General features: G+C 45.7%; 54 protein-coding genes (2 of these 54 running past the window's edge). 24 read left to right on the top strand and 30 right to left on the bottom strand.

Annotated features, from left to right (window positions below; all coding sequences use genetic code 11):
• A protein-coding gene (locus tag LEP1GSC061_RS02160) for an AraC family transcriptional regulator (RefSeq protein ID WP_016543567.1) crosses the window boundary here: on the bottom strand, positions 1-777 show its 5' portion. Its footprint begins 336 nt before the window's first position; only the first 777 of its 1,113 coding nucleotides appear in the window; its start codon is at positions 775-777; its stop codon lies beyond the left edge, outside the window.
• A 38-nt stretch (positions 778-815) separates the two neighbouring features.
• Complete coding sequence (locus LEP1GSC061_RS02155; protein WP_016544023.1) at positions 816-2,450, bottom strand: glycerol-3-phosphate dehydrogenase/oxidase; 1,635 nt, start codon at positions 2,448-2,450, stop codon at positions 816-818.
• Positions 2,451-2,609: 159 nt separating this feature from the next.
• Between LEP1GSC061_RS02155 and LEP1GSC061_RS02150 the strand changes: the two genes are divergently transcribed.
• Both LEP1GSC061_RS02150 and LEP1GSC061_RS02145 read left to right on the top strand, forming a co-directional pair.
• Complete coding sequence (locus LEP1GSC061_RS02150) at positions 2,610-4,628, top strand: PP2C family protein-serine/threonine phosphatase (protein ID WP_016543668.1); 2,019 nt, start codon at positions 2,610-2,612, stop codon at positions 4,626-4,628.
• A gap of 81 nt (positions 4,629-4,709) precedes the next feature.
• Complete coding sequence (locus LEP1GSC061_RS02145; protein ID WP_016543808.1) at positions 4,710-6,404, top strand: FAD-binding oxidoreductase; 1,695 nt, start codon at positions 4,710-4,712, stop codon at positions 6,402-6,404.
• Here LEP1GSC061_RS02145 and LEP1GSC061_RS02140 read toward each other — a convergent pair.
• The 3 genes from LEP1GSC061_RS02140 to LEP1GSC061_RS02130 are packed head-to-tail and all read right to left on the bottom strand — an operon-like array spanning position 6,401 to position 10,024.
• On the bottom strand, positions 6,401-7,165 hold the full coding sequence (locus LEP1GSC061_RS02140; protein ID WP_016543568.1) for an enoyl-CoA hydratase/isomerase family protein: 765 nt from the start codon (positions 7,163-7,165) through the stop codon (positions 6,401-6,403). The genes LEP1GSC061_RS02145 and LEP1GSC061_RS02140 overlap by 4 nt on opposite strands.
• Positions 7,166-7,177: 12 nt before the next feature.
• Positions 7,178-7,987, bottom strand: coding sequence for a hypothetical protein (locus LEP1GSC061_RS02135; protein WP_016544154.1), 810 nt, complete (start codon positions 7,985-7,987; stop codon positions 7,178-7,180).
• 21 nt (positions 7,988-8,008) lie between these two features.
• Entirely contained in the window at positions 8,009-10,024 is a 2,016-nt protein-coding gene (locus LEP1GSC061_RS02130) for a tetratricopeptide repeat protein (protein WP_016544144.1), read from the bottom strand.
• A gap of 116 nt (positions 10,025-10,140) precedes the next feature.
• On the opposite strand from LEP1GSC061_RS02130, the gene LEP1GSC061_RS02125 reads away from it, so the two are divergent.
• Both LEP1GSC061_RS02125 and LEP1GSC061_RS02120 read left to right on the top strand, forming a co-directional pair.
• Complete coding sequence (locus LEP1GSC061_RS02125) at positions 10,141-11,583, top strand: hypothetical protein (RefSeq protein ID WP_016544009.1); 1,443 nt, start codon at positions 10,141-10,143, stop codon at positions 11,581-11,583.
• Complete coding sequence (locus tag LEP1GSC061_RS02120; protein ID WP_016543490.1) at positions 11,570-12,682, top strand: cysteine desulfurase family protein; 1,113 nt, start codon at positions 11,570-11,572, stop codon at positions 12,680-12,682. The genes LEP1GSC061_RS02125 and LEP1GSC061_RS02120 overlap by 14 nt, the downstream gene beginning before the upstream one ends.
• A gap of 5 nt (positions 12,683-12,687) precedes the next feature.
• Here LEP1GSC061_RS02120 and LEP1GSC061_RS02115 read toward each other — a convergent pair whose 3' ends face one another.
• On the bottom strand, positions 12,688-13,830 hold the full coding sequence (locus LEP1GSC061_RS02115) for a deoxyguanosinetriphosphate triphosphohydrolase (protein ID WP_040507956.1): 1,143 nt from the start codon (positions 13,828-13,830) through the stop codon (positions 12,688-12,690).
• A 206-nt stretch (positions 13,831-14,036) separates the two neighbouring features.
• Between LEP1GSC061_RS02115 and LEP1GSC061_RS02110 the strand changes: the two genes are divergently transcribed.
• Genes LEP1GSC061_RS02110 through LEP1GSC061_RS02100 form a run of 3 tightly spaced genes read left to right on the top strand, consistent with a single transcriptional unit; the run spans position 14,037 to position 15,790 of the window.
• Positions 14,037-14,669, top strand: coding sequence for a DedA family protein (locus LEP1GSC061_RS02110; RefSeq protein ID WP_016543576.1), 633 nt, complete (start codon positions 14,037-14,039; stop codon positions 14,667-14,669).
• A 44-nt stretch (positions 14,670-14,713) separates the two neighbouring features.
• On the top strand, positions 14,714-15,265 hold the full coding sequence (locus LEP1GSC061_RS02105; RefSeq protein WP_016543562.1) for an HNH endonuclease: 552 nt from the start codon (positions 14,714-14,716) through the stop codon (positions 15,263-15,265).
• Between the two features lie 3 nt (positions 15,266-15,268).
• Positions 15,269-15,790, top strand: coding sequence for an LIC11661 family lipoprotein (locus tag LEP1GSC061_RS02100; RefSeq protein WP_016544122.1), 522 nt, complete (start codon positions 15,269-15,271; stop codon positions 15,788-15,790).
• Here the strand turns inward: LEP1GSC061_RS02100 and LEP1GSC061_RS02095 are convergent.
• Genes LEP1GSC061_RS02095 through fliS form a run of 3 tightly spaced genes read right to left on the bottom strand, consistent with a single transcriptional unit; the run spans position 15,787 to position 17,157 of the window.
• Complete coding sequence (locus LEP1GSC061_RS02095; RefSeq protein ID WP_016543454.1) at positions 15,787-16,272, bottom strand: molecular chaperone DnaJ; 486 nt, start codon at positions 16,270-16,272, stop codon at positions 15,787-15,789. The two genes, LEP1GSC061_RS02100 and LEP1GSC061_RS02095, sit on opposite strands and share 4 nt — an antisense overlap.
• On the bottom strand, positions 16,251-16,685 hold the full coding sequence (locus tag LEP1GSC061_RS02090; RefSeq protein WP_016544051.1) for a hypothetical protein: 435 nt from the start codon (positions 16,683-16,685) through the stop codon (positions 16,251-16,253). The genes LEP1GSC061_RS02095 and LEP1GSC061_RS02090 overlap by 22 nt, the downstream gene beginning before the upstream one ends.
• Before the next feature lie 19 nt (positions 16,686-16,704).
• Complete coding sequence (fliS, locus tag LEP1GSC061_RS02085; protein WP_040507608.1) at positions 16,705-17,157, bottom strand: flagellar export chaperone FliS; 453 nt, start codon at positions 17,155-17,157, stop codon at positions 16,705-16,707.
• An 86-nt stretch (positions 17,158-17,243) separates the two neighbouring features.
• Between fliS and purN the strand changes: the two genes are divergently transcribed.
• The 6 genes from purN (at position 17,244) to LEP1GSC061_RS02055 (ending at position 22,535) form a co-directional block, all read left to right on the top strand.
• Positions 17,244-17,870 (top strand): phosphoribosylglycinamide formyltransferase, encoded by a 627-nt coding sequence (gene purN / locus LEP1GSC061_RS02080; protein WP_040507950.1) that lies wholly within the window; start codon positions 17,244-17,246, stop codon positions 17,868-17,870.
• 1 nt (position 17,871) lies between these two features.
• Positions 17,872-19,413, top strand: coding sequence for a bifunctional phosphoribosylaminoimidazolecarboxamide formyltransferase/IMP cyclohydrolase (gene purH, locus LEP1GSC061_RS02075; RefSeq protein WP_016543848.1), 1,542 nt, complete (start codon positions 17,872-17,874; stop codon positions 19,411-19,413).
• A gap of 1 nt (position 19,414) precedes the next feature.
• On the top strand, positions 19,415-20,050 hold the full coding sequence (locus LEP1GSC061_RS02070) for a hypothetical protein (RefSeq protein ID WP_016543522.1): 636 nt from the start codon (positions 19,415-19,417) through the stop codon (positions 20,048-20,050).
• 33 nt (positions 20,051-20,083) lie between these two features.
• Positions 20,084-20,797 carry a hypothetical protein gene (locus tag LEP1GSC061_RS02065; RefSeq protein WP_016543867.1) on the top strand — a complete coding sequence of 238 codons (714 nt, stop codon included), beginning with the start codon at positions 20,084-20,086 and terminating at the stop codon, positions 20,795-20,797.
• 232 nt (positions 20,798-21,029) lie between these two features.
• Positions 21,030-21,674 carry a fructose-6-phosphate aldolase gene (gene fsa, locus LEP1GSC061_RS02060; protein ID WP_040507606.1) on the top strand — a complete coding sequence of 215 codons (645 nt, stop codon included), beginning with the start codon at positions 21,030-21,032 and terminating at the stop codon, positions 21,672-21,674.
• A 267-nt stretch (positions 21,675-21,941) separates the two neighbouring features.
• Positions 21,942-22,535 (top strand): TetR/AcrR family transcriptional regulator, encoded by a 594-nt coding sequence (locus LEP1GSC061_RS02055; protein ID WP_016543949.1) that lies wholly within the window; start codon positions 21,942-21,944, stop codon positions 22,533-22,535.
• Positions 22,536-22,539: 4 nt separating this feature from the next.
• Here LEP1GSC061_RS02055 and LEP1GSC061_RS02050 read toward each other — a convergent pair whose 3' ends face one another.
• The 3 genes from LEP1GSC061_RS02050 to LEP1GSC061_RS02040 are packed head-to-tail and all read right to left on the bottom strand — an operon-like array spanning position 22,540 to position 25,742.
• The gene (locus LEP1GSC061_RS02050; RefSeq protein WP_016543950.1) at positions 22,540-23,574 is read right to left on the bottom strand and encodes a DUF1574 domain-containing protein; all 1,035 of its coding nucleotides are present in this window, start codon (positions 23,572-23,574) and stop codon (positions 22,540-22,542) included.
• 6 nt (positions 23,575-23,580) lie between these two features.
• The gene (locus LEP1GSC061_RS02045) at positions 23,581-24,990 is read right to left on the bottom strand and encodes an MBOAT family O-acyltransferase (RefSeq protein ID WP_016543774.1); all 1,410 of its coding nucleotides are present in this window, start codon (positions 24,988-24,990) and stop codon (positions 23,581-23,583) included.
• Positions 24,987-25,742, bottom strand: coding sequence for a pseudouridine synthase (locus tag LEP1GSC061_RS02040; protein WP_016543665.1), 756 nt, complete (start codon positions 25,740-25,742; stop codon positions 24,987-24,989). Before LEP1GSC061_RS02040 ends, LEP1GSC061_RS02045 begins: the two co-directional genes overlap by 4 nt.
• Before the next feature lie 113 nt (positions 25,743-25,855).
• On the opposite strand from LEP1GSC061_RS02040, the gene lipA reads away from it, so the two are divergent.
• Positions 25,856-26,761 carry a lipoyl synthase gene (lipA, locus tag LEP1GSC061_RS02035; RefSeq protein ID WP_016543680.1) on the top strand — a complete coding sequence of 302 codons (906 nt, stop codon included), beginning with the start codon at positions 25,856-25,858 and terminating at the stop codon, positions 26,759-26,761.
• Positions 26,746-27,078, top strand: a complete 333-nt coding sequence (locus LEP1GSC061_RS02030) for a hypothetical protein (protein WP_016543574.1) — start codon at positions 26,746-26,748, stop codon at positions 27,076-27,078. The genes lipA and LEP1GSC061_RS02030 overlap by 16 nt, the downstream gene beginning before the upstream one ends.
• A gap of 65 nt (positions 27,079-27,143) precedes the next feature.
• Here the strand turns inward: LEP1GSC061_RS02030 and LEP1GSC061_RS02025 are convergent, their stop codons facing one another.
• Entirely contained in the window at positions 27,144-28,322 is a 1,179-nt protein-coding gene (locus LEP1GSC061_RS02025) for a lipoprotein LipL45 (RefSeq protein ID WP_016543519.1), read from the bottom strand.
• Between the two features lie 87 nt (positions 28,323-28,409).
• Positions 28,410-29,621, bottom strand: a complete 1,212-nt coding sequence (locus tag LEP1GSC061_RS02020; RefSeq protein WP_016543401.1) for a PQQ-dependent sugar dehydrogenase — start codon at positions 29,619-29,621, stop codon at positions 28,410-28,412.
• Positions 29,622-29,718: 97 nt separating this feature from the next.
• On the opposite strand from LEP1GSC061_RS02020, the gene LEP1GSC061_RS02015 reads away from it, so the two are divergent.
• Positions 29,719-31,050: a radical SAM protein gene (locus LEP1GSC061_RS02015; RefSeq protein ID WP_016543831.1), complete on the top strand. Its 1,332-nt coding sequence runs from the start codon at positions 29,719-29,721 to the stop codon at positions 31,048-31,050.
• Between the two features lie 279 nt (positions 31,051-31,329).
• Complete coding sequence (locus LEP1GSC061_RS02010) at positions 31,330-31,902, top strand: hypothetical protein (RefSeq protein WP_016543480.1); 573 nt, start codon at positions 31,330-31,332, stop codon at positions 31,900-31,902.
• A gap of 74 nt (positions 31,903-31,976) precedes the next feature.
• Here LEP1GSC061_RS02010 and LEP1GSC061_RS02005 read toward each other — a convergent pair whose 3' ends face one another.
• From LEP1GSC061_RS02005 to LEP1GSC061_RS01995, 3 genes are read right to left on the bottom strand one after another with little or no spacing between them, the layout of a single operon-like run.
• Positions 31,977-32,663, bottom strand: a complete 687-nt coding sequence (locus LEP1GSC061_RS02005) for a TIGR00266 family protein (RefSeq protein ID WP_016543885.1) — start codon at positions 32,661-32,663, stop codon at positions 31,977-31,979.
• Between the two features lie 17 nt (positions 32,664-32,680).
• On the bottom strand, positions 32,681-33,352 hold the full coding sequence (locus tag LEP1GSC061_RS02000) for a TIGR00266 family protein (protein WP_016543980.1): 672 nt from the start codon (positions 33,350-33,352) through the stop codon (positions 32,681-32,683).
• Between the two features lie 28 nt (positions 33,353-33,380).
• Entirely contained in the window at positions 33,381-34,046 is a 666-nt protein-coding gene (locus LEP1GSC061_RS01995) for a TIGR00266 family protein (RefSeq protein ID WP_016543733.1), read from the bottom strand.
• A 95-nt stretch (positions 34,047-34,141) separates the two neighbouring features.
• On the opposite strand from LEP1GSC061_RS01995, the gene LEP1GSC061_RS01990 reads away from it, so the two are divergent.
• The 3 genes from LEP1GSC061_RS01990 to ptsP all read left to right on the top strand — a co-directional run bounded on the left by LEP1GSC061_RS01990 (position 34,142) and on the right by ptsP (position 37,848).
• Positions 34,142-34,801: an SDR family oxidoreductase gene (locus LEP1GSC061_RS01990; RefSeq protein ID WP_016544079.1), complete on the top strand. Its 660-nt coding sequence runs from the start codon at positions 34,142-34,144 to the stop codon at positions 34,799-34,801.
• Between the two features lie 268 nt (positions 34,802-35,069).
• Positions 35,070-35,975, top strand: coding sequence for a UDP-3-O-acyl-N-acetylglucosamine deacetylase (gene lpxC, locus LEP1GSC061_RS01985; protein WP_040507943.1), 906 nt, complete (start codon positions 35,070-35,072; stop codon positions 35,973-35,975).
• A 130-nt stretch (positions 35,976-36,105) separates the two neighbouring features.
• Positions 36,106-37,848 carry a phosphoenolpyruvate--protein phosphotransferase gene (ptsP, locus tag LEP1GSC061_RS01980; RefSeq protein WP_016543417.1) on the top strand — a complete coding sequence of 581 codons (1,743 nt, stop codon included), beginning with the start codon at positions 36,106-36,108 and terminating at the stop codon, positions 37,846-37,848.
• 4 nt (positions 37,849-37,852) lie between these two features.
• Here ptsP and LEP1GSC061_RS01975 read toward each other — a convergent pair whose 3' ends face one another.
• The 3 genes from LEP1GSC061_RS01975 to LEP1GSC061_RS01965 form a co-directional block, all read right to left on the bottom strand.
• Positions 37,853-38,536: an LIC11631 family protein gene (locus tag LEP1GSC061_RS01975; protein ID WP_016543365.1), complete on the bottom strand. Its 684-nt coding sequence runs from the start codon at positions 38,534-38,536 to the stop codon at positions 37,853-37,855.
• 99 nt (positions 38,537-38,635) lie between these two features.
• Positions 38,636-40,678 (bottom strand): AMP-dependent synthetase/ligase, encoded by a 2,043-nt coding sequence (locus LEP1GSC061_RS01970; RefSeq protein WP_016543310.1) that lies wholly within the window; start codon positions 40,676-40,678, stop codon positions 38,636-38,638.
• Positions 40,679-40,842: 164 nt separating this feature from the next.
• Complete coding sequence (locus tag LEP1GSC061_RS01965) at positions 40,843-41,343, bottom strand: TlpA family protein disulfide reductase (protein WP_016543317.1); 501 nt, start codon at positions 41,341-41,343, stop codon at positions 40,843-40,845.
• A 116-nt stretch (positions 41,344-41,459) separates the two neighbouring features.
• Here LEP1GSC061_RS01965 and LEP1GSC061_RS01960 point away from each other — a divergent pair, with 116 nt between their 5' ends.
• Positions 41,460-41,891, top strand: coding sequence for a hypothetical protein (locus LEP1GSC061_RS01960; RefSeq protein ID WP_040507600.1), 432 nt, complete (start codon positions 41,460-41,462; stop codon positions 41,889-41,891).
• Here the strand turns inward: LEP1GSC061_RS01960 and LEP1GSC061_RS01955 are convergent.
• From LEP1GSC061_RS01955 to recN, 8 genes are all read right to left on the bottom strand, one after another.
• Positions 41,874-43,055, bottom strand: coding sequence for a glycosyltransferase family 4 protein (locus tag LEP1GSC061_RS01955; protein ID WP_016543443.1), 1,182 nt, complete (start codon positions 43,053-43,055; stop codon positions 41,874-41,876). The two genes, LEP1GSC061_RS01960 and LEP1GSC061_RS01955, sit on opposite strands and share 18 nt — an antisense overlap.
• A complete protein-coding gene (locus tag LEP1GSC061_RS01950; protein WP_016544087.1) occupies positions 43,036-43,890 on the bottom strand; it encodes a 3'(2'),5'-bisphosphate nucleotidase CysQ in 855 nt (284 codons plus the stop codon). Before LEP1GSC061_RS01950 ends, LEP1GSC061_RS01955 begins: the two co-directional genes overlap by 20 nt.
• 11 nt (positions 43,891-43,901) lie before the next feature.
• Complete coding sequence (locus LEP1GSC061_RS01945; protein ID WP_016543843.1) at positions 43,902-44,339, bottom strand: LIC11625 family surface-exposed protein; 438 nt, start codon at positions 44,337-44,339, stop codon at positions 43,902-43,904.
• 61 nt (positions 44,340-44,400) lie between these two features.
• A complete protein-coding gene (locus LEP1GSC061_RS01940; protein ID WP_016543633.1) occupies positions 44,401-46,611 on the bottom strand; it encodes an ATP-dependent helicase in 2,211 nt (736 codons plus the stop codon).
• 11 nt (positions 46,612-46,622) lie between these two features.
• The gene (locus tag LEP1GSC061_RS01935; protein WP_016543529.1) at positions 46,623-49,520 is read right to left on the bottom strand and encodes a BamA/OMP85 family outer membrane protein; all 2,898 of its coding nucleotides are present in this window, start codon (positions 49,518-49,520) and stop codon (positions 46,623-46,625) included.
• A 94-nt stretch (positions 49,521-49,614) separates the two neighbouring features.
• The gene (locus LEP1GSC061_RS01930) at positions 49,615-50,076 is read right to left on the bottom strand and encodes an ExbD/TolR family protein (protein WP_016543451.1); all 462 of its coding nucleotides are present in this window, start codon (positions 50,074-50,076) and stop codon (positions 49,615-49,617) included.
• Positions 50,077-50,078: 2 nt separating this feature from the next.
• Positions 50,079-50,684, bottom strand: a complete 606-nt coding sequence (locus LEP1GSC061_RS01925) for a MotA/TolQ/ExbB proton channel family protein (protein ID WP_016543333.1) — start codon at positions 50,682-50,684, stop codon at positions 50,079-50,081.
• 130 nt (positions 50,685-50,814) lie between these two features.
• Positions 50,815-52,521, bottom strand: a complete 1,707-nt coding sequence (gene recN / locus LEP1GSC061_RS01920) for a DNA repair protein RecN (protein ID WP_016543800.1) — start codon at positions 52,519-52,521, stop codon at positions 50,815-50,817.
• A 268-nt stretch (positions 52,522-52,789) separates the two neighbouring features.
• Here recN and LEP1GSC061_RS01915 point away from each other — a divergent pair, with 268 nt between their 5' ends.
• The 3 genes from LEP1GSC061_RS01915 to LEP1GSC061_RS01905 all read left to right on the top strand — a co-directional run bounded on the left by LEP1GSC061_RS01915 (position 52,790) and on the right by LEP1GSC061_RS01905 (position 54,980).
• Entirely contained in the window at positions 52,790-53,494 is a 705-nt protein-coding gene (locus tag LEP1GSC061_RS01915) for a hypothetical protein (protein ID WP_016543520.1), read from the top strand.
• Positions 53,478-54,248 carry an SDR family NAD(P)-dependent oxidoreductase gene (locus LEP1GSC061_RS01910; RefSeq protein WP_016543591.1) on the top strand — a complete coding sequence of 257 codons (771 nt, stop codon included), beginning with the start codon at positions 53,478-53,480 and terminating at the stop codon, positions 54,246-54,248. The genes LEP1GSC061_RS01915 and LEP1GSC061_RS01910 overlap by 17 nt, the downstream gene beginning before the upstream one ends.
• A 429-nt stretch (positions 54,249-54,677) precedes the next feature.
• Positions 54,678-54,980, top strand: coding sequence for an ArsR/SmtB family transcription factor (locus LEP1GSC061_RS01905; RefSeq protein WP_016543651.1), 303 nt, complete (start codon positions 54,678-54,680; stop codon positions 54,978-54,980).
• A 34-nt stretch (positions 54,981-55,014) separates the two neighbouring features.
• On the opposite strand, the gene rfaD is transcribed toward LEP1GSC061_RS01905, so the two are convergent.
• Together rfaD and LEP1GSC061_RS01895 are read right to left on the bottom strand one after the other, a co-directional pair.
• On the bottom strand, positions 55,015-55,983 hold the full coding sequence (rfaD, locus tag LEP1GSC061_RS01900; RefSeq protein WP_040507598.1) for an ADP-glyceromanno-heptose 6-epimerase: 969 nt from the start codon (positions 55,981-55,983) through the stop codon (positions 55,015-55,017).
• A 12-nt stretch (positions 55,984-55,995) separates the two neighbouring features.
• On the bottom strand, positions 55,996-56,783 hold the 3' portion of the coding sequence (locus LEP1GSC061_RS01895; protein ID WP_016543962.1) for a UbiD family decarboxylase. 970 nt of this gene lie beyond the right edge of the window; only the last 788 of its 1,758 coding nucleotides appear in the window; the start codon falls outside the window, past its right edge; its stop codon occupies positions 55,996-55,998.

Raw genomic sequence — 56,783 nt, 5'->3', positions numbered from 1 at the left:
GCGATTCTTGATCTTTGTTTCATCCATTCCGTTGAGTCTGGATTTCTTATACCTTACTTCTCTTAAACTTTTTCCTACGAAACCGAGCCAATTCGGTTCCCTTTGGGAGAGCAGATACCCTAAAACCAATAATGCGGGAAGACTGAAGATACTCTCTTTTACGAATTCTATTCTTCTCATAACGGATCCTAGGAGTCCCCAGAAAATGACGAGACAAACCAAACTGATAAAGAGTAGGAACATTCTTCTAGCTCTTTCTTCGTTTTCGTCCTGTTCGGAGCGGAATAAATAACTTCGGTATATCCAGAGTAAGGGTAGAAAATAGGAAAGAATTGAAATTTTAGGAGTGATTTGCAGAAAAGCCAGTATGCTGGAATACCCCCCGGGCTGCGTAATCTCCTGCAACGTTCTCGCTCTGAACTCTTCTCCTCCCGCCCAAAAAGGTAATAGCAAAATCAGGCAGAATACATTGGGAAGAAAATGTAGGAGGATCTCCTTTTTGGAAATTTCCAGTCCAAGCAAAGTGACCTGAAAATGTATGTATAGAATGGGTGCGATTCCCAATGCGAAAGGAAGATGGAATCCGTACAATATCGGATAAGTGCGAACCATTCCGGAAATGAATGTCGCTCCTCCCATAAGCCAGAGTGAGGAGAATAGCATGATAAGAGCGATTCTTGTCCTTTCTCCTAAGGAAACGGGAGAAAGTAGAATCCCCAAAGACCAGATACAACCGAAAGAGGCGCCGAATAATAGGTATGCGATATTCCAATCCATTCTTCGTTCGCCTCTTTCTTAAACTCCGATCTTCCGAATTAAAAACGATATCTTGCCTGGATTTCTAGTCCTTCCGCTTTTTTCTTAGAGGAATTCCAACCTAAAGTAGACCCTAATTCGTTCAAAATCAAGTTTAGATTTTCCGCATCTGGTAGCCCCGGCACACCTACACCCGACCTACGGAAGAAAAAGTCGGTGGCTTTTTCTATTTTTTCGTTTTTAGCTATATAACGAATTTCGGATGCATGTATTTTTTCCCCGTTGGCTAAGAGAGCAGCATTCTCTCCCGGTTTTGCCAAGTTCAGTATATTGTAGGCAAGACTTCCGTATCGAACGGCAGCGGTTTCCAAATATTCCCCCGAAAGCTTCGGAAACTTCTTAACAAGACCTTGTACCAGGGAAGATAGATCGGAAAATTCTCCGCTGAGTAAAGGAACTTGCGTCGTTTCGCAGGGCAGAAAGTTTCCGGGTAAATAATCGCAAAGTTTATCCGCGATCTTTTCCGCCAGATGACGGCTCGTGGTATATTTTCCTCCCAATGCGGTAAAGAATCCGGGGAGGCCTTTGTCCTTATGGTCCAAGATTTCCGTTTTGCGAGAAGCATTATAAGTATCCGATTTTTCGCCCGGATCCTCTACCAAAGGTCTCATTCCACCGTAATAGAAATCTACGTCGCGTTCCGTTAGATCGGAATATCCGAACGCATAATTAATTTCCTCTAATAGTCCCTGGATGTCCTGCTTCGTGACCTTGAATTTGTCGGGGGAATCGGAGAATACGGTATCCGTGGTTCCTATGATGGTTTTTCCCCTCCAAGGCAGAACGAACATATGAGTCTTGTCCCTTTTTTTCAGGACGATGGCTTTGGAGGTGCCGAGAGACCTAGTGACTATATGGATTCCTTTAGAGCGAACGAGAACCTTATCCATTCCCACTCCGGCTAGAGATTCCACGAAATCCGCCCAAGGCCCGGCGGCGTTCACGACTGTCTTGGCGAAGACAGGATAGGACTTCCCGCTTCTTTTATCTTTTAGGATTGCCTGGTACACTTCTCCTTGTCTGGAGATTGCCACGAGTTCCGTATAATTGAATGCGAGCCCCCCCTTTCTCTCCGCGGAAAAAATAAACTCGCAGGTCTGCCTTTCCGGATTCAAGTTTTGGTAATCGTAATATAAAAATCCACCTTTCAAACCCTCTCTAGGTAAGGAAGGAGCTTCCAGAATGATTTCTTCTTTGGAAAAGAATCTATATTTGGGAATCCAGGAATCGGAGCTGATCTCCCTATTTCGATCGTAAGAAAAAGCGTCGTACATTGCGAGACCCACATGAGTGATCCACTTCTCCGCACCGGAATAGATGGGGATGAGAAAAGGCAATGTTTTCAAAGAATGAGGAGCGATCTTCGCGAGGATCCTTCTCTCTCTTAAGGACTCCCTCACTAGACCGAATTCTGCATTCTTTAAGTATCGAAGTCCACCGTGGATCAATTTGGAAGTGGCTTGAGTGGTTCCCGACGCGAAGTCGTTTTTTTCCACCAAAATCGCCTTTAAACCTCTTAGGCTAGCATCCCATAGCAAGGTAGCTCCTGTGATCCCGCCTCCTATAACTAGTGTATCGAAAACTTGAGAGGATATTTCGGCCGAGAGGTGCTGCTTGGATAATGCTTTTGACATAGATACACAGAGTCTCTTCCGAAGGATAGTCGGTCAAGAATTAAGAAATCACACAAATTCTTTACGGCAGAATCGGAGTCTGAGAGTATCGTCCTCGTGTCGAAGCTCGGATCTAACTAAAATCCGTCTTCGGTTAACGAACACGGTTCGATCTAACAAATGTCATCCGATCCCTTCATTACAAAACGGATTCGTAACAGATTCGGATGGATCCTCTCCTTTTTGGAAGAGGACCCTGAAAGAAAGAGATTCCAAGAGGAATACAAGGAAGACCTAAGAAGGCAAATCCGAGCCTTGCAGTATCCCGGATGTATCTTAGGTATCTTCGTGTGGTTAGGATTCGCTTTTGGAACCGACCAGAAACTGCATCCGGAATTTCCGGAATTATTCTATTTCCGAATCGGATTGACTATTGTCAGTCTTCTATGTCTTGGGGTTCTTTTACTAGACACTCTGTTTCGAATTCCCACACGTCATTATAGTTTGGAATACGCGTACGTCTTCGTCTCCTATCTAGTACTTAGCACTTCCTTCTTTACGGGAAGAATCGCGGATGACCCGAATTACGTATCCGGACTCCAAATCGTTCTTATCACCCTAGTATTTATTCCACTTCTCAGGAAGACGTATTTTATCATTCTAGGATTGTCCCTTCTATTCTTTATAGGGTCGGTATTATTATATTCTCCGAATATAGGAACTTCTCAGGCATCCTATTCCCTGCAGAATTTAGGCATCGCCTATTTGATCGCCCTAGTATTTGCGGTGATCCTGGAAAGATACCGCTTCCTGAATTTCGTGAGTCGTTTCCGCATTTTGGAAAGAAATAAGGAAATCTCGGAGCAAATGCTCCAAATCCAGGCCCTGAAGGAAAAGCAGGACGGGGATTATTTCCTAACCTCCTTATTACTCTCCCCTCTGATCAAGTCCGAGGAGTCCCCCGATTCTTCCGTAAAGTTGGAATTCCTACTAGATCAGTACAAGAAATTCTCCTTCAAAAACAAGGATTACGAATTGGGCGGGGATTTTCTAAGCGCCTACAGGATCCGATTGAGAGAAACGGAATATACTGCCTTTATCAACGGGGACGCGATGGGAAAATCCATCCAGGGAGCCGGCGGAGCCTTGGTTCTAGGATCGGTATTCAATTCCATAGTAAGCAGAACGAGACTCTCTCCGGAAATCCAGTCCAGATCCCCTGAGAGATGGTTAAAGGAAACATTCGTGGATCTACAGAACGTTTTCGAGACGTTCGACGGATTCATGTTGGTCTCCGCAGTACTCGGACTACTCGATCATAAGACCGGAACTTTATATTTTATTAATGCGGAACATCCTTGGCCGGTTCTTTACAGGGACGGCAAGGCGATGTTTTTGGGGGCCGATTCTCATATTCTCAAAATAGGAATCTCGGAACTGTTCGGCTCCAAAATCCAAGTGCAAACTTTTCGTATGCTCCCCGGGGATACGGTATTCTGCGGTTCGGACGGAAGGGACGATCTGATCCTGGAACAGGATTTTTCCGGAAAAAGAGTCATCAACGAAGACGAGACTCAGTTCCTACATTCCGTTGAGGAAAGCCAGGGAGATCTGAAGGCAATCCAGAAATCCTTGGCAAGAAAAGGAAAACTCTCCGACGACCTAAGCCTCCTTTCCATTTCTTATCTTCCCGAAAAGAACCTTTATATGGAAGATCGCAAGAGTATAGTAGAATCAGAAAATCTGGTTCGAAACGGAAAGATGAGCGAAGCGATCCGAATTCTGGAAGCTTCCCTTTCCAGGTCCAAAGGATCCGGGATGTATTCTCCTTTTACGGCGAGATTCCTTTCTAAACTCTACGATAAGGATTCACAATACGAAAAGGCCGCGATCTGGTCGGAAATTTCCTTAGAGTGGGATCCTTCCGATACGGAGGCGCTTTTTCAGGCTTCTATATTTTGGAAGAAATCCTTTGTGCAAAAAAAGACCGACTCGTCCTTGCAAGCGGCAATAGAATGGGGAGAAAGGCTTCGGGTTCGAAATCCCTCACATACCAAGAATCTCGTAAATCTAACGGACCTGTATAGAATTTCCGGCAATAGTATACGCGCTAGAAAACTTTTGGAAGAAGCTTACCAGCTTTCTCCCGAGGATGGGAAGGTCGCCGAACTTAGAAAGAAGTTGGACCTTCTTCCCTAAAATGAATTCTCTAATTTTTCCTTTGCTTACAAACAAGATTCGGATTTATTGGAGTCGACCCCAAAATTTCGGAGAAACCGCATGTTCTATCACGAGCTCAATCCTAATATAGATTATTCCAGATCCAATCTTAGATGGAATGCTTGGGGAGCGAACGACCAGGATTTCGGAAGAAAAGCACAGATGCCCGAAATCCTGAAACTTCTACAAAGAGAATTCAAGCTGGAAAGCATCCGTGAAACTCCCGCTGTTCCCTTGGAGAGTTTCAAACTTCCCAATCCGAAATTGAGTCCCTCCGATCTGAAAGCGCTACACGGTATTCTTGGAAAAGACAGATTGAAAACCGATCGTTATGAGAGGGTTTTCCATTCCGCAGGTAAGAGCTACTACGATGTTCTTCGTTTTCATACGAATACTCTTAAGAACTATGTGGATGCGGTCGCCTATCCCAAGAAAGACTCCGAAGTAAAAGCGATTCTGGAATACTGCTCCAAATCCAAAATCACGGTGATCCCTTTCGGTGGAGGTTCCTCTGTGGTAGGAGGCCTGGAAGTCATTAAGGGTAAGGGACAAAAAGCGGTTCTATCCTTGGACACGACTCTTATGACGGATTTAATCGCATTCGATCCGATCAGCCAAACGGCCACCTTCCAAGCGGGAATCTACGGGCCTAAACTGGAATACGGGCTGAATTTAAAAGGTTACACTTTGGGACATTTTCCCCAATCCTTCGAATACTCCACGTTAGGCGGCTGGGTCGCGGCAAGAAGCGCCGGCCAACAATCCAATCGATACGGAAAGATAGAGGAAATTCTAAGTTCCGTGAAATTAATCTCTCCTTCCGGAACCGTGGAAACTCTCAGGGCTCCCGCAGCCTCCATCGGTCCGGACTGGAACCAAATCGTTGCAGGTAGCGAGGGTCTACTCGGGGTCATCACGGAGGTGACCGTCAGGATTCATAAGATTCCGGAGACCCGAAAGTATTTCGGAATCGTTTTCCCGAATCTTAAGAATTCCATAGACTTCGTTCGGCAAACGAATCATGCCGAAATTAAGACCTCTATGCTTCGACTTTCCGATGCGAACGAAACCAGACTGTACGAATATCTGGGAGAATTAGGAAAGAAGAATACGTTCTCCCGTATCCTAAAGAAATCTCTGCAATCCTTGGTACTCCGTTGGATGGGACTCGGGGAAGGAAAGTGTGTGGTCTTAGTCGGTTTAGACGGCTCCCGATCAGAAGTGAATCATTCTTTCAAATCCATGAAACCTATCTGGAAAAAATTCGGAGGATTGTTTGCCGGAGAACATCTGGGACAGAATTGGATCCACGGCAGATACAATATGCCTTTCCTAAGAAATCATATCATGCAGTACGGATTGGGAGTGGATACGATGGAGACTTCCACCACTTACGACAGACTCGAAGAGTTGCATGCCGCAGGAATCGATGCCTTGCAGAAATCCATCCCGGGGTGCATCGCAATGTGCCATCTTTCCCATAGCTACCACGACGGAGCTTGCTTGTATTATACGATTCTATTCCCTATGGACGAGAAAAAGCCGGAAGAGCAATGGTTTAGAATGAAGAAGAAGGTCTCGGACGCATTCTTTGCGCATAAGGCTCCGATCAGCCACCACCACGGTGTGGGTTTCGATCATAAGACTTGGTACCAAAACGCGTTAGGAAAGCCGGGAATCGAAGCACTCAACGGACTCAAGAAATCCTTGGACCAAAAGGAAATCCTGAATCCGGGAAAAGTATTTCACTCTTAGGTAAATACCGGCCTTCTACGTTCCAGGATGGATCTCATTCCTTCCTGGCCGTTGGGGGTAAATACCGCCTCCGCCAGCAAGTCTATATCACGTTTTCGGAATTGATCCGCTGCTAGTCTTTGAGAATCTCTAAGGGCCAATTTAATTCCTACGACGGATTCGATCGCCATTCCCTCGAATTGCTGGCACCATTTTCTGGCTTTGGCGATCAATTCTTCCGGAGTCGCAGATTCTTCTACTAGGCCTAACTGTACCGCTTCGTCGGCCTTTAAGCCCTTTCCGCTATAAAGCAAATCCCTAGCGGTTTTTATTCCCACTAAATCCTTTAATACGAGTGCGGCAGTCGAAGGAAAATTGATGCCGATCATGGATTCCGGAAAGCCCAACCTTCCTTTCTTTTCCACAAGAATCCTGTAATCAGAAAAGATCGCAAGAACGGCTCCGACTCCCATGGAGTGTCCGTTCATAGCGCAGATTACCGGCTTATTGGAAAATAAAACACGAGCGCAGGCGCCCAAAGCGTCATTCAATACGGATTTGATCTCTTCCAGGGTTTTTCCTACGAATATCTCGGGATTAAAACCGTTGGAAAAGAATTTGTCGTTTCTTCCGGAAAGAAGAATGGCCTTAACCGTCCTGTCCTTCTCCGCTTCCTGCATCGTACTTGCGAGTTTATCGAAGAATTCCTTGCCTAACGAATTGGTTTCGTTGGTTTTAATATAAAGTTCTAATATATGTCCGTTTTTTTCTACGTCGATCATTTCAGGCCGCCTTTAGAATCCGAAACTCACTTGGTTCGGACCTTCGTTCTTATTCACTTTTTTCATCTTGATTTCGATTCTGTTTTGGTCCGTTCCCTGGTCTCTGGAAACGATCCGAGTCACGGTTAGCTTGGGAGGAAATTCCAAGTCCCCCTGCACATTCGTGACCGCCTTCACATTCTTCCCGCTAGAATCCCATTCCACAGAATAAAACCCCTTCTCGGAAGCGTAATAGGTCCATTCTTCTCCCGGTTTTCTTACGAAGATGATCCCTTCTCCCGGATGAACCAAAGTCCATTCGGGGCGGAAGAGCTGGGCATTTCTGTTGGAAAGAAGATGATAGATCACCGGAAATGGAACCACGGTTTTTTTTCCGGTATTCGGATCGGAAAGAACGATATCATCCATCGGTTGCTCGTGGACCTTTTCCACGCTGGCGGCCTTAATTCGAATGATTTCTCCGTCCGTATAGAGTTTGGAGACTACGATCCCGAATAGCTTATCGGTCAATTCGATCTGCATTTTGCCGCTCGGCTTATCGTAATGGATTTTACCGTTTAAGGAAAATACTTCCTTATTAGGAAAGAAATTCTGGATACGGATATCGAATTCTCCAGAGTAAGATGTATTCGATTCTTCTAATTTACGAAGGCTCTCCAAATATTTGGAACCTTCCTTGGATTTTGCCGAGTAGAATTTCAATTTTCCCTTTTGTCTAAAGGGAATTTCCTCAATGTCCGCCGTAACGCAATTCGAAAGTAAAAATGCGGCGAACAGAGTTAGGCGAATGAACCCGCCGACTCGTAATTCGTTTGTTGTCAAAATGGAATCCTCCCGGCCGAATCAGGGTTTGTTCGTAGCCGGATTTGCTTTCAGCCTCCCCAGTTTTTCCCGAATTCTCGCCTTGTCTTCCTTCTTTTGAAATAGGCTTTCGGATTTTTCCCAGAAGGTTCTAGTATCCGCGAATTCCCTTTTTTCGAAATGCACGTCTCCTAAATGCTCGCAGATCGTAGGATCGTTTTCGTTCTTGTCCTGCAAGATCTGGTAGGCCAAATTCAAATGTAATAAGGCCTCCTCTATTCTACCTTTCTTGAAATAGATCCATCCCAAACTATCCTGATAAGCCTCGTTATCCGGAGCGAGTTCCACCGCCTTTCGGATCAACTCCAGAGCCTCGTCTAAGCGTTCTCCTCTTTCGGAGTAATGGTAACCTAGGTAATTATATGCGATCGGATTTTCGGGATCCAGCTCCATGGCTTTCCGCAGATCCTCTTCCATAGCGGGTATCTTGCCCAATTTTTCCAAGGTCGTGGCCCTATAGAAATAATAGGAAGCTCCCTTGGGATCCAAAAGAATCGCCTCGCTGAACGCCGCGCGGCTTTGTTCGTATTTTTCCAATTGGAATAGTACGATTCCGGAAAGATAATGTGCGTAATGATTCTTGGAGTCCTCGGCCAGTATTTTCCCGATGATATCTTCCGACTCTTGGATCCTACCGGGAGGATTCCCGCGCAGTAAATAAGCTAAATGTAAATTATATTTTCTGGAATCTTCGGGAGTTTGGGAATACTCGATCGCCTTTCGGACGGAGAGAATGGAACGATATATGGAACCGTTTCTTTCGTAAACGCTTGCGAGAAAATCGTATTCTTCCGCTATGGAGGTCTTGTCCATATTCTCTCGAACGGAGATTTGGATGGCCTCGATCAATAGAGTCTCCGCCAAATTAGGAAGCTGTGATTGAAGTGCTATCCCTGCGGTTTCCACCAGTTCCTTTACATATTCGATTTTAGGAAAATTCGGGTCCCTTTTCAAAATTTCCATCACTGCCAAGCGAACGGAAAGTCTACGGGGAGATTTTTCCCGCAAAGGGAATAGGATTTTTCCGGCGTCCATATATCTGGAATTCAAGACCGCATTGAGCCCGTATAGAATGCCGTCTTTGGGCAATTTTCCGCTTTTCTTAAGCCCTTCGAAATACCCAGCCGCCATGGAACGGCTTTCGATGAAGTACATCTCTCCGAGCATCAGTTCCACCGAAGAATTTCCTTGGATCTCTTGGAGGATTCTCTGCAATTGCTTCTTTGCCTGAGAGAATTTTCCCAACTGGTCCAGGATTCTTGCGAGTAAGAATCGGACCTCCCAATTCTCCGGTCTCATCTCCAGATACCCGGAGATATAGAATAGAGCCTTATTGTTCTGTCCTTGGGCAAAGTAGGTCTTGCCCAGTGAAAGATAAACGAATTCCGGGTATTTAGGATTGGCATCCTTTTGCTTGATGAGATCCCGTAGAGAGCTTAGGTATAGAATAGCCTTTGCGTCGTTCTTCAGAGCCAGAACCGCGGAACTCAAAAGATAATAGATATCGGGATCGTCCGGGAAGCGACTCAGATTCTTTTCCAAATACTGAGCTGTCTTTTCGTACTCCGCCTGATTTAGAAGGATCGTGGCTTTCAGAATATAGGTTTCTTTGAAATTCGGATCCGCCTTTTCCGCAAGATCCGTTTCCTGGAGGGCTTCTTTCCATTGTCCAATATAATAATGAGCCAATGCTTTGTTCCAGCGGGCGATTGCGGAGACGGGAACTCCCACGGATTCGGAGCAACGTATATATTTATCGTAGTACGATATGGATTCTACGATTTCCTCCGCTCTCTCTCTACCTTCCGACCTTCTCGCCTTGTTCAAACTCTCCAAGCCTAGGGAAAAGAAAAAGGAGGGCCAAACGGATCTAGGCCTTCCTTCCGGATCGGAGTCTCTACAAACCAAAAAATTTCCCTGAGTTTGGGGGCTTGCAAATGCTGGAATCGAAGTTAGGACGGAAAATGCCAGAATCGGAATAATGCTTGCGTGTTTCATAATCCCCGGACTTGTATAGGGTTTGGAATCAAAGAGAGCGATTGTTTCACTCGCTCAACTCTGAAGCGAGGGACCGATTCGTCGAACGAATTTTCCCGACTCCGAGAGGAAAGAAATTGTTCAGTATTCTGAAAGAAAAGAAAAAGCTCTTCTTATCCCTGATACTCATTTGGACGATCGCAGCCTTCTACGTTTATCCGCGCAGGTTCGAATTTTTACGCACCGTGGCTCTTTGGTTGGAGCCTCCCGAACTCAACCCCTCCCTATCCGCAAAATTGCAAGCCAAGGGAGACGAACTTCTTTCCGAAAAGGTCGAGTTCCGACAAGTGGAGCATTACCTTCGTTTGGACAAAATGTCTCAGTCCTGCGTTCGTGCCTCGGAATTAGGCAAGCAAGGGATGGACGATATATTTCGGGTGCCTTCTTGGATGGAGGCGAAAAACGAGGGTTGGACTCTGGAACAACTAGGGAATCCCAGCGGAAACAAATTCGAAACCGGAGGAAAGAGAATCGATCCTTTCGAATATTGGCAGGAATTCTCCTCGTTAACTCTGGAATCCTTGGATTATTATAAGAGGGCACTCAATTACAACCCTTTCGATGGGTACAACGCCCCCGCTTCTAAAGTCGACCTCACTTGGGACAAGCCTCCCATTGTTGGAAAGGGTCTTTTAGAAAAAATTAAACTGACGTCGTTTGCGAGTTGCCGTCCCGAAGAGGCGATACTCGCGCATTTCCAGTCTATTTTACGGATAGAAGAATTCGTATTCGAAAAAATCCGCACCGCCGCCAAGCCCGTACTCCCTTGGTGGAAAAGAATTCTGAACTTCTTCAGCTTTTCCTGTAAAAAGGAAGAGGAGGAACTAGGAGAAGAGGATCTCCCCAAGGAAATACGAATCTGGAATTCCATAGCGGGATCCGAATCCAATCCCATGATTTTCTCGGAAGATTATCCGGAAACGACTAGACTTACCGCCAATAAATACAAACGAATCCTTCTAAATACCTTGGAACTTTTGAGAATGAAGGGAGGAGCGTCCTCCCTTTCTCCGGAGGAATCCGTCTCCCTCTATACTCGGGTTTTATTCTTCTCCTGTTCCAAACGAAATATTCCCACGGAAGCTAAATATTGGGGACCGTCGGCAATTGCTACCCTTCCTTGCGATCCTTCCGATGAAGAAGGTTCCAAAGTATTCTATTCCAATCTATTCCGTGCGGCCAGGCTCTATTACCGATTGGGAGAAAGAGATTCCCAATATAGGAAAAAAGCCGGAGAGATGTTCGAGTCCGTTTTCAAATCCAAATCCACGGACCTAGGAGTCCGTTTCCAAGCCAAGCTCATGAGAGTCCGTTGTCTACTCTTCGAAGCCAAATGGGACGAGGCATTGAGAGAACTGGACGGCTTGGATACGGAAGTCTATACGGTGGATCCGAATTATAGAAACGATAAATCCGGCTATGAAGATTTAATCGAAGACAAAAAGAAACTATTGCAGTATGTACTTCGTCGAAAAGGCAGATACGAAGAAGCCGACGACATTTTCGATGAAACGAATTAAGTACTTCGATTATAACGCAACTCATCCGCCCATCCCCGGTTTGCTTTCCAGGGTCTATTCGGAATATGAGGAGGATTTCTTCAATCCTTCCGGGCCCACACGTTTTTCCCTAGCTAGACAGGGAAAGATCGAGGAATCCAGAAAGATCCTTTCCCAACTTACAGGTAAGGACGCGAAAGGATTCGTATTCGCATCCTCAGGAACCGAAGCTAATTACTTACTCGCTTATTTTCTCAAACCTTCCGTAAAGACGAAAGTCTATCTTTCTCCTTTCGAACACGCTTCGGTTTACGCTGCCTTTCATAGTCTGGAAATTCCCACCTCCGTTTTGCATACGGATAAATCAGGACTCATATCCTTGGCAGAACTGGATTCGGTATTAAAAGAAGAACCGGGTCCCGTATGTATCATCCATGCGGGAAACGAAACCGGAGTCGTCCAGCCTCTCGAAGAGATCGCAACCATTTGCGAAAATAGAAACGTATCTCTATTCTCCGATCTAATGCAATCCTTCGGTAAGATCCCGGTTCCGTTTGCACGACTGACCGGATTCACTTTTTCCGGTCATAAAATAGGAGCCGGCCTGGGCGCATCTGCGGTTTGGTTCGAACCAAAGCTCTTAAAAGAAGGCGGGATCTTTGGAGGAGGAAACCAAGAAAATGGGCACCGCGCGGGCACGGAAAACTCGCCTGCAATCCTAAGCTTAGCGGAAGCAGCCAAAATCCAATTCCAAGAGATGGAAAAGAAGGCCGTCCGACTGGAAGATTTCCAAAGAAGAATAGAATCCGAACTAAAAGGATTAGGTGCGGAAATCGTGGCGGAAAACTCACCTAGACTAGCCTCCACTACTTTCGCGATTCTTCCCGTGGAAGACCTGGACTTTTTCATGATGGGAATGGAGGAAAAGGGTTTTGCTCTTTCTACGGGTTCTTCCTGTAAATCCAGATCCAGGGAACCGGCCCCTTCTCTTCTTTCCATGGGCTACACAAAAGAAGAAGCGTTACGCGCCATACGCATCTCCACCGGAACCTTTACTTCTACGGAAGAAGTGGACGCATTGCTTTTGGCGATCCGAGAAGTGATTTCTTCGGTGATTTAAATTCGTTATTTCGTAGCTGTAGGAATTCCCACGCTATGGGCCAATTCCTCTGCATAACGATCCGTCATTCCCGCCACGAAATCGCATACGCATCTTTCCAAACCTTCGCTTGCTATCCTATCCCTATAGATTTCCGGAATCGAATCCGGCTGCTTTCTAAAATGATGGAATAAAGCCTCGATGATATCCCTTCCCCGATCGCTCGTTACCACTACGGACGGATGCCTGTACAAAGTCTCATGCAGGAAACTTTTCAATTCTCGGACTTTATCCGAAAATTCCGAATCGTAACTTGCGATTCTCTTGCCTTCCATATAGATTCGATTCAGGTCGGATCTAGTTTCGATCTTCCAATCGGAAATTCGATTCTGGATATTTTGGATCATATTGGATACCATTCCGTTCGTGAGTTCCCGGATCACAGTTCTCACAAAAACTTTTCCCCCGAGAGAAGGATAAGAAGCTCTCACCTTTTGCGCGGTTTCCGCCCAAAGAGAAACCGTGGAGAGATCTTCCAAACGAAGGTATCCCATCTCCAGTCCGTCATCTATATCATGGTTCGTATATGCGATCTCGTCGGCCACGTCTGCACATTGGCCTTCCAAACTAGGACCTTCTTCTTTTCTTTCTTTTCCTAAGGAAGATCCGGAGTATTCCGCTCCGTGCTTCATCATTCCTTTGATCGTTTCCCTACAAAGATTCAACCCAGGAAAAGAAGGATACCTAGTTTCTAAGAATGTAACGATACGAAGGGATTGCTTATTATGCTCGAAGCCTCCGTAGTCCTTCATGAGATCCGCAAGCATGTCCTGGCCTGCATGACCGAAGGGAGTATGACCCAAGTCGTGAGCGAGCGCGATTGTTTCAGCGAGAAGAGAATTCAAACCCAATGCGGAGGCGATGGTCCTGGAAATACCCGCAACCTCCAACGTATGAGTGAGACGATTGCGATAATTCTCCCCCACGGAATGTACGAATACTTGTGTCTTGTATTGCAATCGTTTGAAAGCGCTGGAATGGACGACTCGATCTCGATCCCTCTGGAAAGGAATCCGATAGGGATGCTCTTCTTCCGAATATTCCCTACCTCCGGTTTGGTCCTGAAAAACCGCATAGGGAGCGAGAAAAGAATTTTCGGATTCTATAATCTGATTTCTATCTCTTTGCACCTAAGGACCAGAATCGGCGCGCGAAGAACTCTAAGCAAGCCAAACAAGTCTGTAAAAATCCAGGTCGTAGTACCTTCTACCCGAAAAAAGAGAAAAGAATCCGTTCTTTTTCCCGCTTTTTTGGATTCCCATTTGTACAGGAAAAGTTTCACTGGTGCAATTGTCCCGAAACGGGACCGGAATTCATGGATCTAGTTAATATCTCCGCTCTCGTCGATTTCTTCTCTCAGTTCGGACACGAATTCGCTTATATCGCTGTCTTCCTCACCCTGATTCTTTGCGGTTTCGGATTACCCGTTCCGGAAGATATTTCCTTAGTATCGGGAGGAGTCATCTCAGGACTCGGTTACGCCAACGAGCATATCATGTTTGCGGTAGGAATGGCCGGAGTTATCATAGGAGACGGCTCCGTTTTCCTTTTGGGTAGAGTTTTCGGGGAGAAGGTACTACGAATTCCTTTCGTAGCCAAATTCCTAACTCCGGAAAGATTCGCCCAGGTCCAGGACAAGTTTTCCAAGTACGGAAACTGGGTGGTTTTCATGGCACGCTTCATGCCGGGACTCAGAATGCCCATTTATCTCACCGCCGGGACTTCGGATCGAATTTCCTTTTTCCGTTTTCTCTGCCTGGACACTTTCGCAGCAGTGATTTCCGTTCCAATCTGGGTCTATCTAGGCCATTATGGGGCCAAGAACCTAGACCAGCTCAAGACATGGGTTCACCAAGGTCAGGTAACTGTGTTTTCCCTTCTGGGACTCGGAATCGTAATATTACTGACCGCGGTTTATCTGAAAAAGAAACGTTCGGAAAAGCCTTAGTTTTACTCGACATCTCTTTAGGACAATCTAATGTCTGGTAAGATATGGACGTCCTCGCCCAGCCTGTGTTGGTGCTGAATGCGACCTATGTTCCGGTCGCAATTCGTACGGTAAAAGACGCGATTATTCTTTTGGTCTTAAACAAGGCCGAGCTGGTCAAGGACGAGAAGGCTCTTCTTATCCGCTCCGAAAAGGTCCGATTCACCGCTCCTCGGATCATTCTACTCACCGGTTATTACAAGGTTCCCAAAAGAAAGCATAAGCTTTCCCGGGAAAATATTTTCCTTAGGGACAATCACGAATGCGTGTATTGCCGCAGGAAATACCCTTCTTCTCGTCTTACCCTGGACCATGTGATTCCTAAGAGTCGATGGAACGAAATCCCGAAAGACAAAAAGCCTCTGGACTACCATACCTGGGAAAATCTGGTTACCGCCTGTAGGGACTGCAATTCCAAGAAAGGAAATAAACTGCTACACGAGCTCAAATGGGAGATCCCTGAAAATCGATCGACAAACAAGAGACGTTTTCCACAGTTTTCCGTATCGGAACAACTGGCTGAAAAATTCGGTTGGGAAGATTATATTCGCAGCTAATAAATGAACCAATCTTTATCTTTCGGAAGGACAAAATGCCTTTCCCGGCTTCTTCCGATTCTCATCCTTTTTCTTTTCTCCGCTTGCAAACATTATTCCAGCAATAGAATCATCACGACTCCTCCCACTCTAATCGGAATCGCTCCCATCTCGAGCGGATACGAGCTAAGACTGAGAGCCGGAAATCCGGAGGCATTCTTCGGAGGATACACTCTTTATTCCGCTGCCACGGTTTTCGATTCTAGGAATCCTTCCGATTTTTCCATCGGCAAGGGTTGCGAATTGCCTTTGAATCTTCTTCCCAACCAACCTATAGAATATTCCATAGAAATCACGACAAGCACCGGCCCTCTATCCACTCCCGGTCCAGGAGAGAATACGAACAGGGTTTGTAAGATCATCGCCACTTTGAATTCGGGGGATTATATTACTCTCAGATCCTCCGTGATTTCCTTGGATCTAAATTCAGGCACAAAGGATATATACGTATTCTCCATGCCTTCCAACACATTGCAGGTTCCTTAGTCTTTAAACCAGACCGAAAGTTTTTGCAGAGTTTTTTCCGCGTCTTCCTTCCAGATGCTTTGGGGATAATGATCCAAAAACTCCTTCCATTCTCCCACAACGGTCTCCAGCTCTTCTCTTAATTTTCTAAGAGCCGGATTTTCTTCTCCTTTTAGAAAGACAGGATTGCCTTCCGTAAACTGGAAATATCTTTCGAGAGCTTCCGCGGTTCTCTTTTTGGCTTCCTTATAGGATACGAAGCCTTCTCTGTCTTCCGCTTTCGTTCCGGTCTCCAATGCTTCCTCTTTGGATTCTAGAGAATGCAAAAGCACATCTCTCAACTGAACGAGTTCTTTGAATAGGAAATCGGTTTCGTATTCCCCCGAATCGGGATGGTATTTTCGGGAAAGTTCTCGGAAGCGGGTTCGGACTAGCTCAGCGTCGAATTTTCTTGGAAGTCCGTAAAAGTCTAGGGCTCGGCTTAGCAGGTCCCCGTCTTCCACCCTAGCTTCCTTTTTGTGAGGAATCTCTTTAGCTGGATTTCAGCCTGGACTAGATTCAGTTCCTTTCTGTATTCGTGTAGTATCTCTTCCATCTTAAGACCCACTTTTTCGTTCAGGTCCCGAGACTCCTCCAGTTTACGGAAGATTTCGTCGGATAGGCGGATGATTTCCAAAGACTGGGGATACGATTCTTCGAGACGTTCGATCTTACGATCTAGACTCATCATACTTTCCATGAGTCTAGAATTTTCGTGTTCTAGCTTTGCGGCATTCTCGCCGTCTCCGAAGGAAAGAACTTCCATTTGGCGGTTCTGAAGACGGATAAGTTCCTCTAAGAATGAGATCTTTTTAAGATACAAAGACTCCAATTCGTTTTCCTTCGTCTTTGCGGATCGGTTCTTAGGGGATGGCATCAGGCGAGAGAGTCCTTAATTATCCTTGGAGAGAGAGTCCGGTGCCTCTGGAGCCCGGAGCCGGCATAGGAACTACGGAGGAAGCTTTTTCCTTCTTCTCGATTTCTTCCCAAGCATTTTTCAAATCTTCCAGATACTTGATGATTTCGTGTAGGATCTCGCTGTCCTTCTTCATATTGGCTTCGAGAAGTCGCTTTTTGATATAAACATAAATGCCTAGGAGATTATTGGCGACCTCTCCCCCATTTTCCATGTTCAAGGCTAACATGAGCTCGGTGACGATTTCCTGAGCCTTGAGGATATGGTTGTTCACCACATCGTACTTGCGAGGGGTATTATTATCGATGGCCACATTTAAAAAACGGATCGCTCCCTCATAAAGCATGACTATGAGCTTTCCCTGACTTACAGTAGAAATTTCGTTGGATTTGTACTGTTCGACCGAAGCCGTCGATTTTCTGGCAAGTGACATGTGTCTCTCCTGAAATACTCTTCGACAAATTTCCGGACCGCCTTAACGTGGACGGGCAATTCTTAGCGTATCGGATGCGAAAATTCTTGGCAAGTCTGTTTCCCAAACCCAGAAAAAAGCTTGTTTTTTTAGCTTCGGGCCGGGGGAGCAATTTTGAGGCGGTTTTGGCCTCTCTCCGGAAGAATAAAATCCACGGGGATCCGATTTGTCTAGTCACGGATAATCCCTCTGCTAAGGCCATCCAAGTCGCCGAGTCCTTTCGGATCCCTGTCAAAGTCCTAGATTTCAAATCCTACTCCCAAAAGTCGCAATACCATGAGGAGTTACTACACACCCTCCAGGAATTATCTCCGGACCTGATCGTTGCCTGTGGTTACATGAGAATTTTAAAGCCGGAGATCATCCGAGCCTTTCCGAATCGTATCCTAAATATACACCCGTCTCTTTTACCCTCCTTCCCGGGCCTGGATGCCCAAAAGCAGGCTTTCGAGTACGGTGTGAAAATTGCCGGATGCACCGCTCATTTCGTGGACGAGGGAGTGGATTCCGGTCCCATCATTCTCCAAGGAGTCGTGAAAATCGAGGAGAAGATGACGGAAAGAGAATTGACTCTTGCCATTCTCAAAGAGGAACATAAAATCCTGCCCCTCGCGGTGAAATTATTCTGCGAAGATAGGCTACTCATCAAAGATAGGAAGGTTTCCATCCTCTAGCATGATCAAAATCACTCGTGCCCTCATCTCGGTCAGCGACAAGACAGGACTGATCGGTTTCGCGAAATATCTGGACTCCAAAGGCGTTGAAATCATCTCCACCGGCGGAACACTCAAGACTCTCCAAGAAAACGGAATCAAGGCCGTCGCCATTGACGATTATACCGGCTTTCCGGAAATCCTCGACGGCAGAGTAAAGACTCTCCACCCGAAAGTTCACGGAGGCCTTTTGGGAGTGGTTTCCAATCCCGAGCACAAAAAGAAAATGGAAGAGCTCGGAATACCTAAGATCGATCTCGTAGTTGTAAATCTCTATCCTTTCGTACAGACAGTATCCAAGCCGGGAGTGAAATTAGACGAGGCCATCGAGAATATAGATATCGGCGGGCCGTCCATGCTACGTTCCGCGGCCAAGAATTATCGCCACACGGTAGTAGTCACGGATCCCAACGATTACAAGACTGTGGAAGATTCCATGAAGGTTAACGAAGGTTCCGTGGATGCGGATACTTCTTTCCTTTTGATGAGAAAGGCGTTTTCTCATACGGCTCTTTACGATGCCGCTATTTCCTCCTGGTTCAATAAACTCGCCGGAGAAAAATTCCCCGACATTCTGAATCTTTCCTTCACCAAAAAACAAAAGCTGAGATACGGCGAGAACCCCCACCAGGGCGGCGCATTCTACGAGCCTCTTTTCAATAAAAGCGAATTCGCTCCTCTTCAGGGTAAAGAATTATCCTTCAATAATATGTTGGATTTCGACGCGGCATTCCATATCTCCGCTCTTCTTCCCGACAATACGGTCTGCATTATCAAACATTTGAATCCTTGCGGGATCGCTTATGCGGACGATCCTTTAGAAGCATTCCGATTGGCTAAAAGAACCGATCCCATTTCCGCTTTCGGAGGAATCATCGGAATCAAGGGAGCCGTTTCGGGAGAACTCGCGGTTCTAATCGGAGAGACATTCGTAGAGGGAGTGATCGCCCAAAAATTCGAGCCTGCGGCGCTGGAATTCTTCGCCAAGAAACCGAACGTGCGACTCATTGAAATAGCAAACTTCCAAGAAGCGCTGGACGAAATGGATTTAAGACCCATCCACCACGGTATGCTTTTACAAGACAGGGACTACGCTACGATCACCGAAAAGGATCTGAAAGTAGTGACGAAAAAGCAACCTACGGAAGAGGATATCCGAGGGCTCATGTTCGCCTGGTCCACTGTGAAATTCATCAAGTCCAATGCGATCGTTTACACCGAAGAAAACGCAACTCTAGGAATCGGAGCCGGACAGATGTCCAGAGTGGATTCCGTGCAATTGGGTGCCACAAAAGCGTTGAACGTGGGACTCTCCGTAGTAGGTTCTTATGTTGCGAGCGACGCATTCTTCCCTTTCCGGGACGGAATAGACGCGATCGCGAAAGTGGGAGCCAAGGCGATCATCCAACCCGGAGGTTCCATTCGGGACGAAGAAGTGATTAAAGCCGCGGACGAACACGGGTTGATCATGGTATTTACCGGCATGAGGCACTTCAGACATTGATATGGAATTCTTTCTCTACCTGATCTTTCTAATTTTCACGTTAGTTTCCTTGTCCTTAGTCGATTATTATTTCGACCTGATTTATCTGAGCGGCAAGGATACTTTCGAAAAGCAGGAATTGACGGACTGGTTGAGAATCGTACCTACAAAGATCCTCTCGATTTTCGAATCGGGAGGAAGTCTGCAATACGGAAGTATAGGATTTTTAATCTCCGCCTCCTTCTCCCTAGTCTGGACTTGGATGGGAGGACTCATAGGAACTCCCCATTATGCGGACTCTTTCGGAAATTACTTCTTCCTTTCCCTCATTCTTCCGGTCTTTTTTCTATTCTTCTACTCCTATCTTTCCTCTGAGATACTGCATGCCGCTCGTATCTCTCCCGAAAGCGGATCTTTCCTAAGCAGACTTTTGGCTCAGGAAATCCCTATTCTTTCCGGATGTTTCATTTCTGTGATCGCTTCCAATTTGGCGGTCTATGGCCTCTATCATGAGATCGCTTTCCTATTCGTTTTGCCGAATATTTTGATTTTAGGGATACTCATCGTACTAAAATGGAACGGAAAATTGCCTTTCGGCGGCACCGGAAAGAGGAAGGAAGAAGAGGATGATTACGAGGATTTCGGGGAAGATTCCTAATCGGAAGCCTTCCTTCTGCCGATAGGTTAGAATATGAAAGGGAAAACCGTTGGCGCTTTATTCTTAACCGTTCTATTTCCATGGACGGCAGTATTCTCCCAGTTTCCGGGGGACAATTCCACCCGAAATAACGGAGGCAAGCCTACCCTGGACGGGTTCGCCGAGGTGGCCTGGGAGGCATCCTATTCTCAGGTTCGTGAGAAATTTCTTTCCTTAGCGACCAATCCCCAAAGCGACGAGAAAATCGAAGTCGTTCACGAAGATAAGGAAAAATCCCTTCTAGTCAGAAGAAACGGAATCTTTTATCTATATCGTTTTTACTCCACTCCCAAACTCGTTTTGGATTCCCGCCCCAAGGATAAGCAGGCGAGACCCGAGACTCCTCCTCCAGGAACCGACGAGGACGAGCATCTGGAACCCGGAAAACTCTTCTCAGTAGGAGTCTCCTTCCGTTACCTTCCGGGTAAGGACGTGCAGAATAAGCTGGAAAACAAATACGGCAAACCCAAGAAAGAAACCTTGGACGAAAAGAAAATCGGCGGTGCAGTGATCTGGGAATTGACCGACGAAAGAGAAGCTCCTCCCAAAGGCGGCTTCGTTGTGCAATGGAAGGAAGCGTATAAGAAGCAACCCTTTACCAGAAGAGTGGATTATTTCAGCTCCAAGGTAAAAGCTCAGATCGAGAAAGAATACAAGGAATTCTTCTCCGCGGAAGAGATCAAAACGCTTAGAGATCTCGTTCCTTAATTCTCCCATTCTCATCCGTAATCCGGAGCCATTTATTTGCGGCTCCGGAACTTCGGAATCCTTATCCTTCCGATCAAAATGCCTTGACCGCTCCCCTTAAGAAGACCAAATATCCAGAAAGATTCTAAGAGTACGGCTTTTCTACCAAAGACCCGGACTCTGGGAGCCCGAAATCGGTGCCGATTCAAAAGCATGCGTTTTTGGGCGGACTATAAATCTTTTGGAGCCCATTGTGGAATTATATCTGGATACGGCAAACGTGGATGAGATCAAAGAGATCGCTTCCTACGGACTCTTGGACGGAGTCACCACCAACCCCTCCCTAATCGCTAAATCTGGTCGTAACTTTAAGGACGTAATCAAAGAGATCTGCGCCATCGTTCCGGGACCGGTCAGCGCCGAAGTCCTAGCTACCAAACATGAGGACATGTTAAAGGAAGCGGACGAACTAGTGCAAATCGCTCCCAACGTGGTCATCAAGGTGCCTTTGATTCCGGAAGGATTAAAGACCGTAGTCAAATTGACCGAGAAAGGAATTCCTACTAACGTTACTCTTTGCTTCTCCGCGCCCCAAGCTCTCTTAGCGGCAAAAGCGGGAGCCACCTATATCTCTCCTTTTATCGGCAGAGTGGACGACACTTCTTGGGACGGAATGGAACTCATCTCCGAGATCCGAGAAATCTACGACAACTACGGATTCGAAACCAAGATCCTTGCCGCCTCCATTCGAGGACCTATGCACTTGAAAGAATCCGCTCTCCGAGGAGCGGATTGCGCGACTATGCCGATTTCCGCATACCAGCAATTATTCAAGCACCCTCTGACGGATATAGGCTTGGAGAAATTTCTGGAAGACGCCAAGAAATTGAAATGGTAATCGGAGAATAAAACCGATGCGAAAAGGGCCGCTTTTAGCGGCCTTTTTTATCTATATTCGAGCGGATCGATTCTTAGTCCCGAATAATGAAATACGATTAGAATAGGAGTCAACGACAAACTATCCCTAATTCCATAGTCCGATTATGTGGAATCTATTTAAAATACGAACGTTCGTTCGGTATATCTTTTTTGGTTAGAAACGTTCATTTTCTTTGCAAGAAGCACCCGGCATGCTATTTCTATACGGAAGCACCGGAAAGAATATATGACATTAGCGATCAGCGAAACCCAGGAAAATATACTTCGCTTGGCGGCGGATTACGCATCCGAATACGGATTGAACGATTTGAGTATCGGCAAACTCGCCGCCTCGGCTAAGATGAGTAAGGCGGGACTACACGGTTCCTTCGGATCCAAGATGGATCTACAACTGAATACAATCCGTTACGCTGCGGAAATCTTCAGACAAAGAGTGATAGGACCCGCAATGGAATTGGATACCGGCCCGAGAAGAACCCTCGCCTTCTGTCGAGGTTGGTTGGAGTATATAGATCGGAAGGTATTTCCCGGAGGTTGCTTCTTTACGAGAGTCTCTATGGAAGGAGGATCCTTGGCCGACAGCGTAAATAAGGAAATCCGTAAGCAATTCCAATCTTTCCGTCGATTTCTATCCACAGAATTATCCAAGGGTATCGGACATACGAAAGCTAATCGCCAGTCATATATTCTAGCGGATCAACTCTTGGCCCTCGTCATCAGTTATAATTGGGCTCTGCATTCCATACGAAATCAGGATGCGGCCAGACATATCAGAGATCTGCTATTCGATCGATTCGATCTGATTTCCAAAAGCAATTAATCGCTTAAGGTAGGTTGCGAATCGAGTAATAATCCTCTAATAACAGTTTGGCCTGCTCTTCTATGCAGATCACACTCTGGTGAGAGGCGTCGTAATATAAGCTGCAAGAACTTAACTCGTTCATATTCGCCGCCCTCGCTCCGTATTTGGAAGCGAGTTCCCGAATCCTAGGCCACCAACTTTTATCCAGTCCTAGATCGAAGTATCCTTGTCGATACCCGTCATACACTTTCGGCCAAATCAAATAAACACGGACTCCGTTCTCTTTCGCGAGCTTCAGGAATTCTTCCACGAAGAAAAATTGGGTCTGCCCCAGCTCGAATCCGGAAAGATAGATGCTTTTCAATCTCAAGGCGTCTTTGGCTAGTTTGTCCGGATTATTATTCGCGGCAGCGTAGGCCAATTGTTCCCCGTTTCCTATCTCTAAGATTAGGTTTTCATGATTGTGTTCGGGTAGATAATAGTTTAGATTTCCGGAAAGAAGTCTGGACCAGAACAATTTAAAACCGGGTTTGATTTTTCGGATCGTGAAAAATCTTTCCTTCAGAATGTCGAAACGATCGGCCCAGGACAAGACTCCCCAGTATCTAGCTATAAAGGAATCGTCGGCTCCGAGTCTCAGAAACGGCTCGTACATCAGCCCTTTGGAATCGTCGAAAGCTTCGGGGCTAACCACATAAAAGACCGCATCGGGTTTCTTTCCCTCTTGGATCATTCTTTCGAACCAGTAGAACCCGTAGGCAGGAACCGCTTGGGGACCCGCAAAATTATAGACCACCCAGTCCTTTTGATACTGAGGAGGAAAGGTTTTAGAAGAATACGGATAGGCTCTGGAATCTCCGAACGCTACGGCGAATTTCTTATCCCTGGTCGTTTCGTCTTTGAGCATCCTTTCGAAAAGGGCTCTTCTCTGCGCGTAATAAACCGGGTTTCCTTCCTGGTAAAAGGACTTCTTGAAAAAATCCAGCTTAAAGACCTTATCCGCAAAGAAGACGAATATTAAGAATAGAAACGGAATATAAATGAATTTCTTTTTCATACTTTCTTAAAATTGTCCGTAAAAGAAGTCCGCGTTTCCGTTAGGCAACGCCAATAAAACCAAAATCCAAGCGATCGGCAAAAATACGGCCTTCCATTTTTCCGAAAGTCTAAATTTCTCCGGCCATTCCTCCGCGGAATGAAATAGGAATGCCACCCCTAAAGCGAACAAGCACGGCTCCATATTCGGGAATTTCAATCCTTGGGCCCAGGTGAAGATACGAGCCACCGCCTCCACGGCGGAAGGAAAATCCGGAGTGAAGAAAAGAATCCAAGAAATGCTATAGATATTCAATACGGTCAGATATACGAGTCCCCGTTTTAAATAAGGTATATCGGGCAGAATCTTAATATTCCAATCCTTAAACGCCCTTTCCAAAGAAAGATAGAATCCGGTCAAAACTCCCCAAAGAAGATAATTCAAATTGGCTCCGTGCCAGAGTCCCCCGAGTCCGAAAGCGAGCATATAATTTACACAGGTCCTAAGAGTTCCGGAACGCGAACCTCCCAAAGGAATATAAAGATAATCCCGAATCCAGAAAGAGAAGGTCAAATGCCAACGCCTCCAGAAATCTCCGAAACCGTTGAAGAAGAAAGGAGCCCTGAAGTTCTGAGGTAATTGGAATCCCAGAAGCTTACCCATTCCCCTCGCCAGATCCGTGAGACCGGAAAAATCCAGATAAAGGTATATTGCGAAGAAATACACCGTGGCAAGCAATGCGCCTCCGGAGAATGCGGAAGGTTCTGCGAATACTTGGAAGATGGAAGTGGACATTAGGATGGACACGACGGACTTTTTGAATAGTCCGAAAAGAACAAGCCAAAGCCCGTCTATCATATCCTCTCTCTCCATTTTCGGAGAATCGAATTGGGAAGATACATCCGAAAAACGTAATATCGGACCGGCGATCATGATCGGAAATAGAAAGATAAAGGAAGTCACCTTAAAAAGAGTCACTTCTTCCTGGATCGTCCCCTTCTTCTTATCCACCGCCAAGGAGATGAGCTGGAAAGTATAATAACTGATCGTAAGAGGAAGAACGACTTCGAATCCCGGCCAATGCAAAAACCCGCCCAGCAAGGAATCCAAAGCGGCCTTGTTTTGAAAGTCTGGGATCCCGAAGAATAAGCCTACGAGGTCCGCAAAGAAATAGAAGTACTTGAAAAAGGCCAGGTTTAGAACGTTGAACCCGACCGCGAGATAGAGAAAGAATCGGGATTGTAGGAAATAACGGGTCAGAAACCAGTTGATCACAACGACAGCGATTAGATGAAAAAGGAATTTCCAGGACGCGAATGCGTAGAATACGGAAGAACTGAAAATCAGAAAGATTCTCTTATAACGATCCGAAATATTCCAGTATACCAGGAAGACGACGCAGAAAAAAAATAGGAATTCTAAACTAGTAAAGTTCATGGTCTCCAGTCTTTAGGATCCAGCAAAACGAATTTGCCTTCTTCGATTTTCAATTTTTCGAGTAGAATTCTTCCGATTCGAATCCTTCTTAAGTCTTCTACTCTCGCTCCCAGGACGGAAAACATTCTCTTGATTTGTCTTTTTCTGCCCTGCTTCAGAACCACCCTGAATCTATCCGAATATTCCGTTCTCCCTGAGGAGAATAATTTCTCCGCCTTCAGGATTTCTCCTTCGTCGCGTATCCCTTTCAAAAAAGCGGTCTTTGTTTCTTCAAACGGTATCTCTTTATCGAGTAGAACCTCGTATTCTTTTTCCTGACCCTCGGAAGGATGGGTGATCTCTTGGATCCAATTTCCGTCGTCCGAAAGTAAAAGCAATCCTCTAGAATCCAAATCCAAGCGCCCCGCAATGGAAAGCCGGGAATATTTGGAAGGCAGTAGTTCGAATACTGTATGAGAATGGAACCTGTCTCCGTGAGAACAAAGGAATCCTTTGGGTTTGTTCAAGGCGAGAAATATGCTCCTCTTATTGGGAGAGGCCTGTTTTCCGGAGACGGTAACCTGATCTCCCGGACGAACCCTGGTGCTCAGATCGGTTTCGGGAATTCCGTTGATTCTAACTTTTCCGGACAATACCAATTCTTCGACTTTTCGTCGGGAACCGAAACCGCAATCCGCTAGATAACGGTTGATCCGAATACCGGGGGATTCTTCTTTATCGGAGGATTGATTTTTATCTGTTTTCGGACTCAAAAGCAGTACCGGAGTCGGTTCCTAGGAATCGATCCCTCCAGATTCAAATACCCCGCCAAATCCGGCTACCCAAAACACTTGACTCTTTCCCGAGGGAAAACCAGGGTATAGAGGTGAATCCACTCAAGAAAAAGCCCCGCTCCTCCGGATACCAACCCGCTCCCGAAAAACCGGACTGGTTGAAGGTTCGACTTCCTTTCCGAGAAAAGGACAGTGCGGTCTCTTTCGTGAGGGATTCCGTAGAAAAAGGCAAACTGAATACCGTTTGCGAGAGCGCATCTTGTCCGAATCTAAATCATTGTTGGTCTAGAAAAACGGCGACATATATGTTAGCGGGAGATATCTGTACGAGACGTTGCTCCTATTGCGACGTGGCTTTCGGCAAACCCTTCGCGTTGGATCCAGAAGAACCCTTAAGAGTTGCGGAATCCGCAAAGGCTCTTTCTCTCAATCATATCGTAATTACTTCCGTCAACCGGGACGATCTTCCGGACGGAGCCGCAGAACATTATAAGGAAACCGTACTTTTAATCCGAGAAAGACTTCCCGAATGTAAAATCGAACTCTTAGTCCCGGATTTCAAAGAGAAGGAAGAGAGTCTAGAACTCATATATTCTTGCCGGCCCGATATTTTTAATCATAATTTGGAAACGGTCGAAAGACTATTTCCTACGGTGGCTCCCGCGAAAAAATACGACCGTTCCTTAAGAGTTTTGGAACACGCATCCAAGAGAGGATTCTTAACAAAGAGCGGACTCATACTGGGACTCGGAGAAACCATAGAGGAAGTGGAAAGAACCATGCAGGATTTAAGAAATTCCGGAGTGCAAATGTTGACTCTGGGGCAATATCTGCAACCTACCCCTTCTCATTTACCCGTGAAGGATTATATCCATCCTGATATTTTCCGTTCCCTAAAAGAATACGGAAAAAGCATAGGTTTCAAAATCGTATTTGCCGGTCCTTTAGTCAGAAGTTCCTATCACGCCGACGAGCAAGTGCCGTGGCAAGGAAACTGAAAAGAATCGAAGATTCTCTTCCGGATTCTCCGGATGCTTTGGAAATAACGAAAATTCTATTCCATTCTATTCTTTCCTATCTTTCCAAGAAAGAAGGAGGTTCCGTTTCCAAGACCGAAATCAAGGAACTTCTTTTAGATTCTCTCAATCTAGTCAAAGGATTCAGGGTAGAATGGGGGGAAATCCAGAAGTTCGGAAAGGGGAAACTGATCGTCAGTTATAAGGGTAAGGCAGCACTTCTAGACATAGAGGAAATTTCGGAATCCATACTCAGACTCTGGGAGAGGCATTTGGATTCCCATCACGGAAAAAGATAAAGAAAAACCCAGGCAGCTTTCGCATACCTGGGATTTCTCCACCGTTCCGTAAGCCAGAGCGGATATTAATTTTCGGATTTAGTTTGGAAGTCGTAGATGACTTCTTGCACTTCGTCCTGATTGATTTTCTTAATACCGTCTTCGGTATGAACGATCATAGTAGAACCTTGTTGGTCTACGATCGCACCGATCAAGACGGTCTTATTTACCAATACGATTTTTTCCAATTTCTCGTAGTAATTCACGAGATCTTGTTTGGTTTTCAGGTTCTTAGGAGCGGAAACCAGAATGTTTTTGAAACGTTTTACCTCTTCAGCTTGGCGTTTCGCAACTTCAGCTTCGATTTTCTTCCTTTCGACCTCGTTGTCTGCCGCAGTCTTCTGATCGACTTTACCGCTTCCTGAATCGATGCTCAGTTTTGCGAGTTTGTCTGCAGAATCCTTATCCAGAGTCACGATCGTTCTGATCTCTTGTTCTTCGGATTTGGAAACTCCGGAACCGGAAATCTTAGTAACCGCTTTAGGAATATCCTTTTCGAGACTTGCGTTCAATTTGGATGCTTCCTTTTCTCCGAAAGTCTTGTCCGACGCTTTTACTAGGGAAGACTCGTCCTTTTCCAGGATCACTTCGGATTTATCCAAGGAATCTTTGATTTTCTTGAGATCCGCATTTGCGGCAATCTCTTCCGCACTCATTCCTTCCAGAGCGCGAACTCTCGGAGAAACAGCCACGGATCCTTCCAGAACTTTTACTACGGATCTATCTTTTCTAGTACGATCGACTACGAAAGAAGTTCCTCGAACACCTGCGATCGCAGTCGGGGTGATAACGGAGAACTGATCGTTCTTATTAGCCTTATTGACTTTAGCAAAAACTTTACCGGAAACAAGAGAAAGTCTTGTATCGGTATTTCCTTGGGTATTCAGAGCCAAGGATGCGAATTCGAGTTCGGAGTTTTCCGAAACGCGGACAGCGGACCCGTCTGCAAACTGGATATCCACTTTTGCGTTAGCTTTAGTTTGGAGTTTGTCCCCTTGTTTGAGAGGAGTACCTAAACTAGCTTTGTCTTCGGTTAAATCTGCGTGTTGGACTTTTGCTTCCCCTACGCTAAAAACTACGATTGCCGTAGGTTCGCTCTGTTTTGCGTTCGCGGAATCCGCGTTATCCGCAGGCTTTTTGCAAGCTCCGGATGCTAACAAACCGAACAATAGGACGGCTGATGCAACGGAAATGATCTTATTCATACCCCTATCCTTTTGATCGAGATTGATCGATACCGCGGTGGAGGCAGTCCGATCTACATTGGGTTAACACCTATAGATTTAGGATTTTCAATTTATTTCAATTTTTTTTCCAAAACGGAAGATATTTCCTGAACTAAAATCGGCAAAATATAGCTCTCCCGCCCGATCCGAGCCAAATGTGCTAATTTGGAAAGAAGTCTTGAATAGAACTCTGGGCGAGTTGATTTTTCCCGGTTCCAGCCTTGCTCCTAGGATATTTCCGGAAACAAAATCCCCAAAAATGTACCATCCCTCCAAAATGGGATAATTTTTTCCCCGATATACGTATCCGCCGGTGACGGATCTCCCCAGATCCCTTCCGTATTCCAAAACCGGGTCTCGGAGTCCCTTCTTTTCACAGTCTTTTTCCGGACGAAAGCAATGAGAAGCTTCCATAACGCTCCATCCGTAGTTTCCTCCCTTCGAAACCAGATCCACTTCTTCCCAGGTATCCTGACCCACATCGGCCAGAAATAAATTTCCAGTTTTGGAATCGAAAGAGAATCTCCAAGGATTTCGGAAACCGTAGGCCCAGATTTCAGGTAGAAATCCCACCTTTTCCCGGAACGGATTGTCGGAAGGAATTTTATACGGAGGCGCCTCGGCTTCCATATTGGGTTCGATCCGGATAAGAGTGGATAAGAAGGTGGAGGTGTTTTGCCCATGCCGGTAAGGGTCCCCTCCCGCTCCGCCGTCTCCGAATCCGATATACAGTTTTTCGTCCGGACCGAAACTCAATTGTCCCGCATTATGATTGGAATAAGGCTGATCTACTCTGAGTAGAATCCGCTTTCGGTCGGACCAAGAGAGAGTCTTCCCTTCTTCCCAACGAAATTCTAAAATCAGAGTCTGGTCCTTGCCGGATTCCTTGGAGACCGCATTCACATAAAATAGCTTGTTTTCGGAGAATTTAGGATGGAAGGCCAACCCTAGAAGTCCTTCTTCCGATCTAGTCTCAACGGAGCCTGTGAAGTCTGCAACGAGCCTAGCCTCCTGGGTTTTTAGATTCCGACTATAGATCCTTCCTCTTTTTTCCAAAACGACCAGAGTCTCGGGCTCATCCGGACGAAATTGCAGATCCGTAGGTTCCTTATAGGGACCTGCCACCAAATTGTATTCAATATCTCGCCAAGTCTGGGCCTTTTTGGAAGGTACGGAGGCAGCTTTCTTTTTCGCAGACTTGGAATCGATCGGACCTGAGAAAACAAAGTAGAAGAAGAATAGAATGAGAATGGAGAAACGAAGATAGGAACGAGGCATTCTGAGGAAGAAATCTAGCTCTCTAAAATCCATAGTCAACGGGAAAAAGCCAAAAACTTGCTGCCAAAACTTACCCTCCGAGCAGTCTGTCGTTAAGATGAATACGAGTACGATCCGTCCCGAATCCTCCATCGCCCTTCTCGAGGAGATGGAGAGAAAGTACAAACAGATTCCTTTCGAAGCCATACTCAAACAGGATATCCTAAGACAAGGAATACATTTCCTGCCCGAATCCTTCCAGATCGGAACGGATTATAAAACGAAGGACTATTTCATTTTCTCTTTCGATCATATTCCTTTGGCGGACATGAAGGAAGGTACGGATTCCAAGGCCCCCGAAGAGATTAAGATCAGCGGAGGATACTTTAATCTTCTGCCCACGGTAATCTCCACTCGCAATAATCCCAATTCTCCTTATAAAGTGCTTCGCATCCCCGAAGGCCAGAAGGACGAAGGAAAGCCGGGACTCTATCTGGGAGAAACTTTTCTAGGAAGTTTGGAATATCCTCCTAAACCCGCATGGTATCGTCACAAAACCAAATCCGGAAAACTTCCGGGAGAAATCGCGCCGGTAATCGAATGGGGCTATCTGATTTATCTGACAGTCTTCCGAAATTGCCAATATTTCGGTAAGGAAGAAGAATGCGCTTACTGCGATATCAATCATAATTACAGACAACAAAAGAATGCCGGAAGACCTTATACCGGCGTAAAGGATGTGGAAGACATTCTGGAAGTTCTTTCCTGGATCGATGCGGAAGACGAGATCGCAAAAGTATATACGATCACCGGCGGTTCCGTCATCACCCAACTCAAGAAAAAGAACGAAATCGATTTTTATCTGGAATATGCTCAAGCAATCGAGTCCAGATTTCCGGGCCGTTGGATGGGTAAAATCGTTTCCCAGGCTTGGGAAATCGAAGACTGCCAAAAGTTCAAAGACGCGGGAATCCAAGTCTATCATCCTAATTATGAAGTCTGGGAACCCGAGCTATTCCGCAAAATCTGTCCGGGTAAGGAATCCTACATAGGAAGAGATACTTGGATTCGTAGAATCGTGGACTCCGCGGAAGTATTCGGACCTTCTTATGTGATCCCGAATTTCGTAGGTGGAGTGGAACTTTCCCAGCCTTGGGGATTTGCAACCGTCGCGGAAGCGATCCGATCCACCGGAGAAGGTTTGGACTTCTTCATGTCCAAGGGAATCATGCCTCGATTCACCGCTTGGTGCCCGGAGCCTTTCACCACATTAGGAACCCAGCCGGGACCGCCTTTGGAATATTTTTGCGAGCTACTAACGGTCTGGAAAGCTACATTCGAAAAATATAATTTGCCTGTTCCACCCGGTTACGGGGAACCCGGCCCGGGCAAGGCGGTCTTCTCCGTTTCCGCATTTATGGATGTGATCGGATATCCCGGAAGACAATAAAAAACTTGTAGAACAGAAGGCGCCGAAGCTTTGCCTCGGATGCCTTCTGAACAATCTTCAGAAAAATATCGAAAAACAAAATCCGGTAACAGATCTTAAGAATCCTATATGCATTTCTTTAGAATAAATTCTCTCGGAGTTTCCAATCCAATTCCTTCGAATCGATTTGAATTTCTTTCACGGAATTGCTGTACACTCATAGTTTTCGTTTTCTGCTGCCTGGTTATAGGATGTTCCCACAAAGAGGTCGATCCGCTTTGGCAAGAGACTCAGAAAAGAATGTGCGAGTTAGCCTGCATTTCGCATATTCTTTCTGTCGATGCTATCACGGTTCATAGCCACGAAAATCGTAAGTTCCGTATCCAAGCTCTTCTGCAATATAATTATCCGGCCAAGACATACTCGTATATTTCCGGCACAATGAACGGAGATAGAGTCGGCGCCGAATATAAGGAAATGAAAGAATTAATCGACACCCTGAATGCGAGAACCGAAGACAAAACCGTTCACGCAGTACGAAACGGAAATAAAAAGGTCATCTCGGGGATAGAAACGCAAGCATTCGATTATAAAATGGAGTTAGTCGATTCCGACTCAAACGAATACAAAGGAACTGCGGAAGGAACAGCTTGGGTAGATCCGATTTCAAAGACCATACTCTCGAGCGAAACGAAATACTACCCTAAATTTCTCTCGATTCAGAGAATTTTCTTCGAGAAAGCCGAGGCCAAAAACGAATATACTTATTCTAAAAGCCACAAGCTGATTCGAATGGAAACCGAATCCTTAATTCATCTCAAATTTGCCTTCATAGAATCCATCTTCGAATCCAAAAAGGTAAGGACATTTTAAGTTTAAGCTAAAATTCTAAGACTTAAAAAATGAAAAGGGGACCGATTATAAATAAATCGGCCGAATCCGAATTTTCAATCTCCGCTGGAACTGGATCTTTGGACCCTTCTCCAAGCGTCAGCCCAAGCTGCGAAGGCGCTTTGGTTCCTAGTTTGGATATAGAGTTTTCCCTTTCCGGAGAATCGAGCGACGAGCCCTTCTCCCGATAGAAAAAGAGATTTCAAACCGCCTACTTTAGTGATCGTGAAATCCAATCCTGCTTCGAATCCCACTATATGGCCTGTGTCTACGATATAGGTTCCGTCCACATCCACCGTATGTATCGCTCCGAAGCTGGAAAAGAAAAGATCCCCCGTCCCTCCCACTTTTAGGAAGAACAAACCTTCTCCCGAGAAAAATCCTTTGAACCCTCCCCATTTGCTATCGATCTGCAATGCTGGGCTCCCCGCCACATACGCCCCTCGACTCAGAATCAATTCTTCGTTATTTAATTTTCTGTATTCTATATCCCCTTGGGTAGCGGAAGTAAGAAACAATTCGCCCGTTCCTCCTTCCGCGACAAAGGTATTTTGGAAAAAAGACTCGCCGCTTAAGAGCGCCCTTTTCGCGGACTCGAAAATTCCGCCTTGCGCCTTGGTCTCCATTTTTACCTGAGGAGACATCGCAACCATGGCTCCGGACTCGGCCCGGATCGATTCTCCGGAGTCCAGGGCCAACTTCACGATTGGAAAATCAGGTTTTGCTAATATTTCGTATTTCATAACTTGCGCCTTATAGATTATCTTTGTTTAGGGGGAAGTTCTTCCCGAAACCAGGATCCCAGAGAAGGAACGTTTCTGGACTGAATCCAAAGTTTCCCTTTTCCCTTAAATTTCGCGACAAACCCTTCTCCTCCTAAGAAGAAGGACTTCCAACCTCCGAATTTGGTGATCTCATAATTCAACCCTTCTTGGAAGGCTACTATATGACCCGTATCCACTATGAATTCGTCCTCCACATCCAAGGTCTCGATTCCACCATAACTGGATATCAATACGGTCCCGCTTCCCGAAAGTTTTAAAAAGAATAGGGACTCCCCGCTAAAGAATCCCTTTAAACCCTGAAATTTAGTATCTATATCTATCTTAGGTTCGCTCGCCAAATAAGAGCTGGATTGAACGAAAACCGTTCCGTTCAATTCCAACTTTTCCAAATCACCCGGAAGAGTCGGCGCGAGAAGCACCTCTCCCGCCTGATCGGCGGTAAACGTATTCATCCAAAAGGACTCTCCTCCTAAGAAAGCGGCCTTTAAGGATTTCAGTAAGCCTCCTTTTTGAGCCTTGTGCGTTTCTATGGAAATATTCGGGCTCATACTCATGAGGGCGCCCGACTCCGCCTGAATGGATTCTCCCTGGCTCAAATTTACCTTGGCCACGGAATAGGAAGGTTTGTATAATAACTCTATCTTCATTCTATTTCCTTACTTTATAAAAATACGATCAATGAGGCAGAAGCCTGGTCAGCCAGCCGATGAAACCGGACGGGACTCTGCTCTGTATCCAAATCGTTCCCTGCCCGTTGAAATTCGCTACCAAACCTTCTCCGCTAAAGAAAGTGGATTTCCAACTTCCGCCTGCCTTGCCTACCGAAAACTGAAGAGAATTTTCGAAGGCAACGATATGCCCAGTATCCACTGTGTAAGCTCCTTCTACCCGAATGGGAACGATGGAACCGTAGGAACTTAGGAATACTCTACCGGTTCCGAAAACTTCGAGTAAAAACAATCCTTCGCCTCCTAGAAGAGAGCGAAGTCCTCCGAATTTGGATTTCACTTGTATACCGGAATCGGAAGCCAGATAAGAACCCGATTGTACGAAAATGCTTTTACCGTTCAGATCCAACTCTACGATATCACCGGGCAAGTCCGGAGCGATTCCGATCTCTCCTCCTTCCGCGGGAGCGGTGTAAGTATTAAAAAAGAAGGATTCTCCTCCGAAGAATTTTCTCCCGAGAGCGGAAAGAAAGCCGCTCCCCATTTTCGTTTCCACCTGCATCCGGGAACTCATATATACCATGGCTCCCGCTTCCGATTTAATGGATTGACCCGGTCCCAACCGAAGTTTCAATAAGGAGAATGAAGGCTTATGAGTAATCTGGTATTGCATGCAGGAAGAATGTTTTATTTTATTCTTCCGTCAATCCGATTCCTAAAAGAATTTTACCTCATTCTATTTAAGAAACTTCCTAGTAACGATTTTGTATGAAACATGTTTTGATCACCGGCGCAAATCGCGGAATCGGTTTGGAGCTCGCAGTCCAATTCTCCGAAAAAAAATATTCGGTAATCGCCGCCTGCCGTAAGGCCTCCGAATCCTTACGCAGATTAGGAGTGAAAATTTTCGAAGGACTAGATTTAAGCCAACCCCAAAGCTTCGAATCCTTATCCAGATTCTTAAGCGGAACCAAGCTCGACCTTCTCGTAAATAATGCAGGCATACTAATCCCGGACAATTGGGAAAGTGTGGATTTCACGGAAGTGGAAACCCAGATTTTAGTGAATGCGGTCGGCCCCTTACAACTCACTCGTACCCTTCTTCCCAAGATGGAAACGGGAGGAAAGATCGTATTTCTCACAAGCAGAATGGGCTCCATAGCGGACAATCATTCGGGAGCCTATTACGGCTATAGAATGTCCAAGGCGGCTTTGAATGCGGGAGCAGTTTCCCTGGCCCGAGACCTAGCTCCTCGAAAAATCTGGGTGGGCATCTTCCATCCAGGAATGGTTGCGACAGAAATGACCGGTAGGCAGGGAATTTCCCCCCAAGAAGCGGCCGCAGGACTCATATCTCAGATCGAAAATCTAAATAAAGAAAGGTCCGGAAGATTCTTCCATCAAAGCGGGGAAGAATTACCATGGTAAGGAAGGGCTTCTGTCTCTCCAAAACAACGCTGTTGTAAAAAAGAGACAGAAGTACAGAAATTTCTTTCTTATTATGTCTAGTTTCCTCGGAAACCAGGGATAAGCCCCGTATAAATTCGATTTTTTGCACTGCACCTGGCATGAATGTTGCTTCTATAATCCTAAAGGGCTATTTTTTTTCGGGCCGAAACCCCGTCAAAGAAGAATAGACCAGATGCAAAGCGAGAACGGAACCGAATCCCTAGCGGGTTCGGCTAATAGGAAACAAATGAATCCTACAGAATACAAAAAGACGCTTAAAGAAACGGTTAGAATTAAGGGAATAGGACTACATTCCGGTAAAGAAGTAAATCTGATCGCCCACCCGGCTCCCGCCGGAACCGGGATCGTTTTCGAATATCGAAAAGGAGAGGATAAGGCCTCCATTCCCGTCGAGTTGAGTAACGTGGTGGATACGAGTAATGCCACCACCTTGGGAGACGGACTCCATCGAGTCCAAACGGTGGAGCACTTAATGGCGGCCGTTTTCTCAGTGGGAATCACGGATATGATCCTGGAGATCGATTCCGTAGAAGTTCCCATTATGGACGGATCTTCCCTCCCCTTCTTAGAAGCCTTCGAATCCACCGGATATACGGAATTCGAGGATAGAATCGAACCGATCTACGTTAAAAACCCTATGTGGGTTGTAGACGGGGACAAATACCTTGTCATACTTCCTTCCGAACAATGGAAAGTCACCTATACAATCGATTTCCCCCACCCTCTTCTCAAGGGCCAAAACATCACAATCAATCTGGACCGCAATATTCTCAAGGAGGAGATCCTTCCCGCTAGAACCTTCGGTTTCCTAAAAGACGTAGAAGCTCTCCAAGCAAGAGGTCTGGCAATGGGAGGATCTTTGGACAACGCGATCGTTCTTACACAGGACGGATACCTGAACGAATCCCTTCGCTATGAAAACGAATGCGTCCGACACAAAATCCTGGATTTAGTCGGAGACCTTTCTATCGCCGGTCGGCCTATAATCGGGCATTACCTGGCTTCTAAGGCGGGCCACGCACTGGATATTTCCATGGCCAAACTCGTAATGAGTTCCGAGACAGGAAACGAACTGGGCAAATACAAAAGCCGTCGTATTCCTCTTTTCAAAAGAAAGACCGCTGCGGTTTAATCCCCCCAGGAGGAAGGAATTCTCCTTCCTCGCCGTTCCTTTCCCACCCTAGGGTGCCCGGTCTTTATAAAAGACTTGTCGATTCCAGATTCTCCAGATATCTCTACCCCGGGTTGCGGACAGAAACTCCATGAACGGCGGAAAAAGAATCACTTACCAGGGAATTGTAGCTTTTCCCGGCAGATTTTACGGCCGTGCGGTCAAAGTCGGAACCAAAAGAAGGCATTTGGCCCACGGAGCCTATATCCACGACTCCCAAAAAAAAGAGGAATTAGCCAAACTCGCCAAAGCTCTGGAATCCTCCAAAATCGAATTAAAGGGAATTTTAGTCCAACTCAAGGCCCGTCCCGAAGATAAGGAGCTGAAAGAAATACTGGAAACGCAGGTGACCATCACCGAGGACCCAGGTTTACAGGATTCGTATAAGGAAAGAATTTTAGAATATAATGAAAATGCATTTCTAGCCGTACAGAATACCATCAACGAACTTACGGACAAATTCGCAAGGCTCGACAATCCGTTCTTTCGGGAAAGGTCGGATCATTTTCAGGACATCTCCAACCGTATTTTAGAGAACCTTCTGGATAAAAAGGAAGAAGTCTCCTTTCTAGCGGATCAATCCGAAGACGTAATACTCATCGCAAGGCAGCTCACCCCGTCCCAAATGATTCTGATGGACAAGACCCGTATCCGCGGAATCGCCACGGACCTAGGAGGCAAAACAGGTCATATGGCCATTCTTGCCAGAAACTACGGAATACCTACCGTTGTCGGCCTAAAGGAATTTTATAGAAACGTAAACGACTTCGAATACGTTTTTTTGGATGCGGATACCGGACAGATGGTACGGAACCCGACCATCGAAGAGGTGAAATATTACGGCGCCTCCTCCCCCATCAATACGGAGCAAAAATCTCCCAAGAAAAAAAAGGCGGTCAGTAAGGACGGAATTCGCATCCGCTTAAAATGCAATCTGGAATCGGACACGGATTGCGATATCGCAAAGAAAGCGGACGTAGACGGAGTCGGTTTATTCCGATCCGAATCCTTGTTTTTGAAATACCAGGACAAAAACGTTTCCGGTGAGGAACAATATCTGGCGTACAAACGGATCGCGGAAGGCATGGATCCGAATCCGGTTTATATACGCACCTTCGATATTGGAGCGGATAAGTTTTCCACGGGAGAATTCGAGGAGAATCCTTTTCTAGGAAACCGGGGAATCCGTTATAGTCTCCAAAATCCCGAATGGTTCAAGGAACAATTGACCGCAATACTCAGAGCTTCCGCCTACGGAAACTTAAGTATCCTTCTCCCTATGGTCACGGGCCTTGTGGAAATTCGCAAGACCAAGGAATTACTGGAGGATTGCAAAAAAGAGCTCTCCGTTCAAAAAGAGAAATTCAACAAAAAGATCAAAATCGGAGTCATGGTGGAGACTCCCTCTGCGGTTTCCTCCATGGACGTGTTAGCTCGGGAAGTGGATTTCTTTTCCGTAGGAACAAACGACCTTCTCCAATATCTGATGGCAGTGGATAGAAACAACGTGAACGTTTCCAATCTCTACAATCCTTTCCATATTTCCTTTCTAAGAACTCTCGCACAAATCGTGGATACCGCTTGGAAATACGAGAAGCCCTTGAGTATCTGCGGAGAAATCGCTTCGGATACTAACTTTACGATTTTATTATTCGGTCTGGGATTTCGGGAATTATCCGTGGCCCTACCTTTCGTCGCGTCCATCCGGAATATTTTAGGATCCGTCGGACTGAAACAGGCGACCTATTTGGTGAAAAAGGTGATGGAACTCTCGGAGAACGAAGACTACGACGCGATCGAAGCCTTCTTATTCAGCAAACACCTAGAGGGATGATTCTTTAGTTAGCCGGAGATGCAGTTTTTACGACTGACGTTTCCAAACTTAAGAAAAGAAAGGGAGGATATTCCATCTTCTTTTCCTGCAAGAATAATGCTCCGAGGGATTCCTTCGGTTTGATGAAATTCAAATAGGATTGCTTTTCCGTTCTTAGGAAAAAGTTTCCGGTGGCTTCGTTTTCGGAGGAAAACCGGGAAACAGTTCTCAAGAGTTCGGGAAGATTCTTGGCTTCCGAATTCTGTGAGGCGAATAATATCAGATATTTCTTATTCTTCCATTCTCCCCTGAGACAGAATCCATCATCGGAGAAGAATCGCCCGAAAGGAAGATCGAGCCCATCTTTCAAACGAGAATACGTAAAATCCGATTCGGCTCCCATGACCTTAGGCAAAAATGAATCGAAACGAACGCCTGGGGCTTCTTCCCAATTCAGGGTCAGGCAGATTCCTTTCCGAAACGACGGACTCAATTCCTTCACTTCCAGATCGGAATTACCGTCGGAAGTCCTCAATTCCGCTCTGGCCAATAAGAAGCCAAGATTCAAAGGAGAGAATTCCCGGATTCTGGAAAAGTCCCAAACCTCTACTTCTTTCGGAGCGGAAAAATAGAGATTGTCCAATGCGTACAGATCGGAATGACCGTAAGGTTCGAAAAGACTCGGTCTGGATTCCAGAGTTTTTGCCATACTGAAAATATCGGGAGAATCGGCCGATTCCCGCAGGACAAAAAAAGGCCCCGGTTCGATCCGAGGCCTTTCATAGGAAATAGATGCGTCTTAGGTCTATTATTTGTCGGTATAGACCTTTTTGATCTTATCCGCGTATTTCTCGGCAATCACGTGACGCTTCATCTTGAGCATATTGTTCAACTCGTCTCCCACTTCGAAAGGCTTGGCAACCAGGAAGAATGGAGTCACTTGCTCGAAGGATTTAAATCCGTTTTTCGCGTTATTCAGCGCCTTGATTTCTTTTCTGTAGAGATCCACGACCTTAGGATTTTCTATCAACGCTTCCTTATTGGATGCGTCGACCCCATTTTCCTTAGACCATTCCTCCAATTTCTCGAAATCAGGCACGATGATGGCGCCCAGGTTCTTTTGGTCCTGACCGATGATCATACATTGGCTGATAAAGGCGGACTCTTGGAGTTTGTTCTCGATAGGAACCGGCTCCACATTCTCCCCACCGAGTAACACTACGGTATCCTTGGCACGACCGGTTAGAGTCAGGGTATGTTTGAAATTGATCATCCCCATATCTCCGGTATTCATCCATCCGTCCACCAGAGCCTTTGCGGTAGCTTCTTCGTTTTTGAAATATCCCTTCATAACTTGGGGACCCTTCACGAATACCACGCCTTTTTTGCCCAATTTACCCTTGGTAATTCTTCCCTCCGGATCCACTTCGGTCAGCACTTCGTTATTATCGTTACGAATTTGCAAGTGGGTCTTAGGAACGATGGAACCTACGGAACCGATGATCAACTTTTGGAAAGTACGAACGGATAGCACGGGAGAAGTTTCGGTCATTCCGTAACCTTCCAATACGTTAATACCGATATTATTGAAGAACTCATCCACATGTCTAGGCAGAGCTCCTCCTCCGGAAATGGAAGCTCTGAGTCTTCCGCCGGTCGCAGTACGGATTTTCGAAAGAACGATCTTGTCCAGAGTCGCACTATTGAGGATCGCTCCCAATCCCGCCACGATATATAAAGGAAGGCTCAAATACGAGAACTCGGTATTGGAAAGCAGATACGCCGCCACGGAAGAAATCACCGTAAGTGTAAACGGACCGGTGAGTATCAGTTGGAAGACCATCGCAATTCCGTAAAATAAGGAAGTGATCGGATTTCTTCCGTGATAGTCCACTTCTTTGCCGGTTATGAAACGGACCGCTGCGTTCTTCTTATCGGAGAAGAAATACGCCAATTTGAATAAGCCCCTTCTAAGCGCGGGGGTCTGGCTAGGATCGTTGATTCTGGTATAAATTCCGTTATAGATATTTTCCCAGAGTCTCGGAGCGGATCCCATGAATGTAGGCTTCACAGTCGCTAAATCCTGACGAAGATCTCTTACGTTCGTGTAATAAGTAGCGGCACCGATGCTGATACATACGTATTCCACCACTCTTTCGAACACGTGCCAAACGGGAAGAATGGAAAGAAGCTTCGCTTCGGCGTTGATTTTGAGCATAGGAGTTACGTTCAAAACCTGATGCATCATATTCGAATGCTTTAGCTGAACCCCTTTAGGAAGCCCGGTGGTTCCGGAAGTGTAAATCAAGGTGAACAGATCCTCAGGGTGGATGGCTGCGACTCTCTCTTCCACTTTACGAGAACCGGAAGCGCGAAGCTGTTTTCCTTTCTCGATCAGATCGTAAAGTTTCAAAACTCCTCCCGGAGCTTCGGAATCCTTGTCCATCATGATGATGGTTTTTACTTTTCCGAGTTGGGACTTGTTGCGATTGAATTTCTCCAACATCTTATCGTTTTCGATGAATACGACTTCAGCTTCGGAATGGCTGACGATGTATACGATTTCCGAATCCGTAATATCGGTTCCTCTAGGAACGTCTGCGGCTCCGGTTAAGATGATACCGCAATCCGCGATAATCCATTCTATTCTATTATCCGCAAGTAATGCGACATGTTCCCTAGACTTGACGCCCAATTCAATCAAAGCCTCGGCCAGATTCAGACCGTTTTCGTATAACTCGGAATAGGTTAAGGGATGGTAATTTTTTTGAGCGTCTTTATAAAAGAATGCGGGTTGGTTTTTGAATTTTTCCGCAGACTCACGAAACAGTTGGGCTAAATTTTCAGCCATGAATGGAATTTCTCCTGAATGAAAGGGATGTTGAATGAGGCCGGTCGCACCCACCGGCTATATAGTTCCAAATTAAAACTAAATGTTTAGAGATAAATCCTTTTTTTGTAGGAACAGTTTTTAGGGACTTTTTGTAAAACAATCGTTATGGATAATTTGAGGAATTACGGGGATTCAAGCCAATTCTTGAGCCTCCCCTTCAGTAAAGGCAGATCTTTATGGGAAATACCGTATTGAAAATGTAGCTTCTTCCCGGTTTTACTAAACACAAATAAAGCAGGTTGTCCTTCGATCTTCAAACTGTTTACTAATTTCCATTCCGGGTCCAATAAACTGGGATAATCCATCCCGAATTCCTTGGCGGCTTTCTTGATTTCCTCCAGACTAAGGTCGTCTTCCGTGTTCACCCCTAGTACGATCGCGTCCGAATCCTTTAATTCCTTTCGCAGAGCTTCCACTACGGGAACCGCTTTTTTACACGGTTCACACCAACTGGCCCAGAAATCCAAGACGATCAGCTTGCCTTTGTCCTTAGCGAATGCGTGGGTGTTTCCTTCCCAATCCTTCAATTCTATTTTGTAAAGTGGGGATTCCTCTCCGGGACCGCATCCCGTTAAGAAAAGAATCGTAAGAAAACAGATAAAGCCCGAAAGAATAGATCGCATGACTCCAGATTATACTCGTACATCCGATCTACAAGTAATTTAAGCGAAAAGAATCTAACCTTTCTATCCTTGCATTTATGACCGATGGACGAAAACTCGTATTTAGCGACGGCTCCATGGAACAGAACCGCATCTACAATTACTTCTATACCTTCGAAGAATTCTTTCAATATCTGAAAGGAAAACGTTACTTAGGAGAAGGAATGTCTTCCTTTGCAGATCCGGAAGTCGTAAAGCAATGTCCTAAAACTAGTTTGGTTTTGGATCCCCAGAAAGGAATCACACTGAAATTCAAAAGCGGAGACTCGGAAACGATACGGGAAACCGCCGACTGGAACGATACGGACTGGACTAGAAAGGAAGATTGGTTCGTTTGGATCCCGAATCAGGGAGAGGAAATCTCCTTACAGGCCTTGGATTCCGAAAGAATCCATCTCTATTGGAAAGCCTCTCAGGATATTCTATTTTCGGGAATTCTCGATTCCAGAAGAAAATCCTTCCGGGCGGAATTAGTCCAAAAAATCAAGAATCTATTTCGGTCTCGTTAAATCCAAAAAGGCTTCTTTTGCCTTTTTGGCGGATATTCTTCTTTCAAATTTCTTTAAATTCGGTTTTTTGAATGCTTTCCTTTTGCGAGTGAAGGCAAGCAACTCTTCCTCCCAGGCTCGCGTCGAATCAGGCTCTACGTAAACGCAGGAATTTCCGGCGATCTCCCGAAACACTTCCAGGTCGGAAACGATACAAGGAATAGAATAGGCCAGCGCCTCCAAAAGAGGGATTCCGAAACCTTCGTAAATGGAAGGAAAAATAAAAAGTTCGGCTTTGGAATAAAGATACTGCAATTCCGACCGGTCCGGAGAATCCACCCAGACCAAATCTCCCTTATCGGCAGCCGCCTTAAATTCCGTTAAAAATTCCGGGGATTCCCATCCTTCCTTTCCGGCATGAACCCAGATAAGCGGGTATTTCGGATTCTTCTTTTTCAGAGAAGAATAGGCCGTAAAGAGTGTGGAGAAATTCTTTCTAGGTTCCAAAGTGGAAACGGTTAGGAAAAATCTTTTAGGAATTGCTGAGGTTCTTAGAGTAGGCGCCTTAGAAACGACTCGGATTTCTTTCGGCTCGTATCCCGGATATACGATCCGAATCTTCTCCGAAGGATAATCGTAATATTTTCGAAGTTCTTTGGCGGTGAATTCCGAATTCGCGAGGACCAGATCCGCTCTTAGGATACTTCTTCTCAGATAAAATAACTGCTGTAAACGGGCGATAGGCCTCATCGTATCCGGAAATCTATAAGCCACTAAATCATGATAGGTAAGAACGCCCGGTATATTTTCGGGCAGAAACGGAGGAAATACCTGTTGGGTTCCCCAAAATAAATCGATCCCGGAGTTTCTCAATTGGAGAGGAAGAGCAAGACCGAAATAAAGTCCCCCTTTCTTTGCCAGGAGTCCAGTCCCAAGACGCATTTGAATATTAGGATATTCCAAAATATGCTTATATCCTTCATGCAATTCCCTATGGGAGAAAAGGATAAATTCGAATTCTTCATCCGAATCGAATCCCATAAGTACTGATTCGATCAACTTTCCCACTCCGGAAACTGGAGTGGAGAGCGGACGAGCATCCACTCCTATTCTGATTTTCTTCGTCGATTCTTGGTTCTTTTTGGACAAAACGGATCCCCGAATATTACCAATGATCCCGGACATTTGCCTGCAGAAAGGATTTATATTTTTCCCAATAGGATTCGACGAATTCTTTCTTACCGGCCAAGAGTCCTATCCCTAGGCGGGAACTCAGGAAAGGATAAGACTTCGACGATCGAATCTCGAGTTCGGTTCCCCCCGAGGCGCGCAGTATCGCGATTCCTCCGGCGACATCCCAATCGTTTTTGGGTCGGAGTGAAAGCGTCAAAGGATATTTCCCTATTCCGACTAAAGCGAGTTTGTATGCGATAGATCCCATGGGCAAAAGTCTATATTCGGGATTACCCGGAATATCCTTGTACAACCCGCTCTTTTTTTCGGATACGGAAACCAATACATCCTTAGGATTCGTTTCCCGTAAATCCTCCAGGAATTTCGTATGTGAACTCCAATCTATTTCATGCTTTCTGAATGGAGGCTTAAGAACTAAGTAACCGGAACCGATTCCTTCTACACCCCAAATAAATTCCCCTTTGGCGGGATTCATTACGATTCCGAAAATTGGTTTCCCTTTTTCCACTAGTCCCAGACTGATTGCGAACTCGGGGTTCTTCGCTACGAATTCTCTAGTCCCGTCTATGGGATCCAGAATCCATACCCTTTTTCCTTCCGCGGAAGCGGGGGTAAAATTCGTTTCCTCCTCGGAATAAACGGGATCTTTTAAAAGGGAGCGTATTCCTCCTGCGATGATTTCATTCGCACGGAGGTCGGCCTCTGTGATCGGATCTCCTTTGGTTTTTTCGCGAACCTGAAAATCCGTATTATAAATGGAGATGATTTCGTCCGCAGCCTCCAGAACAAGCTTGGAAACTATTTCCGCTTCTTCCGGAAACCGCATCGTAAAATCGTTTATTTACCGGTCGCGGGGGTTGCCGGTTTCTCGTCCTTATGAGGCTCTTCTTCCAGATTCTCAGGGCGAACGTAAAAGACCTCGTTGATAGGAGTCTGAAGGTAGATTTCCGGATCCATTAGATAACTATAAAATACGATATATGTCTTGTATTTTACATAGACTCCGAAGGTCCCTTTTTGAGGCTCGTACTGGATGGAATCCGCTTTAAGATCCTTGGTATATTCCTTATAATCCAGATATTTTCGATGAAGGCTGTATTTTAAAGCCGATAGAAGGTTCTTCTCCAGGGTAGCTTTCTTTACGGAATCGGAAAGCTTTCGGTTTTTATTGTATTCTTCCACCTTATTGAATTCTTCCACCAAACCGCTGACTTTACCAGCAAACAATGGGGTCGCCAGGCTGAGTGCCAAGGCCAGTATTACGATCCGTTTCATTGCTTCTCCTATGTTCCTACAGTTTAGTATCGGTATTTCCAGGGCGGAACTTTTCCCTCGGTTATAATTTCTCCAGGGGGGTGTAGGCAAGGAAAAAGTTCTTCTCCACCCCTCCGAATCGGATTTTCACCTTCCGATTCTTGCCGGTTCCCTGGACGGAAACCACCGTCCCTACCCCGAACTGACCGTGTTTTACCCGACTCCCTTCGGTAATATCCGCCTCTTCCCCTAGAGGTTTGGAGTTCGGATCGGGAGTATAAGTAGAAACCGGTTCTTCCCGAGTTTGCGTAAAGGCTCCGGAAGAAGCTCTAGGCGGTCCATCCGGTCTGCGAACTCCTTTTCGGGAATGAAGTCTGTCTCCTCCGAAACATTCCTCGGGGATTTCGGAAAGAAAACGGGAAGAAATCCTAGATTCTATTTTTCCGAATTTACGGGAGTTCCTGCAATAACTGAGATATAGATGCTCCCTGGCTCGGGTCAAGGCCACGTAAAAAAGCCTTCTTTCCTCTTCTTCTCCTTTCGGTTCTTCGAGGCTCATTAAATGCGGAAAGGTCCCCTCTTCCAAACCAGTCAGAAATACGGTGGGAAATTCGAGCCCCTTGGCATTGTGAATGGTCATGAGATGCACATAATCCGTCAACTGAGCGCTATCCTCTTCGGAGGTGAGAAGACTGATCTGATTCAGGTATTCCTCCAGGGTAGGAGAATCCTCCCTGGATTCGTATTCTTCGATGGAGTTCACGAATTCTCTTACGTTCTCCACTCTGGATACGGCCTCTTCGTCGTGGGCGTTTCTTTCCATGTATTCGACCCAGCCGGATCTTTCCACGATCTGCAAGGCGATTTTGGAAGGGAGTTCTCCCTTCTCTTTCATCTCGATCAGGTCTTCGAATAAATTGAATAATTCCTTCGCTTTTCCGAGCCCCGCCTTTTTTAAAGGAAGATCCGCCCTTCCTATCGCTTCCAAAAAGGAAATCCCTTCCCGGATGGAGAATTCGCGGATTTTTTCCAGGCTCGCTTCCCCTATTCCCCTTGGAGGAGTATTCACAATTCGTAACATGGAATTCGAATCCAGAGGATTCGCCACCACGTTCATATATGCGATCATGTCCTTGATCTCCGCACGATCGAAAAATCGGAATCCTCCGAAGATCTTATACGGAATCCCGGAAGTTCTTAGCGCCTCTTCGAAATATCTGGATTGCGCATTCGTTCTGTAGAATATGGCAAAATCCTTATATTCGGCGCCCCTCGCCGAACCGGATCGGATCTTTCTTACGGTATCGTATGCTTCCTCGTTTTCGTTTTCGTATTCGGAGAGAAGAATAGGATCGCCTTCCGGGTTATTCGTAAACAATTCCTTGTCTTTACGATCTTCGTTGTTCGAAATCACACGGGAGGCCGCGCGGATGATGTTCGAGGTGGACCTGTAATTCTCCTCCAGTTTTACGACGAAAGCGTTCGGGAAATCCTTTTCGAAATTTAAAATATTCGAAATATCGGCGCCTCTCCAGGAGTAGATGGATTGATCGTCGTCCCCTACCACGCAAAGATTTCCTCTTTCTCCGGAAAGTAATCTTACAAGATGGTATTGGACCTTATTCGTATCCTGATACTCGTCCACCATGATGTAATTCCATCTATTCTGGTATTTAACCAGGACTTCCGGGTTTTCCCGGAAAAGCTGGACGGTTTTTTGGATCAAGTCCCCGAAATCCATGGCTTGGTTTTTAGCCTTTCTTTTTTCGTATTCCTCGTAAATGGAAGCGATCACCTGGGAACGATGGGAAAAATTCTCCTTTCTGATATAAGCGTCCGAATCCGAAAGGGAATCCTTCCAGGAGGAAAAAATAGAAGCCAAGGAGGAAGGTTTGTACTGTTTCGGATCTTCGTGTAGATCCTTGATCACCTGCTTGATTAGGGATTCTTGTAATACGGAATCGTAAATCGTAAAGGCGGAACCCATCCCCAAATATGCGATCTCTCTTCTCAATATAAATAGGCAAAGCGAATGAAAAGTCTTGATCTGAACGTTAAAAGGAATGGATGGAACCAGGCGAGAAACCCTTTCCAACATCTCCGCCGCGGCCTTGTTCGTAAAAGTAAGGGCACAGATGGAATCGGTCTTACGGTTCAGAATCAGATTGGCGATTCTATGGGTGATTACCCTCGTTTTTCCGGAGCCGGCACCCGCTAAAATCAATACGGGCCCCTCTAGTCTCTCGACTGCGGCCTTTTGAGGAGGGTTCAATCCTTCTAAAAGATCGGACAAGGGCTCGTACCTTAGAACCTATAATCGCCGATACCGAATACGAATTGGAAGGCGTTATCCGACTCGTACCTTTCGAACGGAGCCCAGAAATTTCCCGTAGGTTTCAATTTTTGTGCGAAATAAATACGTAAAGGCAACACCGGTATCTGGATACGAAGCCCCACACCCCAGGAGTATCTCATACGATCGAAGGCAACGTTATCCGCCGAAAGAACGAGTCTCGCCGGGTTATTCAGATCGTCGTAGGTCACGTCGGCCTTTCTACCGTTTTGAGTATTAAAATTATTTTGTATATACCATGACAGAGGATTAGCCTGGATCGCCGCTTCCTTATTCTTATCGTAATTATCGAAGTAGTCCTTCTTGGTTCCCACCGCTCGATTGACTTCTTCGTAAAGCGCTCCCCCATCCAAGAAGACCACTAACCATAACAGGCTCGGCTCGATAGGAATCCGAAGCTCGGAATCGAATAGGATCCTATGCTGGGCACCGTCTCTCCATTCCGTCGGATATTTCGCATCGTTATAATACCAACCGCGTAGGGACTCGTAACCTCCGATGATCAGCAAGTCTTGCGGACGGATATAAGGGTCCTGGACCGGATCCTGATTTTTGCCGCCCCCTGCGGGAGACCTTTGGAATATGAAGGTATTCGATGTCCGGAATTCCTGGACGACCCTCCACCTGCGTAACGCGTTATTCCGCAATAAACCGCCGAAGGTAAAATCGAACCAGGTATGGTAGTATTCCGCCATGATCCTATACTGATCGAAGTGCGAACTACCTCCTAAATATTGTCCTACGTTATCCACTTGGAAAAGAATATCGTATCCTCTAGTGGGAGCGAAAACGTTATCCCGAATATCGTAAGCGATTCCGTTCGTGATCTGGGACCGGAATTGCCATCCCCTTCTCACGTTAGCCAAAACGGAGTCGGATACGAGAGCAGTAGGATTCGAGTAGGAATAAAACGCAGGAGTATATCTATGAAAGTGGGTCCAGTTAGTGGCCAACCTATGGGCCACCCCGATCGTTACCCCGAGACCGTTGTTATCGTAGGTGGCGTTTTCCACAACGGGGGCAGTAGTACTGTCGGAGATAGCGATTGTGGAAGTGGATCCCAAAAAGATCGTTCTGGAAAAATAGAACATGGAAAGAGAAAGAGACCAAGGAGTATCGTTCATCCAAGGTTCCGTCCATGATAGCTGGAAGGATCTACGATAAGGTCCGAATTCCAAACGACCGGAAACTTTTTGTCCGGTTCCGTTCAGGTTATTCTCCCCGATCTCCGTGAAGATGGTAAATCCGGTAATGGTTCCGTATCCTCCCCCCATGGACACGGTTCCGGTAGGCTGCTCCAATACTTCGATGACCAGATTCATCTTGGTATCGTCCGAACCCGGGCGCATATTGAAGTTTACTTCCTTGAAGTAGCCTAAGTTGAAGATCCTCTCCCTAGAACGGTTCACTAAAGTGGAATCGAATAGGTCCCCCGATTTAAAGAGTAACTCCCTTCGGATCACTTTATCTTGGGTCTTCTTATTTCCCTTGATGATTACGTTTTCGATCTTAGCGAGATTATTTTCGCGGATGGTGAATTCCACGTGTACGAATTTTCTGCCCCGCAGCTCGGGACTTCTGTTATGAATCTCCCTGAGTTTTCTGATATTCAATTGTTTGTATTCGTCTTCGCAGATCTTTCTTTCCAGATCCGTCTTTCTAGAATAACAGTTCTCATAATATTGCAGACTCTCTTCGTCCAAAGAGACTACCTTTCTACGCGGGATCACCTGAGCGAAGATATGCCCTTTGGATCCGTAGAGTTCGTTCACGGAGGATCTGTCCCTCATGAAAACGGTCTCGTCGAAGATCTCCCCGGCATCCTTGGTGCTATAATCCAAGGTCCTCTCTATTTCAGAAATAGTGAATAGAGGCTTTAGCTTATCCTTGGAAGTTTCGGGAGGGTTATTTTCCTTATTCAAGAAAATCGGACGGCCGTCCCCATCCAGAGTCATATCATGAGCTACAGTATACCCGTTGAAATAATAGACCTGCCCCTCGTAGAGCTTGATATTTACGATGATAACCCGTCTGTTTTTCTTTTCCGGATTTTCCCAATGGATTTCCCAGTTGGTTCCCTCTCGGACCAATTCCGAGTCCAGGTAACCCTTACTTCTAAGATATGCCTGCAAAGTTTCCTTATCTTTTTCAAAGGCGCTTTCCTTGAAGTTTCCGCCTTCGAAGAGACCTTCTTCCTTCAAATCCATAAGGCCCAAGAGTTCGGAGGTCTCCACGGTTTCGTTTCCGTAGATATTGATCTTTGCGACCGGAATTTCCTCCCCTTCGTCGATGATAAATCTGACTCGCACTAGGTTGGTCTTAGGATCCGGCTTAGCCAATTCCACTTTTACGTAAGCGAGAAAGAATCCCTCGTCTCTGTATTTTTGTAGGATGATATCTCTGGACTTAGCGACTTTTTGGGGAGTGATGACCTCGTTTTCCTTTAAGGGCATCTTTTCTCTTAGGTCCGCGGGAAAGACCTCGTCCGCCCCCACGAATTCCACGTCTTTGACCCTGGGACGTTCCTTCAGTTCGACGATGATACGAATCCCACCGTCCATTTCTTCGGCTTGTATATCGATGAAATAGAAAAAGCCGGAAGCGAATAATGTCTTGAGATCCCTGTCGATTAAGCCTCGAGTCAGGTTCTTTCCTACCTTCAATTCCAACATGGACGCGATATCCGCATCCGGAGTGTTCTTATTCCCGTTAAATTTGATTTCTCTGACTACCTTACCAAAGTAGTCGCCTTTCTTGGAAAGAAGTTGGGAGATTTCACCCGAATAAAATAGAGAGCCTGCTAGGAAGAAAACGGCGAATAACTTATTTATGGGTGCTTTTCGTTTCAAGATTCTTATAACAAGCGCCGTCTGGCGCAATTTATTTTATTAGCGAGCGGGGATCTTAGGATCTATTCTCGCCGAGCGCGATTCATGAAAAGAATCACTGGCTTCCCGGCTGACGGACCATCGCCAAATTGAACCTGGTTACACCCGCTTCATTCACTTTATCGATCACTTTAACGATCGTTTGGTAATTCGCTCCACCATCCCCTCTAATGATCACTCTGTTCTTATTGGGCTCTTTTTTATCTTTGTCTTCGGGCCCATTGAATATTTTTATTTTCTCGGTCAATTTTTCCAAAGGAACCGGCTCGGTATCCTTATCTAGAAAAATCTTTCCGTCCTTATTCACCGTAATGATAAGTTCGTCTTTTTTCTTTTCTTGGGCGGTACTAGAGGATCTAGGCAACTCGATCTTGATCACCGTCGATTTTTCCAAAGTGGCATTCATTAGAAAGTAGATCACAATGAAACTAATCACGTCGATCATGGGGGCTAGTTCGATCTGCCCCGCACGAAATCCGGATTCTCCTCCTCCGCGTTTCCACTTTCTGAATTTCATAATTATTTCAAAAACCTAAGAGCTTGTTCGGAAAGACTCTCCATTTCGGAGATGGCATCTTCTTTTCTTTTTTGAAAGAAGTTATGAAATATATAAGCGGGAATCGCAACCGCGAGCCCCATTGCCGTGGTAATCAAGGCCTCGCTGATCCCCACTTCGGCTCCTCTGGTTCCGGAACCTTCCGCAAAGGAGCGAATGATCCCTAAAACCGTTCCCAATACTCCCAATAGAGGGGAAATCGTCGCAATCGTTGCCAAAGAAGAAAGAAACTTTTCCATTCTTTGGATCTGATTCAATCCTTGGGTGAGAATCTCGTCCTCCACCGAAGAAGAGTTTTTCTTATATTGCGCGATCCCGGCTTGGAGAACTTGGGAGAATGGACCTTGGCTCAGACTGCGTATCAGATCGGAAGCGGAGTCTACATTCTTGGCTTGGAGCAAGTCCTTCACTCTCCTCCAATCGTCGGGAGAAAGGGACTTCCAACGGGAAAAGAAGATTAATCTTTCTATGATGATAGTAAAGCCGATAATCGAAACCAAGAGAATCAAAATGGGGACGGTTTCCGGAGGAATAATGGAAACCAAAGAATCTGTTTTCGCAAGAATCATATACGACGGGAGTTCTCCATGGAGTAGGGTTTCCAAGTCTGCCCTCCCTGCCAAACGATTTTTAAAAGGAATTGCCTCCTTTTTACCAAGCCCGCAAAATGAGCTTGGTAAAAATAGGACAAAGGCAAGCTTACACCGCCTTCTTTTTCAGCAATTCCTTCGCGTGATCGAGAGCGCCTCGTGAGATATTTTGACCCGAGATCATTCTAGCGAGTTCCAATGTACGCTCCTGCATCCCTAGGAAATTTGCCTCGGAGATCGTTCTTCCATCTTTTACATGCTTGCTGACCAGAAGATGATGATCCGCTGCTGCCGCAATTTGCTGTAAATGTGTGACTAAAACGATCTGGTGAGTCTTAGCAAGCACTCTCAGTTTCTTGGCAACGTCCATCGCAATCTCTCCTCCCAGACCGGAGTCGATCTCATCTAAGACCAAGACTTTTCCGTCGTAATTGGATCCTAAAACGCTCTTGATCGCTAGCATGACCCTGGAAATCTCCCCGCCAGAAGCGATTTTACGCAAAGGTCTCGGCTTTTCTCCCGGATTCGGGCTAAAGTAGAATTCCGCTTGGTCTAGGCCGAGTTCGTTTACTAGATAAGATTTCCCTTGGGCTTCCACTTCTCCTTCCGGACTGGTTTCCCAACGTAAGACTACCTGGATTCCGGCTCCTTGCATCCCGAGCATTTCCAGTTCGGATTTCAATCGAGTCTCGAATCCGTGCAGAACCTCTCTTCTGGACTTGGACAATTTCAGACAGAGCTGAGTTAATTTCTCCGCAGCACGTTTCATTTCCTTTTCCAGGGAAACCTTAGAATCCAAATTTTGTTCTAGGGCGCCTAGTTCGTCTTCGGCTTTCTTCTTTGTGCTTAAGATTTCCTGAATCGTAGATCCGTATTTTTTTTTCAGTTTTTGGATGAGATCCAAACGAGTCTGTACATGGGCCAATCTATCCGGGGAAAAGTAGACTTCGTCCTTTTGGTCCTGAGCGCTAGTATTGATTTCGCGTATCGTAACATAGACTTCTTTTAAGGAAGAATCCAATTCTAATAGGGATTCGCTTAAAGTTTTGATCTTATCGGAGGCCCCTAAAATTTTCGGAAACACTCCGATGATGGAAGACTCCGTCTCCGACAAATAACCCGTAATGATCTCCAGATTTTCCGTCAGCTTTTCACCGTGAGTCAGCAGATTTTCTTCCTGGGATAATTCCTCCTCTTCCCCGTCTTTCAAGTTAGCGGTCTGGATTTCTTCAATCTGGTATTGTAGGATTTCCTTTTTGCGATTCTTGTCCGCATGAGTGGATTCCAATTCCTCCAGTCTTTTTTTGAGGCTCTTGTATGTATAAAAGGCTTCCTTGACTTCTCCCCGCAAAGGATGGAGTCCCGCATGGGAATCCAAAATATCCAATTGCTGCGCCTTGTCCAAAAGTAGAATCTGATCGTTCTGGTTATGGACTTCCGCTAGAATCTCTCCTAGGCTCCTGAGAACTTGGGCGGAGGATAAGGAATGATTGATTTGGATTTTAGTCTTTCCGTCCCGAGAGAATTCTTTACGGATCACGACTAAATTGCCCTCCGAAGAAAATCCTTTTTCGGTCAGCCATTCTTTCGCCGCGGGATTTCCGGAAATGTCAAATCCTGCCTCCAAGGCATAGCGATCCGCACCCGTCCGGATATCCATGGCTGTACTTTTTCCTCCTAATAAGGAACAAAGAGCATCCAATAGCAGGGATTTGCCGGATCCGGTCTCTCCGGTTATGGAAGTCAATCCTCGGCTCCAGTCGATTTGGGCCGATTCTATAAGGGCAAAATCTCGGATTGTAAGTGTTTGAAGCATAATTCCTCCCAAAATGGTAACCAAACATATATATAGTTATATATTTATGTAAACTATTTTTTTGTATAGTATAAGAAAAAATCGGAATGTCTTTCCACTTTCGCTACAAACACTTTAAGAAAATTTTACAAATGAGAATCTGAGTCGGATCCGGTTTCCAAAAACCGGGAGTGGAATGGTCAATTCCGGGAGAATTCGGATTTTTGATTGCATGAATCGGAAGAACGAAAAAGACTGGGAAACGATTTTTTCTCCGCGAAGGACGAGCATGGCCAAAAGCTTTAAACAATTAGACGCCCAGCTCTCTGAATACATTCAAAGCCGTTCCCGCATCTCCATCCAATCCTCACGGATGAACTCTAAATTAGAAAAATACGTTCTAAGAATCCTAACCGAAGTTCTGGAAAAACTGGGGCAATCCAGGTATATCGAGATGCTTTATACGATCACCAAGGAAATGGCGATCAACGGAGTCAAGGCCAACCAAAAACGAGTATTCTTCGAAGACCTTGGATTGGATATCCGGGATCCGGAGCATTATGACCGGGGACTGTCCCAGTTCAAAGAGAATTTCTCCGAAAAAATGGCGGACGAATACGGTAAACGCTGTTTAGCTCGAGGGGTTTTCGTGAAAATCACCGTGATCTACACGGAAGAAGGTTTGGTCGTCGAAGTAGTCAATAATACCCCTGTAATCGAGATCGAAGAATCCAGGATGCGGGAAAAAATGAAAAAGGCGATGGAATACAATGATATCGCAGAATTCTATATGGACAATATGGATAATACCGAGGGCGCCGGACTCGGTATCGCTCTCATCATGATTCTACTCAAGAGCGAAAATATAGATCCGAATCTCTTCCGGATCCAAACCCAAGCTTCCGAAACCGTAGCCAGAGTGGAAATTCCTTTTACAGATAAATACGTAACCATTAGAAGCAAGGAAATCAACCAAGTTGGAAATCACAGGTAAAACCGCAGTAATCACCGGCTCTGCCGGAGGCTTAGGCAAAGCCATGGCCGAAAAATTCGCCAAGTTAGGGGCTAATATCGTTCTCTCGGATGTCTCCGAAGAAAGATTAGCCTCAGCCCTCAAAGACATCCAAGCGCTGGGCGCCAAGGTAATCGCAGTCAAAACGGACGTCTCCAAAGAAGCGGACGCCGAAAAATTGATGGCGGAAGCGGTCTCCGCTTTCGGATCGGTAGATATAGCGGTACTCAATGCGGGAATTCTTAGAGACGGCCTCTTAATCAAAGCCGATAAGCAAACAGGGAAGGTTGCATCCAAACTTTCCCTGTCCGATTGGCAGTCTGTCATCGACGTTAATCTCACCGGAGTATTTCTGACAGGAAGAGAAGCGGCAGTCCAAATGGTAAACCAAGGCACAAAAGGAGTGATCATTCCTATTGCTTCCGTGTCCATGCACGGAAATCCGGGCCAGACCAATTATTCCGCGGCAAAAGCGGGAGTAGCTGCTATGACAAAGCTTTGGGCAAAGGAACTAAGCCGGTATGGAATTCGCGTGGCAGGAATTGCACCGGGCTTCATCGCTACCGAAATGGTAATGAAGGATATGAATCCGGAAGCCCTAAAAAAATGGGAGGCTCAAATTCCCATAGGCAGACTTGGAAAACCCGATGAAATCGCTAGTACGGCAGTTTTCATTGCGGAAAACGAATTAGTAGACGGAGTCGTCTTAGAGATCTCTGGAGGAGTTAAAATCTAAGCTTCCCATTCTTGGAATCCCTCTTTTTGGGGGATTCCGCATAACTTCCATACTTTTGCCCTCCATTCTCCCCATTTTAACCAAATCCGATACCCTTTTATAAGGAATTAGAATAATAGCAAATTCGAAGATTCTAATAGTTCAATTCTCGTTTATTCCCAATTTCGAATATTTCGTTTTTCCCATCCTTATTATGATTCGATGAATTCACCAATTGAGAATCAGACTTAATTGTGAACGTTAACGTAAGTATCTCGTCTCGCGAAATTATATAAACAGTTGATAATAAAGATTTTTCCTTCATTTTCATAATTATATCATAATTTACACGATTTATAATTTTACGAAAAAATATATATTGATTACGTAAATCCTTGAAAATTTCAAAGGAACTGCTACGATGGAAAGAAATACTATTGAAGGCAGATTATGGCAGCCCAAAAGTTAGATATTAAGAAAACTCATCTGGATGCGACGATCCGTGGATTGAAAGCGGTAGCCCATCCCGATCGACTGAAGATTTTACTTCATCTTTCCAAGAAGGAACATAGCGTAGGGGAACTGGTAGATGCGTTAGGAATTAGCCAATCCGCCGCGTCTCAGCATTTAAGCAAAATGAAAGAAGCGGGATACCTCGGAAGTAAGAAAGTATCCAACCAGGTTTTCTACTCGATTAAGGATCAAAAATTCAAGGCTTTCGCAAAGTCTTTGCTTCAGATCTTCTCGAGATAATTCGAACCCCCGGGGCTCAAATTCTTTGGGCCCCTTATTCTCCTTCCTCTTTTAGCAATCGAACATAGTCAGAAATAGCCGATTTCAAATCAGTAAATCCTTCGGAGTACCCGCTCGCCAATAGTTTCTCGGTTTCGGCCTTTGTATAATATTGGTATTTAGGCCTCAAAGTCTCCGGCATATCCACGTATTCTATATTCGCGGGTTTTCCTAACGCGGAGAATAGCGCCTCGGCCAGATCGTTCCAGGTCTCCGCCACCCCTCTCCCCACGTTAAATAAGCCGTATTTTCCCTTGGAGAGAAGGTGGAGGCTGATCTTAGCCGCATCCTTGGCGTATAAGAAGTCCCTTTTCTGCTCTCCGTCCTTGTATTCGTCGCGGTACGATTTAAATAAACGTAATTTGCCTTCGGAGAGTATCTGTTCGTAGCCCTTTAATACGACGGAACGCATATCTCCCTTGTGAGCCTCTCCGAATCCGAAAATATTGAAATATTTCACCCCGGTGATTTTGTCCAGGAAGCCCTTCTTCTGAGCGTAAAGATCGAACATATGCTTGGAATATCCGTACATATTCAAAGGTTTTAAAGGGGAAATCGGGGCCTTATCGTCGTATCCCTGGGCGCCATCTCCATAAGTGGCCGCGGAAGAAGCATAAAGGAAGCGGACTCCCCTTTTTAAGGATTCCTCGGCCAAAATCTTAGTGTATTCGAAATTATTTCGGATGAGATAAGAAGCGTCCGTCTCGGTTGTGGAGGAGCAAGCCCCCATATGAAGAATATGAGAGAAGGATTTGAGAATCTTACCTTTTTGAACTTTACGAAGAAATTCATCTTTTTCCAAATAATCGGAAAATTCCAACTCTCTCAAATTTTTCCATTTGGAAGAATTGCCCAAATGATCCACGATCAAAATCTGAGATATTCCCTTTTCGTTGAGCAACCGGACTAGATTGCTTCCGATCAATCCGGCCCCGCCGGTCACGATCACCCGTTTCATTGACATTGCTCCATTGGATTACAAGGAATCTATTAGTCTACCAAATCTGGATTCTACCTGACGGGAGATTTTCGGATCCTCCTCCAAAACGGGAGGATACCAATCCTTGAGACGAGCGTCGATTACGATGGGACCTTTAAAAGAGATATGATTTCGAACCACGTTCGAATTCCCGTATAAATCCGCCGCAGGCTCGAATCGAGTGAATACATGCCAAATAAAATCGTGATCCGATTTGGTCGCCTCCTCGGAATCGTCCACAAGTGCCACGATCGTAAAGTCTTGGAGGGACTTTTCCTTTAGTGCGGAAAGAGCTAGTCCGTCTCCTCTCTTATATTTCGAAGCGCTTATCACTAAGACGCCGGGACAATACAGTTTCGGATTTTTGAATTTAGGATTCTTGAGAGTTCCGTTCCAGGAATTCTTTAACTTTCTAATCTTAGGCCCTACTCCGAGTAAAACGGCTTTACTTCCCTCGTTCACTTTCGGTCCGGTATAATCCAGAGTGTCTTGAGAGATATTGGAGAATATATGCAAATCCGTCTCCGGATTGAACCTCTCCAAAGCTGCCAAGAAAGTCGTCCGGAAATCCTGCAATGGAACCTCTTGGTCCGTCACTACCAGAAATTTGGTCAAGGAGAGTTGCCCTTCTCCTAAGATGCGGAGTGCCCCCATAAAGGCTTCCTTCTTGTATCTTTCCTTGACGATAGCTGCCGCCAGAGAATGCACTCCCGATTCTTCATACGCCCAAACGCCTTTCACCTGGGGCATAACCAGAGGAAACATAGGAGAAAGTAGATGTTGCA

The sequence above is a fragment of the Leptospira wolffii serovar Khorat str. Khorat-H2 genome (assembly GCF_000306115.2).
GTDB lineage: Bacteria > Spirochaetota > Leptospiria > Leptospirales > Leptospiraceae > Leptospira_B > Leptospira_B wolffii.
Note: the sequence above shows the minus strand (reverse complement) of the source record. Positions and strands in the feature narration are given on the sequence as shown.

Bases quoted from the DNA above. Each gene is read 5' to 3' on its own strand.
- LEP1GSC061_RS02000 (WP_016543980.1), bottom strand. From the start codon at position 33,352: ATGAAGATAGAGTTATTATACAAACCTTCCTATTCCGTGGCCAAGGTA.
- LEP1GSC061_RS02105 (WP_016543562.1), top strand. From the start codon at position 14,714: ATGGACGTCCTCGCCCAGCCTGTGTTGGTGCTGAATGCGACCTATGTT.
- LEP1GSC061_RS02005 (WP_016543885.1), bottom strand. From the start codon at position 32,663: ATGAAATACGAAATATTAGCAAAACCTGATTTTCCAATCGTGAAGTTG.
- LEP1GSC061_RS02025 (WP_016543519.1), bottom strand. From the start codon at position 28,322: ATGAATAAGATCATTTCCGTTGCATCAGCCGTCCTATTGTTCGGTTTG.
- LEP1GSC061_RS01930 (WP_016543451.1), bottom strand. From the start codon at position 50,076: ATGAAATTCAGAAAGTGGAAACGCGGAGGAGGAGAATCCGGATTTCGT.
- LEP1GSC061_RS01945 (WP_016543843.1), bottom strand. From the start codon at position 44,339: ATGAAACGGATCGTAATACTGGCCTTGGCACTCAGCCTGGCGACCCCA.
- LEP1GSC061_RS02070 (WP_016543522.1), top strand. From the start codon at position 19,415: ATGGAATTCTTTCTCTACCTGATCTTTCTAATTTTCACGTTAGTTTCC.
- LEP1GSC061_RS01995 (WP_016543733.1), bottom strand. From the start codon at position 34,046: ATGCAATACCAGATTACTCATAAGCCTTCATTCTCCTTATTGAAACTT.
- LEP1GSC061_RS01975 (WP_016543365.1), bottom strand. From the start codon at position 38,536: ATGGCAAAAACTCTGGAATCCAGACCGAGTCTTTTCGAACCTTACGGT.
- LEP1GSC061_RS02020 (WP_016543401.1), bottom strand. From the start codon at position 29,621: ATGCCTCGTTCCTATCTTCGTTTCTCCATTCTCATTCTATTCTTCTTC.
- LEP1GSC061_RS02055 (WP_016543949.1), top strand. From the start codon at position 21,942: ATGACATTAGCGATCAGCGAAACCCAGGAAAATATACTTCGCTTGGCG.
- LEP1GSC061_RS02145 (WP_016543808.1), top strand. From the start codon at position 4,710: ATGTTCTATCACGAGCTCAATCCTAATATAGATTATTCCAGATCCAAT.
- rfaD (WP_040507598.1), bottom strand. From the start codon at position 55,983: ATGTCAATGAAACGGGTGATCGTGACCGGCGGGGCCGGATTGATCGGA.
- recN (WP_016543800.1), bottom strand. From the start codon at position 52,521: ATGCTTCAAACACTTACAATCCGAGATTTTGCCCTTATAGAATCGGCC.
- ptsP (WP_016543417.1), top strand. From the start codon at position 36,106: ATGAACGGCGGAAAAAGAATCACTTACCAGGGAATTGTAGCTTTTCCC.
- LEP1GSC061_RS01960 (WP_040507600.1), top strand. From the start codon at position 41,460: ATGGAACAGAACCGCATCTACAATTACTTCTATACCTTCGAAGAATTC.
- LEP1GSC061_RS02065 (WP_016543867.1), top strand. From the start codon at position 20,084: ATGAAAGGGAAAACCGTTGGCGCTTTATTCTTAACCGTTCTATTTCCA.
- LEP1GSC061_RS02155 (WP_016544023.1), bottom strand. From the start codon at position 2,450: ATGTCAAAAGCATTATCCAAGCAGCACCTCTCGGCCGAAATATCCTCT.
- LEP1GSC061_RS02050 (WP_016543950.1), bottom strand. From the start codon at position 23,574: ATGAAAAAGAAATTCATTTATATTCCGTTTCTATTCTTAATATTCGTC.
- LEP1GSC061_RS02015 (WP_016543831.1), top strand. From the start codon at position 29,719: ATGAATACGAGTACGATCCGTCCCGAATCCTCCATCGCCCTTCTCGAG.
- LEP1GSC061_RS02140 (WP_016543568.1), bottom strand. From the start codon at position 7,165: ATGATCGACGTAGAAAAAAACGGACATATATTAGAACTTTATATTAAA.
- LEP1GSC061_RS01950 (WP_016544087.1), bottom strand. From the start codon at position 43,890: ATGCGGTTTCCGGAAGAAGCGGAAATAGTTTCCAAGCTTGTTCTGGAG.
- purH (WP_016543848.1), top strand. From the start codon at position 17,872: ATGATCAAAATCACTCGTGCCCTCATCTCGGTCAGCGACAAGACAGGA.
- LEP1GSC061_RS02150 (WP_016543668.1), top strand. From the start codon at position 2,610: ATGTCATCCGATCCCTTCATTACAAAACGGATTCGTAACAGATTCGGA.
- LEP1GSC061_RS02120 (WP_016543490.1), top strand. From the start codon at position 11,570: ATGAAACGAATTAAGTACTTCGATTATAACGCAACTCATCCGCCCATC.
- LEP1GSC061_RS02045 (WP_016543774.1), bottom strand. From the start codon at position 24,990: ATGAACTTTACTAGTTTAGAATTCCTATTTTTTTTCTGCGTCGTCTTC.
- lpxC (WP_040507943.1), top strand. From the start codon at position 35,070: ATGAATCCTACAGAATACAAAAAGACGCTTAAAGAAACGGTTAGAATT.
- LEP1GSC061_RS01915 (WP_016543520.1), top strand. From the start codon at position 52,790: ATGGCCAAAAGCTTTAAACAATTAGACGCCCAGCTCTCTGAATACATT.
- LEP1GSC061_RS01955 (WP_016543443.1), bottom strand. From the start codon at position 43,055: ATGTCCGGGATCATTGGTAATATTCGGGGATCCGTTTTGTCCAAAAAG.
- LEP1GSC061_RS02090 (WP_016544051.1), bottom strand. From the start codon at position 16,685: ATGCCATCCCCTAAGAACCGATCCGCAAAGACGAAGGAAAACGAATTG.
- LEP1GSC061_RS01970 (WP_016543310.1), bottom strand. From the start codon at position 40,678: ATGGCTGAAAATTTAGCCCAACTGTTTCGTGAGTCTGCGGAAAAATTC.
- LEP1GSC061_RS01905 (WP_016543651.1), top strand. From the start codon at position 54,678: ATGGCAGCCCAAAAGTTAGATATTAAGAAAACTCATCTGGATGCGACG.
- LEP1GSC061_RS02110 (WP_016543576.1), top strand. From the start codon at position 14,037: ATGGATCTAGTTAATATCTCCGCTCTCGTCGATTTCTTCTCTCAGTTC.
- LEP1GSC061_RS01990 (WP_016544079.1), top strand. From the start codon at position 34,142: ATGAAACATGTTTTGATCACCGGCGCAAATCGCGGAATCGGTTTGGAG.
- LEP1GSC061_RS02010 (WP_016543480.1), top strand. From the start codon at position 31,330: ATGTGCGAGTTAGCCTGCATTTCGCATATTCTTTCTGTCGATGCTATC.
- LEP1GSC061_RS02100 (WP_016544122.1), top strand. From the start codon at position 15,269: ATGAACCAATCTTTATCTTTCGGAAGGACAAAATGCCTTTCCCGGCTT.
- LEP1GSC061_RS01925 (WP_016543333.1), bottom strand. From the start codon at position 50,684: ATGATTCTTGCGAAAACAGATTCTTTGGTTTCCATTATTCCTCCGGAA.
- LEP1GSC061_RS02130 (WP_016544144.1), bottom strand. From the start codon at position 10,024: ATGAAACACGCAAGCATTATTCCGATTCTGGCATTTTCCGTCCTAACT.
- fliS (WP_040507608.1), bottom strand. From the start codon at position 17,157: ATGTCACTTGCCAGAAAATCGACGGCTTCGGTCGAACAGTACAAATCC.
- LEP1GSC061_RS01965 (WP_016543317.1), bottom strand. From the start codon at position 41,343: ATGCGATCTATTCTTTCGGGCTTTATCTGTTTTCTTACGATTCTTTTC.